At 67.9% G+C, this 41,064-nt stretch carries 33 protein-coding genes and 1 rRNA gene (1 of these 34 cut by a window edge); 25 read left to right on the forward strand and 9 right to left on the reverse strand.

All coding sequences use genetic code 11. The annotated features are described in order from the left end of the window. The 4 genes in view from EV643_RS37565 to EV643_RS37580 are tightly spaced (each overlapping or abutting the next) and all read left to right on the forward strand, a layout consistent with a single transcriptional unit that may run on beyond the window. Nucleotides 1–469, forward strand: partial view of a GNAT family N-acetyltransferase gene (locus EV643_RS37565; RefSeq protein ID WP_133804984.1) — the 3' portion only. It extends 293 nt beyond the left edge of the window; the window shows 469 of its 762 coding nt (coding positions 294–762); the start codon falls outside the window, past its left edge; its stop codon occupies nucleotides 467–469. Beyond that, a complete protein-coding gene (locus tag EV643_RS37570) occupies nucleotides 462–1,154 on the forward strand; it encodes a MurR/RpiR family transcriptional regulator (protein ID WP_133804985.1) in 693 nt (230 codons plus the stop codon). The genes EV643_RS37565 and EV643_RS37570 overlap by 8 nt, the downstream gene beginning before the upstream one ends. Further along, complete coding sequence (menC, locus tag EV643_RS37575; protein WP_238166078.1) at nucleotides 1,141–2,280, forward strand: o-succinylbenzoate synthase; 1,140 nt, start codon at nucleotides 1,141–1,143, stop codon at nucleotides 2,278–2,280. Before EV643_RS37570 ends, menC begins: the two co-directional genes overlap by 14 nt. Further along, nucleotides 2,277–3,863, forward strand: coding sequence for an N-acyl-D-amino-acid deacylase family protein (locus EV643_RS37580; protein ID WP_133804986.1), 1,587 nt, complete (start codon nucleotides 2,277–2,279; stop codon nucleotides 3,861–3,863). The genes menC and EV643_RS37580 overlap by 4 nt, the downstream gene beginning before the upstream one ends. Before the next feature lie 150 nt (nucleotides 3,864–4,013). On the opposite strand, the gene EV643_RS37585 is transcribed toward EV643_RS37580, so the two are convergent. Next, on the reverse strand, nucleotides 4,014–4,298 hold the full coding sequence (locus EV643_RS37585) for a hypothetical protein (RefSeq protein WP_133804987.1): 285 nt from the start codon (nucleotides 4,296–4,298) through the stop codon (nucleotides 4,014–4,016). A gap of 100 nt (nucleotides 4,299–4,398) precedes the next feature. Here EV643_RS37585 and dapF point away from each other — a divergent pair, with 100 nt between their 5' ends. Further along, the gene (dapF, locus tag EV643_RS37590; protein ID WP_133804988.1) at nucleotides 4,399–5,247 is read left to right on the forward strand and encodes a diaminopimelate epimerase; all 849 of its coding nucleotides are present in this window, start codon (nucleotides 4,399–4,401) and stop codon (nucleotides 5,245–5,247) included. An 83-nt stretch (nucleotides 5,248–5,330) separates the two neighbouring features. Beyond that, complete coding sequence (hflX, locus tag EV643_RS37595) at nucleotides 5,331–6,869, forward strand: GTPase HflX (RefSeq protein WP_133804989.1); 1,539 nt, start codon at nucleotides 5,331–5,333, stop codon at nucleotides 6,867–6,869. A 271-nt stretch (nucleotides 6,870–7,140) separates the two neighbouring features. Here the strand turns inward: hflX and EV643_RS37600 are convergent, their stop codons facing one another. Then, the gene (locus tag EV643_RS37600; protein ID WP_202869928.1) at nucleotides 7,141–9,513 is read right to left on the reverse strand and encodes an immune inhibitor A domain-containing protein; all 2,373 of its coding nucleotides are present in this window, start codon (nucleotides 9,511–9,513) and stop codon (nucleotides 7,141–7,143) included. Between the two features lie 249 nt (nucleotides 9,514–9,762). Here EV643_RS37600 and macS point away from each other — a divergent pair, with 249 nt between their 5' ends. Beyond that, nucleotides 9,763–10,902 (forward strand): MacS family sensor histidine kinase, encoded by a 1,140-nt coding sequence (gene macS, locus EV643_RS37605; RefSeq protein WP_133804991.1) that lies wholly within the window; start codon nucleotides 9,763–9,765, stop codon nucleotides 10,900–10,902. Continuing rightward, complete coding sequence (locus EV643_RS37610; RefSeq protein WP_133804992.1) at nucleotides 10,899–11,540, forward strand: response regulator; 642 nt, start codon at nucleotides 10,899–10,901, stop codon at nucleotides 11,538–11,540. The genes macS and EV643_RS37610 overlap by 4 nt, the downstream gene beginning before the upstream one ends. A 37-nt stretch (nucleotides 11,541–11,577) precedes the next feature. On the opposite strand, the gene EV643_RS37615 is transcribed toward EV643_RS37610, so the two are convergent. Beyond that, nucleotides 11,578–12,765, reverse strand: coding sequence for a S8 family peptidase (locus EV643_RS37615; protein WP_133804993.1), 1,188 nt, complete (start codon nucleotides 12,763–12,765; stop codon nucleotides 11,578–11,580). 289 nt (nucleotides 12,766–13,054) lie between these two features. Between EV643_RS37615 and secD the strand changes: the two genes are divergently transcribed. From secD to ligD, 3 genes are all read left to right on the forward strand, one after another. After that, nucleotides 13,055–15,355 (forward strand): protein translocase subunit SecD, encoded by a 2,301-nt coding sequence (gene secD, locus EV643_RS37620; RefSeq protein WP_133804994.1) that lies wholly within the window; start codon nucleotides 13,055–13,057, stop codon nucleotides 15,353–15,355. 77 nt (nucleotides 15,356–15,432) lie between these two features. Continuing rightward, nucleotides 15,433–17,412 carry an ATP-dependent DNA helicase gene (locus EV643_RS37625; RefSeq protein ID WP_133805021.1) on the forward strand — a complete coding sequence of 660 codons (1,980 nt, stop codon included), beginning with the start codon at nucleotides 15,433–15,435 and terminating at the stop codon, nucleotides 17,410–17,412. Continuing rightward, nucleotides 17,409–18,380 (forward strand): non-homologous end-joining DNA ligase, encoded by a 972-nt coding sequence (gene ligD / locus EV643_RS37630; protein WP_133804995.1) that lies wholly within the window; start codon nucleotides 17,409–17,411, stop codon nucleotides 18,378–18,380. Before EV643_RS37625 ends, ligD begins: the two co-directional genes overlap by 4 nt. Here ligD and EV643_RS37635 read toward each other — a convergent pair. Together EV643_RS37635 and lexA are read right to left on the reverse strand one after the other, a co-directional pair. Continuing rightward, nucleotides 18,366–18,878, reverse strand: a complete 513-nt coding sequence (locus EV643_RS37635; RefSeq protein ID WP_133804996.1) for a glutathione peroxidase — start codon at nucleotides 18,876–18,878, stop codon at nucleotides 18,366–18,368. The two genes, ligD and EV643_RS37635, sit on opposite strands and share 15 nt — an antisense overlap. Nucleotides 18,879–18,927: 49 nt before the next feature. Beyond that, the gene (gene lexA, locus EV643_RS37640) at nucleotides 18,928–19,716 is read right to left on the reverse strand and encodes a transcriptional repressor LexA (RefSeq protein WP_133804997.1); all 789 of its coding nucleotides are present in this window, start codon (nucleotides 19,714–19,716) and stop codon (nucleotides 18,928–18,930) included. A gap of 523 nt (nucleotides 19,717–20,239) precedes the next feature. Between lexA and EV643_RS37645 the strand changes: the two genes are divergently transcribed. Further along, complete coding sequence (locus tag EV643_RS37645; RefSeq protein ID WP_238166079.1) at nucleotides 20,240–20,671, forward strand: LysM peptidoglycan-binding domain-containing protein; 432 nt, start codon at nucleotides 20,240–20,242, stop codon at nucleotides 20,669–20,671. A 1,402-nt stretch (nucleotides 20,672–22,073) separates the two neighbouring features. Here EV643_RS37645 and EV643_RS37655 read toward each other — a convergent pair. Beyond that, nucleotides 22,074–23,024 carry a nucleoside hydrolase gene (locus EV643_RS37655; RefSeq protein ID WP_133805000.1) on the reverse strand — a complete coding sequence of 317 codons (951 nt, stop codon included), beginning with the start codon at nucleotides 23,022–23,024 and terminating at the stop codon, nucleotides 22,074–22,076. Between the two features lie 211 nt (nucleotides 23,025–23,235). Between EV643_RS37655 and EV643_RS37660 the strand changes: the two genes are divergently transcribed. From EV643_RS37660 to EV643_RS37690, 7 genes are all read left to right on the forward strand, one after another. Further along, a complete protein-coding gene (locus tag EV643_RS37660; protein WP_238166080.1) occupies nucleotides 23,236–25,158 on the forward strand; it encodes a glycerophosphodiester phosphodiesterase in 1,923 nt (640 codons plus the stop codon). A gap of 351 nt (nucleotides 25,159–25,509) precedes the next feature. After that, nucleotides 25,510–26,004, forward strand: a complete 495-nt coding sequence (gene nrdR, locus EV643_RS37665; protein ID WP_133805001.1) for a transcriptional regulator NrdR — start codon at nucleotides 25,510–25,512, stop codon at nucleotides 26,002–26,004. A 102-nt stretch (nucleotides 26,005–26,106) separates the two neighbouring features. Then, entirely contained in the window at nucleotides 26,107–28,998 is a 2,892-nt protein-coding gene (locus tag EV643_RS37670; RefSeq protein WP_133805002.1) for a vitamin B12-dependent ribonucleotide reductase, read from the forward strand. A gap of 87 nt (nucleotides 28,999–29,085) precedes the next feature. Further along, on the forward strand, nucleotides 29,086–30,762 hold the full coding sequence (locus EV643_RS37675) for a response regulator transcription factor (protein WP_133805003.1): 1,677 nt from the start codon (nucleotides 29,086–29,088) through the stop codon (nucleotides 30,760–30,762). Between the two features lie 11 nt (nucleotides 30,763–30,773). Continuing rightward, nucleotides 30,774–31,850 (forward strand): class I SAM-dependent methyltransferase, encoded by a 1,077-nt coding sequence (locus EV643_RS37680; RefSeq protein WP_133805004.1) that lies wholly within the window; start codon nucleotides 30,774–30,776, stop codon nucleotides 31,848–31,850. A 99-nt stretch (nucleotides 31,851–31,949) separates the two neighbouring features. Continuing rightward, nucleotides 31,950–32,720 (forward strand): FadR/GntR family transcriptional regulator, encoded by a 771-nt coding sequence (locus EV643_RS37685; protein ID WP_133805005.1) that lies wholly within the window; start codon nucleotides 31,950–31,952, stop codon nucleotides 32,718–32,720. Nucleotides 32,721–32,979: 259 nt separating this feature from the next. After that, nucleotides 32,980–35,010, forward strand: a complete 2,031-nt coding sequence (locus EV643_RS37690; RefSeq protein WP_133805006.1) for a glycoside hydrolase family 3 protein — start codon at nucleotides 32,980–32,982, stop codon at nucleotides 35,008–35,010. Nucleotides 35,011–35,064: 54 nt separating this feature from the next. On the opposite strand, the gene EV643_RS37695 is transcribed toward EV643_RS37690, so the two are convergent. Beyond that, nucleotides 35,065–35,889 carry an aldo/keto reductase gene (locus EV643_RS37695; RefSeq protein ID WP_133805007.1) on the reverse strand — a complete coding sequence of 275 codons (825 nt, stop codon included), beginning with the start codon at nucleotides 35,887–35,889 and terminating at the stop codon, nucleotides 35,065–35,067. A gap of 178 nt (nucleotides 35,890–36,067) precedes the next feature. Between EV643_RS37695 and EV643_RS37700 the strand changes: the two genes are divergently transcribed. Continuing rightward, complete coding sequence (locus EV643_RS37700; RefSeq protein WP_133805008.1) at nucleotides 36,068–36,697, forward strand: hypothetical protein; 630 nt, start codon at nucleotides 36,068–36,070, stop codon at nucleotides 36,695–36,697. 163 nt (nucleotides 36,698–36,860) lie between these two features. After that, entirely contained in the window at nucleotides 36,861–38,123 is a 1,263-nt protein-coding gene (locus EV643_RS45160) for a hypothetical protein (protein ID WP_202869929.1), read from the forward strand. A 111-nt stretch (nucleotides 38,124–38,234) separates the two neighbouring features. On the opposite strand, the gene EV643_RS37710 is transcribed toward EV643_RS45160, so the two are convergent. Further along, nucleotides 38,235–38,519: a hypothetical protein gene (locus EV643_RS37710; protein ID WP_202869930.1), complete on the reverse strand. Its 285-nt coding sequence runs from the start codon at nucleotides 38,517–38,519 to the stop codon at nucleotides 38,235–38,237. Nucleotides 38,520–38,650: 131 nt separating this feature from the next. Between EV643_RS37710 and EV643_RS37715 the strand changes: the two genes are divergently transcribed. Next, entirely contained in the window at nucleotides 38,651–39,010 is a 360-nt protein-coding gene (locus EV643_RS37715; RefSeq protein WP_133805009.1) for a helix-turn-helix domain-containing protein, read from the forward strand. Between the two features lie 26 nt (nucleotides 39,011–39,036). Then, entirely contained in the window at nucleotides 39,037–39,240 is a 204-nt protein-coding gene (locus EV643_RS37720) for a KTSC domain-containing protein (protein WP_133805010.1), read from the forward strand. Between the two features lie 6 nt (nucleotides 39,241–39,246). On the opposite strand, the gene EV643_RS37725 is transcribed toward EV643_RS37720, so the two are convergent. Continuing rightward, a complete protein-coding gene (locus tag EV643_RS37725; RefSeq protein WP_133805011.1) occupies nucleotides 39,247–39,570 on the reverse strand; it encodes a YciI family protein in 324 nt (107 codons plus the stop codon). A 183-nt stretch (nucleotides 39,571–39,753) separates the two neighbouring features. Between EV643_RS37725 and EV643_RS37730 the strand changes: the two genes are divergently transcribed. Then, on the forward strand, nucleotides 39,754–39,978 hold the full coding sequence (locus EV643_RS37730; RefSeq protein ID WP_133805012.1) for a hypothetical protein: 225 nt from the start codon (nucleotides 39,754–39,756) through the stop codon (nucleotides 39,976–39,978). 992 nt (nucleotides 39,979–40,970) lie between these two features. Beyond that, nucleotides 40,971–41,064, forward strand: a 16S ribosomal RNA gene (locus EV643_RS37735); the annotation flags it as partial.

Here is a 41,064-nt window from a genome sequence, read left to right on the forward strand (position 1 = left end):
CCTCAAACGTGCGCAAGGCGAGGTCGCCCTGCAGCACGGCATGACGCAAATGCGCTGGACCTACGACCCGTTCCAGACCCGCAACGCACACTTCAACTTCGACGTCCTCGGCGCGCGGGGGCGCTGGTTCAAGCAGGACCTGTACGGCCCGGGCACCGACCGCGTGATCGTCGAGTGGGACCTGCGCGGGGGAGATAGGCCGCCGCAGCCGAGACCAGTACCTGCGGTGACCGAGGCGGACTGGGGCATGCCAGGTGGGGACGCCAACGATCTGTGGCTTGCCCTGCCCGCCGACTTCTACGGTCTGTCCGCAACCCGCCCGGAGACCGCCGAGCAGGTACGCCGCGACGTACGGTCGGCCTTCACCGATTTGTTCGGCAAAGGCCTGGTCGCCGTCTCCTGCAGCCGAGTGGATCCGGAGACGGCGATCTACTACTTCGAGCCGGCCCTGGAGGCAAGCGATGTCTGAGCCACGGAGCCAACGAGCCCGCGTCACGACCGGGGCTGAGGATCAGCGGGCGCGGAACAGGGACTTGGCCAGTCCGCATCTGCGGTACGACGCTCGCCTGCAACGGCGCTCGTCGTCGATGCTCCAGCAACGTGTTGTCGAGCAGGAGCGGGCCTCGATCGCCGAGGCGCTCGACCTGATCCTCGCCGACGACTCGATCGCCCAGGCAGCCGCCCGGATCGTCGCGGCCAGGCGCCGGTTCATCGTCGGCTCGAGCAAATCGTTCTCCTACGCGTCGCTGCTCGCCTTCGATCTCAGCGCCGCCCTCTCGCACGTCACGCTGATCGACGGCACCGTCGTCCGCAGCATCGACGTGCTGTCCGATGTCCGTTCCAGCGACCTGATGGTGGCGTTCTCGCTGCGCCGCTATCGACGCGACACCGTCGAGATAGCGCGCCGCTTCTCCGAGGCCGGCGGTGAACTCGTCGCGATCACCGACTTCGACGACGCCCCACTCGCCGACATCGCGGACCAGTCCATCTACGTCGCCACTGGCAGCGCGTCGTACGTGGACTCGCCGACCGTCGTCGCGGCCGTCCTGTACGTGCTCGCGACCCTGACCACCGCGAGCGCGAAGGGCGCCCGCCGCCGCCTCGGCGAACGCGACCGTCTGAACACGGAGCTGGGTCTCTATGTCGTCGACTGAAACCCCGATCCGAATCACCGCGGCCCGCCTGCACAGGGTCCGGCTGCCACTGGTGCACGAGTTCCGGACCAGCTCGCACCGCAAGACCGAGTTGGACCACATCCTGGTCGAGCTGGAAGACGCGTCCGGCGCGGTCGGCTGGGGCGAGATCGCCTCCCCGTCCGACCCGTACTACGCACCGGAAACGGTGGAGTCGTGCTGGCACATCGCCGAGCGCTACCTGCTGCCTGCGTTGGTCGGGCAGGAGTGGGGTACGCCGGAGCAGGTGCCGCGGTTCTGGGCGAAGGTCCGCGGCAACCAGTTCGCGAAGGCCGGTGTCGACGTCGCCGCGTGGGTGCTCTGGTCCGCAGTGCAAGGTGTGCCGCTCGCGAAGGCCCTAGGTGGGACCCGGTCAGAAGTCACTGCGGGCGTCTCGCTCGGTATCGAACCGACCATCGACGACCTGCTGATCGAGGTACGCCGCCAGGTCGACGCGGGCTATCCCCGGGTGAAGCTGAAGATCGCCCCCGGCTGGGACGTCGAACCCGTTCGCGCGGTCCGGGCGGAGTTCCCGGACCTGGATCTGCATGTCGATGCCAACGGCATCTATTCGGAGTCGGCCGATCACCTGACCGCGCTGGTGTCGCTGGACGAGTTCGGGCTGACGATGATCGAGCAGCCTTTCGCACCCCGGGACCTGTTGGCGCATACCCGGCTGCAGCGCGCGGTGCAAACCCCGGTGTGCCTGGACGAGAGCGTGGAGACGCTGGGGGACTTGGAGACCGCGCTCTCGCTGGAATCACTACGCGTGCTCAACATCAAGGTGTCGCGGATGGGTGGGCTGACCGTCGCCCGCGCGGCGCACGACCTCGCTCAACAGTCTGGTATCGCTGTCTGGTGCGGCGGCATGCACGAGTTCGGCATCGGCCGCGCCGCCAACGTGGCGCTGTCCAGCCTGCCCGGGTTCACCTTGCCGTCGGACGTCTCCGCCTCGGACAAGTACTACGCCCGCGACGTCATCACGCCCACCGTGACCGCCCACCAGGGCGTAGTACGAGTCCCGGCGACGCCAGGTCTCGGCCACGCCGTGGACACCGAGTTGATCGCCGCCAACACGATCTCCAGCACGACCTGCGTGGCGACATGATCGGTGCGATCACAGGCGGCCTGGTCGTCGACGGGACCGGCGCCGAGCCGATCCCCGCAACCGTGCTGCTCGCCGACGGCCGGATCACAGCGGTGCTCCCTGCCGACCCCGAGCGGCGGTCCGGGACTGGGCTGCCGGCCGGGGGTGAGGTGATCGATGCCGGTGGCAACATCGTTGCGCCGGGGTTCATCGACCTGCACTCGCACGCGGACTTCTCCGCGGAGGCGAGCCCGGAGGCGATCACCCAGTTGCATCAGGGCGTCACGACTCTGGTTACCGGGAACTGCGGCTGGTCGCCCTTCCCGATCGCGGATCTGGAGCAGATGCGTGCCGGCACGGCGTTCCTGGCGCCGGAGATCAGTTGGTCGTGGCAAGACGCCCAGGGACTTGCGGACACCTTGGACGGCGTCGGCCTCGCGATCAATGTGGCCTTGCAGGTTGGCCATTCGGCGCTCCGGCTCGCCGTACTCGGTGGTGCCGAGCGGGCGCCGACTGAAGCTGAGCTGCACCAGATGCAGGCACTGCTCCGAGAGGCAGCTCAGCAAGGCGTATTCGGCTTCTCCACAGGTCTGATCTACGCTCCCGGCACCTTCGCGGAACCGTCCGAAGTAGCCGCACTGGTCGCGACGGCTGCAGAATGCGGCCTGCTCTACTCCACCCACCTCCGCAACGAGGGTGCACGGCTGCTGGAGGCGCTGGACGAGGCGATCGAGGCCGCCCGGGCCGGTGGCGCCAGGCTGCAGGTGTCCCACCTGAAGGCAATGGGACCGGCCAACCACGGGAGGGTTCACGCTGCCCTCGAGTTGATGGACCAGGCTCGGGTGGAGGGTCTGGACGTGGCCTGCGACGTCTACCCGTACACAGCTTCCAGCACCACCCTCACGGCCCGGCTCCCGACCTGGACGATGGAAGGCGGTGCCGCAGGCCTGCTGGCGCGCCTCGCCGACCCCGCCGAACGCGAGCGGGTCGCCGATGCCATCCGGGACCAAGACATCCTCGATCCCGGCAACGTGATGATCGCGTCGCTACCGCCCGGGCCATACGAGGACGGTCGCGGCCTCAGCCTCGCCGAGATCGCGCGACGTGAAGGCGTGGATGGGGCGGAGGCGGCCCTGCGGGTGCTGGAGAACCACCAGGCGGCGGTCAGCGTGGTCAACCACGGGATGAGTGAGCAGGACGTCGTCACCGTCCTCCGCCATCCGTGGACGAGCGTGGTGAGCGACGGCTGGATCCTCCGAGCGACCGGCAGCGGCCGTCCACACCCGCGGAACTTCGGGACCTTCCCACGAGTGCTGGGTCGCTATGCGCGCGATCGTGGAGTGCTGACCCTGGTCGAGGCGATCCGCCGGATGACTTCACTGCCGGCTTCACGGCTCCGTCTGGACGATCGCGGTGTGATCAGACCAGGCGCCGTGGCCGATCTCGTGGTGCTCGATCCGGGGAAGGCCGCCGACCGTTCGACGTACGACGATCCGTGGCAGTTATCGGTCGGCATCGAGCACGTGCTGGTCTCGGGGGAGCCCGTACTGCGCGACGGCGTACCAACCAACCTCCGCCCAGGCCGCGTCCTGCGGAAGAGCTGAGAAGGGCGAGCGCAGTGCCGGGAGGTGGGATCGGGCAGGCGGGGATCGGTCGGGCGGGCCGTGGGGTGAGGTCGGGGCGGCGGGTCAGGTGGTTGGCGGATTCTTGAGGCGGCGGGGTTGGTTGGGAGGGGGTGCGGGCGGGGCGGCGGGTCAGGTGGGTGGGGTGTGTTTGAGGCGGCGGGGTTGGGTGGGGAGGGGTGGGGGCGTGGGCGGCGGTGGCTCGGTGGTGGGGGATTCGAGCCAGCCGTCGTGGCTGTGGAGAAGGGTTTCGAGCTGGTCGGAATCGGTGGGCGTTGGCAGGAGGACGACCCACGGGTGGTCCTCGTCGTCGTCCTCGCCGTGGAATCGCTCCCGCCGGACCTCCCCACCGAGCGCCTCGGCGACCGCGTCGGCGTCCTCGCGGTCCCAGAAGTACGCGACGTGCTCGTCTGCCATGCGTCAAACCGTACGATCTCCCTATGGGCGAGCGAAGCGAGGCCATCAGGCACAGTGCATCTCGTGTCTCATCCGCGCCCGGAGCGAAGCGAGGACGTGGATGAGCACCAGCACCTTCCCCTGGCTGAAGGGGCACGGCACCGAGAACGACTTCGTGCTGCTGCCGGACCCCGACGGCACGATCCATGGAGACCTCGACGCGGGGCTGGTGCGGTTCCTGTGCGACCGGCACGCCGGGATCGGGGCGGATGGCGTTCTCCGGGTGATCGAGGGGTCCAAGCAGTCGTACGTCGAGGACGGCGGCGACTGGTTCATGGACTACCGCAACGCCGACGGATCGGTCGCGGAGATGTGCGGCAACGGGATCCGGGTGTTCGTCCGGTACCTGGCGGACGAAGGGCTGGTCGGCGACAAGCCGGTCCGGGTCGGGACCCGAGCGGGTGTGAAGGAGGTCGTGCTGAACGACGACGGCACGTTCACCGCGGACATGGGCGAACCGGCGCTGCCCCGGCCGAGCGGCATCGTGGTGGAGGCGAACGGACATCAGTGGCCGGCCCTGCACGTGGACATGGGCAACCCGCACGCGGTCGCCTTCGTGGACGATCTGCGCGAACCGGGTTGGTTGCTGGAGCAGCCGGGTTGGTCTCCAGTGGAGGCGTTCCCGGACGGGGTGAACGTGGAGTTCGTGGTCCGGAAGGGCCCGAACGAGGTCGAAATGCGAGTGCACGAGCGTGGGTCGGGGGAGACCCGGTCCTGCGGGACGGGGACCTGTGCCGTGACCGTGGCATCCGCCCGGGCCGCTCGGCAGGAGCTGCCGGTCACGTACCGGGTCGGCGTACTGGGTGGGGCTGTGACGGTGACTTGGCGGGCGGACAACCACCTGGAGTTGACCGGTCCTGCAGTCGTTCATGCACGGGGAGTGTTCGACCGGGCCTGGCTGCCTGCCTGAACGGGAATTCAGCACGATCGTTGGGCGTTGGTGACTGAAATCGGGTCGCCTGTGTCGGTGGCCCGTGCCACGATGGAAGGTATATGACGACCCATTCGAATTCTTACGACGAGACCACCGACGTCGAACTCGACCTGATTCAGGGCGGTGACGAGGACGATTCGTCGACGGGTCACGACCACGACAATCACAACCACGACAGCCACGACGACGAGTACGACTCGGGCTACGACCGGGGCGAGCTGAGCACCGAAGGCCTCGATCTCGAGGAGCGCCAGGCGCTGCGCCGCGTCGTCGGGATGTCGACCGAGCTGACCGACATCAGCGAGGTCGAGTACCGCAAGCTGCTGCTCGAGCGGGTAGTGCTGGTCGGTGTGTGGACCGAAGGCACCGCCGAGGACACGGAGAACTCGCTGGCCGAGCTGAAACTGCTCGCCGAGACAGCCGGCTCCGAGGTGCTCGAAGGCGTCATCCAGCGGCGCAAGAAGCCCGACCCGGCGACCTTCATCGGCTCCGGCAAGGTGCAGGACCTACGTCAGCTGGTCGCCTCGCTGGGCGCCGACACCGTGATCGCCGACGGCGAGCTCGCGCCGGCCCAGCTGCGCAACCTGGAGGATCGGCTCAAGGTGAAGGTGGTCGACCGGACCGCCCTGATCCTGGACATCTTCGCCCAGCACGCGAAGAGCAAGGAAGGCAAGGCCCAGGTCGAGCTGGCCCAGCTGCAGTACATGAAGCAGCGGCTGCGTGGTTGGGGTGGCAACCTGTCCCGCCAGGCCGGTGGTCGCGTCGGTGCGGCCGGTGGCGGTATCGGTGGCCGTGGTCCCGGTGAGACCAAGATCGAGACCGACCGGCGCCGGATCAACACCAAGATCGCCAAGCTGCGCCGCGAACTGAAGGACCTGAAGGGCTCCCGTGCGACGCTGCGCCAGGAGCGCCGCCGCAACTCGATCCCCTCGGTCGCGATCGCGGGCTACACCAACGCGGGCAAGTCCTCGCTGCTGAACAACCTCACTGGCGCAGGCGTCCTGGTCGAGAACGCGCTGTTCGCGACTCTGGACCCGACGACCCGCCGTACGACGACCTCGGACGGTCGGGTGTACACGTTCACCGACACCGTCGGATTCGTCCGGCACCTGCCGCACGACATCGTCGAGGCGTTCCGTTCGACGCTGGAGGAGGTCGCCGACGCGGACCTGCTGCTGCATGTCGTCGACGGGTCGCACCCGGACCCGCTGGCCCAGATCCAGGCGGTGCGCGGGGTGCTCGCCGAGATCGGCGCCTCGGACGTCCCGGAGATCATGGTGATCAACAAGGCCGACCTGGCCGACCCGATCGCACTGGCTCCGATCCTGCACCGCGAACCGCGCGCGGTCGTGGTCTCGGCCCACACCGGCGAAGGCATCGACAAGCTGAAGCTCCTGGTCGAGGCGTCGCTCCCGCAACCGGACATCGCCATCGACGCGCTGCTCCCGTACGACCGTGGCGACCTGGTCTCCCGGATCCACTCCGAGGGCTCAGTCGACCAACTCGAGCACACCCCGGAAGGCACCCGCCTCGCCGCCCGAGTCCACCCGGGCCTCGCCGGCGAACTCGCCCCCTACCAGGTGGCCCCGACCCACTGACCCGCAGTACCGAAGGCCGGCGTTCGCTAAGGACGCCGGCCGTCGCTTTGTGGATCCGTGTCGGGTCGTGCGGGTGGTTGCGCGGTACAGCGCTATGTGGCAATTCGTTACCGTGCTGTGGCGTTGGCGGGCTTGCTTGCGCCTGTCCCGGGGAATCACGTGACCAGCGCTTGAGGAATTGCTCGCACCCGGCGTACCGGCGTACCGGTTGCAAACGGGAGGCGGCCCGGAGATGGGTTCTCCGGGCCGCCTCTATTTGTTGCTTAGGGCATCAGTTTCTTGCCGAGACCTTGACCGTCATCGTGGTTCCGGTGCGGGAGACGACGCTGATGTTGACCTTGTTGTTCGGCACCTTGACGCCGGCGGTCGGCTGCTCCGGGTACCAGTAGGTCTTGCTGTCGTTGAACGTCTTCACACCGTTCTGGCCGCGGATGTAGCTCGGCTGACCGCTCACGTTCAGGTTGAACGAGTCGGCCTTCTCCAGTCCGAACGGTGCGTCGTAACCGCCGACCCGCGGGCGCCAGAGCTGACCGTCGAGACGGTTGATCGGGACCGGGTGCGAGTCGACCGGCAGGACCAGGCCCTCGCCCGGGTGCACGTTCGTGTTGTTGTCGGAGTGCGAGGTGTCCCAGTACCAGATCAGCAGGCCGTCCTGGTACGGGAAGTGCTCCACCTTGTCCGGCAGGGCGGGACCGAAGCCGAAGTTGTACGGGCCGGTCTTGAGGTGCGCGTCGTAGGCGACGTAGTTGATGTGCGACGCCAGGTAGTAGTTGTCGTGCAGGCTGGTGAAGCTGCCCTCCACCGAGCTGAACCCGTCCAGCGTCCAGCCTTCCGGCGTGGCCTCCGCCCCGGAGTCGACCACTGTGGTCGCGCCCGAGGTCACCTTGATGTCGTCGGCGAAGAAGCCCTTCTCGACGGCCGCCGGGTCGGTGGTGTAGCGGAACCGCAGGCCGATCGTCTTGCCCGCGTACGCGGACAGGTCGAACTTCGCCGGCTTCCAGCCTTCGCTGAAGCCGTCGATGCCGTTGCCCTCGGCGGGGTTGGTGATGGTGCCGGTGATCGGCGCGTAGCCGGTGCCCTCGTCCACCTCGACGTAGGCGTAGTCACACGCCGTCGTCCCGCAGTCCTCGATCGCCCAGTTGGCCTGGAAGTCGAGGCTGGCGGCGGCCCCGGCCGGCAGGGTGACCTGGCGGCTCATGGTGTGGGTGAACTGGTTGCCCTGGCCACTCCACCAGGTCTTCGTGCCGGCGAACGGCGGGACCAGTTCGTTGACCTTCTGCTTCTTCGGCAGCGTGACGACGAGGCCCTGGGCCTTCTTGGAGTTGTACTCGTGCGGGCCGAGCTCCAGGGTCCGGTTCTGACCGGCCGCGACGATCTCGTAGTCCAGCCAGCCGAGCTGCAGCTTGTCCCAGGCACCGAAGTCGGCGGCCTGCTCACCGATACCACCGTCGGACGGCTTGCCGACCCGGCTCTGCGCCATGATCGTCCACCAGTTGACGTTGTTCTCCACCGCGGCACCCGAGGTGTCGTAGTGGTCCGGCAGACCGAGGTCGTGACCGAACTCGTGCGCGAACACGCTCAGGCCACCGTTCTCGGGCTGGATCGTGTAGTCGCCGACCCACAGCCCGGTGTCGCCGAGCTGGGTGCCGCCGGCCGGGTTGTTCGCCGGGCCGCCGGCCAGGCCGACGTACCAGCGGTGCGACCAGATCGCGTCCTCGCCCTGCCACGGGTCGCCGTCGGCCTGGTCGCCGCCGGAGTGCACAACCTGGAAGTGGTCGATGTAGCCGTCGGCCTCGTTGAAGTTGCCGTCACCGTCGAAGTCGTAACGGTCCCACTGGTCGAACGTCTTCAGCTCGGCGGTGATCTCCGCGGTGGTCCGGCCGGCCGCCTTCTGGTCGGCGACCCACTGGTTCACCGAGTCCCGGACCAGGGCCCAGGTGTTGTTGCAGACGTTGCCGGCGCACGGGAAGCCGTTGGACCGGCCGTAGCGGGCCTCGTTGTACTGAACCTTGACCCAGTCTGTGACCGTGCCGTCGACCGAGTAGCGGCCCGAGGACTGCTTTTCGTAGTACTTCTTCACGGAGTTGCCGCTACCGAAGTAGATGTCCTCGAAGTACCCGCGGTTGTAGTCCGGGTTCCAGACGGTGGAGTTGTCCACCGACCGGTCCGGCTCCGGGATCTCGTTGTGCAGCGGTCCGTCGAACCGGGCCGGACCAGGGAAGTTCGTCGACGTGTCCTGGTCGGGGTAGCTGGGGTGCCGCTCGTTGCCGAACTCGGCCAGTACGACGAAGATCCGGTCGGTCTTCTCCCGTGCCAGCTCGACGTACTGGTCGACCCGGCCCGTGGTGGCGTTGCGCTGACCCTTGGCTCCGGCCGCCTTGGTGCCGAGCTTGACCACGGTGCTGGCACCGCGCTTCTCAGCCTTGGCCGAACCGTTCAGCACCTTGGTCAGGGCCTCCTGGCGCAGCGCGCGGCGCTTGTCCTCGAGCGGGCTGGGCAACTCGTCGGGTCCCGGCGCGACCTCATTCGCGCCGGTGGCCGGGGCGGTCCCGGCGGGTTGGGCGGCGGTGCCGGACGAGGCGAAGCTCAACCCGATCGTCACCGCCACTGCCAGGCTGAGCAGCCCAGCGGATACTTTGCGCACGATTCCCCTCCTGCGGAGTATTGCGGTCCGGTACGCCGCCGCGGTGGCGTGACGTAGCGTGACCATGGCTCCCCCGAGCGTGTTATTTCTGCGCGAGAGTACGGGGAAATGCCGCGTTACTGAAGTGGTTTCGGCCAAATTGCTCAGCAACAGCGGGGAATCATGCGCAAGCTCCCTGAGTAATACCACTCAGCAGGGTGGAGTACTGCGGCTCATGGCATCGGCCCCGCTGGTTGACACACTGACGGGATGACGGACGACCGGCAGCGCGGTGACTCGGCAGGGCTGCTGCTCCCGATGTGGCGGGCGCTGGTGGTGTTCCGGTGGATCACCTGGGCGTTCGCCTGCTTCGGGGTGTGGAGCCGTTGGGACGGCATCCACCGGCCGTCCGGCGCCGTACTGCAGATGGCCATCATGGGCGTCTGGACGGTGATCTCCTCGATCGGGTACAGCCGCCAGTGGGGCCGCCGCAACACCAGGCTCGCCTTCGCCGACCTCCTGGTCACCGTGGGCTGCATGTACGCGACCCTGTTCGCGCAGCCGCTGATCGACATTCGTGGCGGTGCGTCGGTGCTCACCTCGGTCTGGGCTGCCGGACCCGTGATCGCGCTGGCGATCTCCCGCGGCCGGGACGGCGGACTCCTCGGCGCGGCGACCATCAGCCTCGCGCTGTTGTCCCTGCGTGGATTCGACAACGCGGCGGCGGTTCTCAGCAACGTGCAGCTGCTGCTGGTGGCCGGGCTGGTCGTCGGATATGCCGCGACGTCGTTGCGGCAGGCCGACGTCCGGCTGCGCAAGGCGATCGCCGCCGAGAGCGCGACCGCCGAGCGACTCCGCCTAAGCCGGTCGATCCACGACGGCGTACTGCAAGTGCTCGCCCAGGTTCAGCGGCGCGGCAACGCGATCGGCGGCGAGGCGGTCGAGCTGGCCGCGCTCGCGGCCGAGCAGGAAGTTGCGCTACGCAACTTGATTGCCGCCGCCAGGCCGACCGCGCACGACGGCCAGACCGATCTGTGCGGGTGGCTGTTGCCGCTGGCCACCACCCGCGTCGACGTCGTGGTACCGGCCGACCCGGTGCTGCTCCCGGCCGCGGTCGCCGGCGAGTTGGTTGCCGCGGTCAAGGAAGCCCTCAGCAACGTGGAGAAGCACGCGGGACCGGATGCCCATGCCTGGGTCACGGTGGAGGACCTCGGTGCCGACGTACTGGTGTCCGTCCGCGACGATGGAGCCGGTACTACGCCGGAGCGGCTCGAGCAGGCCCGGTCGGACGGCCATCTGGGAGTCAGCCAGTCCATCCGGGGCCGGATCACCGACCTCGGCGGCAGCGTGACCGTCCGGACAGCGCCGGGCGAGGGGACCGAGTGGGAGCTGAAGGTGAGCAGGACATGACGATCCGGGTGATGATCGTGGACGACCACCCGATGTGGCGCGAAGGGGTCGCCCGCGATCTCGGCAGTCGCGGGTACGACGTGTGCGCGACCGCGTCCGACGAGGCGAGTGGTGTCCGGATCGCACTGGCGACCAGGCCCGACGTGGTGGTCATGGATCTGCAACTCGGCGACGGTTCGGGCGTCGACGCGACCCGGGAGATCACCACAGCGCTCCCGGACACCCGGGTGCTGGTGTTGTCGGCCAGCGCCGAGCAGAGCGACGTACTGGCCGCGGTGAAGAACGGTGCGTCCGGGTATTTGGTGAAGTCGGCGTCACTGGACGAGTTCGACGACGCGGTACGGCGTACTGCCGAAGGGGACGCGATCTTCAGCGCAGGGCTGGCCGGGTTGCTGCTGGGGGAGTACCGGCGGTTGGGGGCCGGTCCGGAGGTTCCCCAGCTGACCGAGCGGGAGACAGAGGTACTGCGGCTGGTCGCGCGCGGGTTGACGGCCAAGCAGATCGCCACCCGCCTGGTCCTGTCGCACCGGACGGTGGAGAACCACGTGCAGAACACCCTGCGCAAACTGCAGCTCCACAACCGCGCCGAACTGGTCCGCTACGCCATCGAGCACGGGATCGACACCGAGGACACGTGAACGGCCGCAGTACCGGAGTACTGCGGCCGCTTAGGACTTAGAGACCGTTCGAGAAGAGCAGGCGGTTCACCGTGCCGCCGGTGGTGCCTCCGTTGATCACGTTCGGCGTGGCGTTGCTCTCGAGGTACGACTTGACCGTCGCGGGCGTGGCCGACGGGCTGGTCTGCAGGTAGAGCGCGGCGACACCGGCGACGTGCGGCGTGGCCATCGAGGTGCCGTTGTACGACCCGGTCGTGTTGCCGGGCAGGGTGGAGACGATGGCCGAGCCGGGTGCGTAGATGTCCACGCAGGAACCCGTGCTCGAGTACGACGCGCGGGCGTCGGTGCTGGTGGAAGCCGCGGTAACCAGGGCGGTCGAGATCTTGCGCGGCAGCCGGTCACACGAGTTCGCGCCGGTGTTGCCGGCCGACGCGGCCAGGAAGACGCCGGAGTTGATCATCGCGCGGAGCGAGTTCTCCAGCGTCGTGTTCGGGCTGAAGTTCCAGGACGCGTTGGCCACCGCGGGCTTCACCGCGTTGCGGGTGACCCAGTCGACGGCCGCGATCGCCGAGGACGCCGTACCGCCGCCGCTGCAGTTCAGCCACTTCACACCGTGCAGCCGGACGTTCTTGGCGATGCCGTACGAGGTGGAGCCGATGGTCCCGGCGACGTGGGTGCCGTGGCCGTTGCAGTCGGTGTTGTTGGAGTCGATGCCGTTGAAGTCGAAGCTGGCCCGGCCGCCGAAGTTCGGGTGGCTCGGGTCGACGCCGGAGTCGATGATGTACGCGTGCACGCCGGAGCCGGTCCGGGTGTAGGTGAACGAGTTCGACAGCGGCAGGTTGCGCTGGTCGATCCGGTCGATACCCCAGGACGGCGGGTTGTTCTGGGTCGTGTCGAGCGCGTCTTCGACGTACACGTCCTGCGAGATCGCGACGACGTCCGGGTTCTTCTGCAGCTCGGCGAGCTGGCCGGCGGTCAGCTTGGCGCTGAACCCGTTGACGGCGGTGCTGAACTGCCGCTGCGGGGCGATCCCGCGCATGCTCTTCAGCTTGACGCCCTTCTTCAGCTCGACGATGTAGGTGTCCTTCACCGCGCTGACACCGGGCTCGGCGGGCGCGGCCTGGATTCCGATGATGCGGCCACCGGGCTCTGGCGCCGGTGCGGCGGCACTGGTCGTGGCCAAAGTGGCGGACAGGGCGACGGCCGGCACGATCGCGGCGGCCAATGACAGACGGATGCGACGCACGGTTCCTCCTCAGGGAACTGTGATCACCCACCGGGGCGGAGGGGTGATCACACTCGGTCCACGGGCGGTCACGGAGCGAGTGTGGTGAGAAGTTAGGGCCTACTCAGCTGAGGCGTCAATCAGTTCGGGCGCCCGCTGATGTCATGGCACTGTGCTGCCGCCCGTCCGGAGGCCATTTGCAATGATGGCTGGGCGTTGACGGTGTTCGTACACTGTCCGTTTCGATCTGTCTGTTCAGCTGTGCCACGACATCCGCACCGAGTGGATGCCCATCTCCCGGAGGCTTTTGGTGAAGCGGTCGTCCCTGGTCCGTGCGGTGTTCGCGTTGCTCGTGCTCGCGGCCTCGACATACGCCGTACTGACGGCTCGGCCCGAGCTCGGTCTGGACCTGCGCGGTGGGACCCAGATCGTCCTGGAGGCGAGTGATTCGCCGACGGTCAAGGCGAACCGGGAGACCACCGACAAGGCGCTCGAGGTGCTCCGCCGCCGGATCGACGCCCTCGGGGTGAGCGAACCGAGCGTGACCAGGCAGGGCGAGAAGCGGATCATCGTCGAGCTGCCCGGCGTGCAGGACCCGCGCGAGGCGGCGGCCGTGATCGGCAAGACCGCCCAGCTCACCTTCCACGAGGTGCTCGACCAGGTCGCGGAGAAGCCGGCCAAGCCCGCGGCCGGTGAGCTGTACCTGCCGAGCGACGACGGCGCCGGGCTGCTGCGGCTGGCCAAGCCCGCGATGACCGGTGATCTGGTCGGCGGTGCGGACGGCGTGATCGACCCGCAGCAGGCCGCCCAAGGGTGGTTCGTCCAGATGGACTTCAAGGGTGACGGCGGCAAGATCTGGGCCCAGCTCACCGGCAAAGCGGCCTGCGAACCGGTCGGCGCGCCGCAGCGGCGGGTCGCGATCGTGCTCGACAACGAGGTGATCACCGCGCCGCAGGTCGACCCGAACGGCGGCACCCAGCTCTGCAACATCGGCATCGCCGGCGGCCAGAGCACGATCACCGGACAGTTCACCGAGGAAGCGGCCAAGGACCTCGCCGCGCTGATCGAGGGCGGCTCGCTGCCCGTCCCGGTGAACGTGATCGATCAGCGCGTGGTCGGCCCGTCGCTGGGCAAGGACGCGATCGAGGCGAGCGCGTGGGCCGGCATCATCGGCGTCGCGCTGACCGCGCTGTTCATCATCTTCGTCTACCGGCTCGTGGGTCTCATCGCCGTGATCGGCCTGATCGCCTACGCAGGCATGTCGTACGCCGCGCTGACGGCGATCGGGGCCACCCTGACCTTGCCCGGACTGGCCGGTTTCGTGCTGGCCATCGGTATGGCCGTGGACGCCAACGTGCTGGTCTTCGAGAGAGCCCGGGAAGACTTCATCGGCGGCCGGACCGATGGGTTGCGTCGATCGCTGCGCAGCGGTTTCCAGAACGCGTTGTCGGCGATCGCGGACTCCAACATCACCACCTTGCTCGCGGCCGGTCTGCTGTTCTTCCTGGCCGCCGGTCCGGTTCGGGGCTTCGGCGTCACGCTGAGCATCGGTGTCCTGGCCTCGCTCCTGTCCGCGCTCGTGGTGGTCCGGGTGATCGCCGAGTTCGCCGTCTCGCGGAAGTTCGTACTGAACCGGCCGGCGCTCAGCGGGATCGCCGGCCACGGCCGGGTGCGGACCTGGCTGGAGGCCAAGCGACCGGCGCTGATGAAGCACAGCCGGCGGTGGCTGACGATCACCGCGGTCGTGATCGCGATCAGCGTGGCCGGCGTCATCGTCCGCGGGCTGAACCTGGGGATCGAGTTCACCGGCGGACGACTGCTCGAAGTCAGCACGGCCCAGCGGATCACCCCGGACCAGGCGCGCGCCGCGGTGGCCGAGGCCGGCTACCCGAACGCGGTGGTGCAGGCATCCGGCACCGACGACATCACGGTCCGGACCGGCACGATCAGCAACGACGAGGCGGAGAAGATCCGCGAGTCGATCAGCCGGATCGGCGGCGGTACCGAGCTGATCCGGAACGAGAGCATCGGCCCGTCGCTCGGCAATGAACTGCGGAACAAGGCCCTGATCGCCCTCGGCGTCGCGCTGCTCGCCCAGCTGGCGTATCTGGCGGTCCGGTTCCGCTGGACCTTCGGCGCGGGCGCGGTCCTGGCCCTACTGCAGAACGTCGCGGTCGTCATCGGCCTCTTCGCCTGGACCGGCAAGCCCGTCGACGGCATCTTCCTGGCCGCGCTGCTGACGATCATCGGTTACACGGTGAACGACTCGGTCGTCGTCTTCGACCGGATCCGGGAGACCCGCAACGCGCGCGCCACGGAGACGCTCGGCCCGGTCGTCGACACCGCGATCGTCAACGTGCTGCCGCGAACCATCAACACCGGTATCAGCACGCTGTTCATCCTGACCGCGTTGCTGTTCCTCGGTGGCGATTCGCTGGCCGACTTCGCGCTCGCACTGCTGCTCGGCATCGTCGTCGGCACCTACTCGTCGAACCTGACCGCCGCACCGCTGCTGGTCGAGCTGGAGAAGCGGTACCCCGCCCCGCCGCCGCGCCCGAAACGCGTCCAGCGGGACCGCGACGCCGAGCCGGATCGCGGCGCCGTCGTCTGACATTCGGGGGCTCTGTTGTCCACAGCCCCCGAAAATCTGTCCGCCGATCCCGCTAGGGTGATGCGGTGGGTGTTGATGTGCACGAACTGCTCGAAGCCGCGGTCTCCGGTTTGAACGGACAGACCCGTCCCGGCCAGGTCCAAATGGCCGAGGCGGTGAACGACTCGATGCACGACGGTTCCCATCTCCTGGTCCAGGCCGGCACCGGCACCGGCAAGTCCCTCGGCTACCTCGTCCCGGCCCTGCTGCACGCCATCGAGGACCGCCGGGTCGTCGTCTCCACCGCCACGCTCACCCTCCAGTCCCAGCTCGTCGATCGCGACGTCCCGGCTCTCCTCGACGCCACCGAGAAACTCCTGCCCCGGCGTCCGAAGTACGCGATCCAGAAGGGCCGCAACAACTACGCCTGCCTGCATCGCATCCGCGAGGGCGCGCCCGACGACGAGGGCATGCTGGTCGACGTCCCACCGGCCGGCCCGATCGGTCAGCAGGTGGTCGAACTGCGCGAATGGGCCGAGCAGCAGCTGCAGGACGGCGCGGCTGGTGACCGCGACCATGCCCCGTCGCACCAGTACCAGGCGTGGCAGCAGGTCGCGATCTCCGCCCGGGAGTGCCTCGGCGCGCAGAAGTGCCCGTACGGCGAGGAGTGCTTCGCGGAGAAGGCGAAGGAGCAGGCGCGCAGGGCTGACATCGTCATCACCAACCACGCCCTGCTGTCGATCGACGCGTTCGAGAACCGTTCGGTGCTGCCCGAGCACGACGTGGTGATCGTCGACGAAGCGCACGAGTTGCCGGCCCGGGTGACCGGCGCGGCAGGCGACGAGTTGTCGCCGCAGATGGTCGAGCGGGTGGCCAAGCGGTCCCGCCGGTTCGTCGACGACGACCACGCGGACGACCTGATCGACGCGTCGGACGCCTTGCGGGCTGCGCTGGACCAGTCCCGCGAGGGCCGGATCGAGGCGACGAACGCGGTCGTACTGGAAGCGGCCGCGCTGATCCGGGACGCGGCGCGCGCGGTCTACTCCGACCTGAACAAGAAGTCCGACGACAAGGACGACGACCCCGACGGTGCCAAACGTCAGTCGAAGGGCGCCGTGAAGGAGATCTTCGACGTCGCCGAACGGGTCGCGGCGCTGAGCGACCTCGACGTGGTCTGGCTGGTCGATCGCGATCGGTTCGGCCGGGAGCTGCGGATCGCGCCGCTCACCGTGGCCGGGCTGCTCCGCGAGCTCGTACTGAAGGACCGTACGGTCGTGCTCACGTCCGCCACCCTCACGCTCGGCGGCGACTTCGACGCGATCGCCCGTCAGGTCGGCCTCCGTCCTTCTGACAAGCTCGACGACGGCGATGAGATGCCTGCGGTGGACGACGACTCCGAGACCGCGCCGCTGCCGTGGCGAGGGCTCGACGTCGGCTCCCCGTTCGAGTACGAGAAACAGGCGATCCTGTACGTCGCGAAGCACCTGCCGCCGCCGCATCGGGACGGGCTCGGCCAGAAGCAGTTCGACGAGATCATCGACCTGGTCAAGGCCGCGGGCGGTCGTACCCTCGGCCTGTTCTCGTCCCGCCGGGCGGCCGAGGCGGCGACGGCCGCGGTCCGGGAGGCGACCGATCTCAAGATCCTCTGCCAGGGCGACGCACATCTCAACGAGCTGTCCCGGGAGTTCGTCGAGGATCCGGAGACGTCCTTGTTCGGCACGCTGTCGCTCTGGCAGGGCCTCGACGTGCCGGGCTCGACCTGCAACCTGGTGATCATCGACCGGATCCCGTTCCCGCGACCCGACGAACCGTTGATGGCCGCGCGGCAGCGAGCCGTCGACGAGGCCGGCGGGAACGGCTTCATGTCGGTCGCGGCGACGCATGCTGCCCTGTTGCTCGCGCAAGGGACCGGGCGGCTGATCCGGCGTACCACCGACCGCGGGATCGTCGCGATCCTCGACCCCCGGATCGTCACCGCGCGGTACGGCGGTTTCCTGCGCGCCTCCTTGCCGCCGATGTGGCCGACCGCCGATCGTGAGAAGGTGCTCGGCGCGTTGAAGAGACTGCAGACTTCATGAGTCCCGCGACCAGTCCGCCGGTGCTGCCGATGATGGCGGCGCTCGGCGAGATGCCGTCCGGCCCGGGCTGGTCGTACGAGCTGAAATGGGACGGCGTCCGCGTGATCGCCGAGGTCGACGACGGCGTCTGCCGGCTCTGGTCGCGGAACGCCCGGGACGTGTCCGGCGGCTATCCCGAACTGATCGGCCTCGCGCAGGCGCCCGGGCTCGAGCTCCCCGCCGTTCTGGACGGTGAGATCGTCACCCTCGACGAGAGCGGCGCGCCATCTTTCGGGCTGCTCCAGCGCCGGATGCACGTTCGCGATCCGCGCCATCTGGCCCAGTTGATCAACCAGGTTCCCGTTTCCGTGCGACTCTTCGACGTACTCCGGTTCGCCGGCAAGTCTTTGCTGGAGGCAACGTACGACGAACGCCGTGGCCTGCTTGACTCCTTGGACATCGACGACCCGTTCTGGGAGATCCCCGCGGCCTACGCCGACGGCGAAGAGGCACTCGACATCTCGGCTACCACTGGCCTCGAGGGTGTCGTGGCGAAACGCCGGAAGTCGCGGTACCTGCCGGGCAAACGCAGCTCCGACTGGATCAAGGTCAAGCCCGTTCTGACCCGTGACGTCATCCTGTGCGGCTGGCATCCCGGCGAGGGTAACCGCACCGGCATGATCGGCTCGCTCTACTGCGGCGCGTACGCCGAACCTGGCGGCGAACTGGTCCTGATCGGCAAGGTCGGCTCCGGCCTCGACTTCGCGATGCTCCAGATCCTTGGCGCCGAACTTGCTGACCTGGAGATCGACCAGCCGCCGTTCGATGCCTCGTCGATCCCCACGCCCGACCGCCGGGTGGCCCACTGGCTCGACCCGATCCTGGTCGCCGAAGTCACCTACTCCGGCTGGGCCGCCGACGCCCGCCTCCGCCACCCCGTCTGGCGAGGCCTCCGGCTGGACATCGACCCAGAGTCAGTCGTCCGCTAACCGCTGGCTGGGCGCGGGCATCGTCAGCGCCGCCTCGATCTTGTCCGCCAGCTTCTCCGGCGTATGTGTCGGCGCATAGCGCGCGATCACCTCGCCGTCGCGGCCCACGAGGAACTTCGTGAAGTTCCACTTGATCCGCCCGCCGAGCAGCCCGCCGGCCTCTCGCTTCAGCCAGTTGTACAACGGAAGGGTCTTCGACCCGTTCACGTCGATCTTGGCGAACATCGGGAACGTCACGTGATAGATCGTCGAACAGAAGTTCGCGATCTCGTTCTCGTCGCCAGGCTCCTGGTGGCCGAACTGGTCGCAGGGGAATCCGAGTACCGAGAATCCCTGCCTGCGGTATTGCTTGTACAGCTTCTGCAGTCCGGTGTACTGCGGGGTCTGGCCGCACTGCGAGGCTGTATTCACCACCAGGAGCACCTGGTCGCGGAAGTCGGCAAGAGACTGTTCATTGCCTTCGATCCGGCGCGCGCTGAAGTCATAGACAGTCGTCATACCTTCAATGCTGACACGACACGCCCGACTTCGCGCGTCGTCTGAGATGTCAGACCCGCCGCAGAACTGTTACGACCTTCCCGAGGATCACCGCGTCCTTGCCGTCGATCGGCTCGAACGCCGGGTTGTGTGGTAGGAGCAGAATCTGGTCCTTGGTCTTCTTGAACGTCTTCACGGTCGCCTCGTCGTCGATCATGGCAGCGACGATGTCACCGTTCTCCGCGGTCTGCTGCTGGCGGACCACAACCCAGTCGCCGTCGCAGATGGCGGCCTCGATCATCGACTCGCCCTTGACCTTCAGCATGAACAGCGTTCCTTCGCCGACCATTGCTCTGGGCAACGGGAAGATCTCCTCGACGTCCTGCTCGGCGAGGATCGGCCCACCAGCGGCGATCCGGCCGACCACCGGTACGTACGCCGCGGCCGGGTGCGCGTCGCCCGCACCGGTCTCGTCGAACGCCGTCTGCCGAACCGAGCCCAGCGTGGACCGGCGGGCAGCGTCGGCGACCTCGCCGGGGTAGCGGACCTCGATGGCACGTGGGCGATTCGGGTCGCGGCGGAGCAGGCCCTTCTGCTCCAGCACCCGCAGCTGGTGCGACACCGACGACGAGCTGGTCAGGCCGACCCGCTCGCCGATCTCCCGCATCGAAGGCGGGTAGCCGCGGCTGTCCACCGAGTCCCGGATGACGTCCAGCACGCGGCGCTGCCGCGGGGTCAGACCGGTCGCGTCGGCGGGTCCGTCGGGCAGCTCGGTGACGGTCTGGTCGGCCGCGCTCTGATCGCGCTGCCCCGCAGTCTTGCGCTCGTCCTTGCTGGAACCGCTCGGCGTCCTGGCCATCGGTGGCAACTCCTCGGGTCGGGCCGGAAACGAGCCCGGCCTTGCTTTGTCGACTGAGATGACCGTAGACCGAATCCTGAGATTCTTCAAACATCTGTTCGAAGGCGTGTCGGTTCGCACGTCTGTTCGTGTGTCAGGTTATAGGCGCGCGCGTAATCGGGAATTTCCCGGGCGTGTCCTGGTTGGAAGAGGTTGCAATCACCGGGCCTGTCGGTTAATCATTCGTACAGGCGTTCGATCGAACAGGTGTTCGGCTCGCTCGACGGCCGCCGGGAAACCGGTCCGGCAGCCCGCTCGCCGAAAACTGTCGGCGGCGGCCGGTAGACAGAGATCGACAGCGCAGGACGAGGTCTGGACGAAGGGTCTGGAGGATCCGATGAGCACAGCGGCCGTGGCACAGGCTCTGGAGACAGACACACCGGCAACAAGCCGGCCGACCACCCCCAGAGCGCCCGAGCTCACCCCACCTGTAGCGCCTTCGGCTGATCCGGTCCGGCCGACTCGGCGTCCGAGGATTGCTGGGATGACGACCGAGCGGCTGCCGGTGCGCGCGTGCTCCGGCGAGGACCTCGGGCGGCACGTCCAGCCGCGCTTGGCGCGCACTGCCGTCCGCCGTGGGGATTTCCGCTACCCGACCGTCGCCGAGGCGGAACCACCGACACTGCGGCTGACCCGCCGAGGCCGCGCTCTGCTCACGACCGTCTCGGTGCTCGTCTTCGGCGCCGCGATCGCCGTCCTCGGACTGCGCGTGGCCGGCGTTCTCGAGCCTGAGCCCCAGTTCACCCGCACGATCCAGGTCGAGGTGGGCGCCGGGCAGACCCTCTGGTCCATCGCCCAGGACACCAACCCCACCGACAACCCGGCCTCCGTCGTCGAGCAGATCGCCAACCTCAACAACCTCGACAACGCCGCCGACGTCACCCCCGGCCAAACCCTCCAAATCCCCGTCCGCTGACGCGCGCGGGACCACGCCCGCCGAGCTGAAGCGCGCGGGGAACACGCCCGCCGAGCTGAAGGGCTCTCCCGCCCGCCCGACCATCCGCGAACCGGAGGCGGAGCGAGCCCTCGCGCACCAGACCGTCTGGTCCCCGGAGGCGATGCGATTTCTCGCCGCGCTGAGCCGCCGGTACCGCTCGGCCGCGCTTGCTGTGCCGCCTGCATCTGGAGACGGAGCGATCTCCCGCGCATCAGACGCTCTGTACCCAGTGACGTCGTGATTGCCCGCGCCAGCCGTTCGCAGCGTAGAGGCGGCGCGATCCCCGCACCAGACCGTCTGCGATCCGGAGACGGACCGGTGCTCCGGTTCAGGTTTTCGCATCGTTGGCCAGCGTCCGGCCGGTGAGCGCCCGCATGTCAGGGCATCCGCACCCTTGGACCAGCACTCCGACCAACGCCGACAAGTCGGCGGTGCGCCGCGCACGCCCCGGGGACCTTGGTCGCTGCAACCAAGAGTTGGATGAGGCCTTCGCAAACCGGAGTGGCTCGGCACCCGCCGTCTCTTGTCAACGCCCCGTCCCGGTCCCCGTGCCCGTCCGCGTGCCCGTCCCGGTCCCCGTGCTCGTCCGTGTGCCCGTGCCCGTCCGCGTGCCCGTCCCGGTCCCCGTGCTCGTCCGTGTGCCCGTGCCCGTCCGCGTGCCCGTCCCGGTCCCCGTGCCCGTCCGCGTCCCCGCCGTCGCCGTCGCCGCGCCCCCGACCCGCTCTGCGCATGAACCCTTTGCCGTCGGCACCTTCGCCGCTCGCCCCCGCCGTGCTGATCCGCGCTGCAACTGGGTCGCGTCATAGATCGGTCCGTGCGTCGGTGGTTCGGGGAGGGAAATGTGTGCGGTCAGGCGGTAGAAATCCGCCCACGTTGAGCGAAAAGGTCTCCCCATTCTGGGTGGTGGAACGGGTATTGGCCCGGCATGCGCGTCGAGGGGGACCTTGGGCACGGGGCGGTCATGAACTGGGGCTGAACGTGGCCGGTGGGTGCTCAAGGTGCGGCGAGCTCCTGGCGGACCGGCGATCGTTGCCCATGGGTCTGCCATCGGGGTCGGCGAGTCGTGGATTTCGTGGCTTGGCAATCGAATTCCGAGCCTGCCAATCCACGACTCGACGGTGCACGGGCGGGATCGTGTCGGCGCACAGGCGGGATCGTGCCGGCGCGTGGGCTGGTCGTGTCGGCGGGGGCGGTGCGATCGAGGTGCGCGGGGTGGCGTGATCGGGGGCAAGGGTGGCGCGATCGCGGGGCGGGGCGGTGCGATCGAGGTGGGCGGGGGGCGGTGCGATTGGGGACGATCGGGGGCGGGGCGGAGCGATCGAGGTGGGCGGGGTGGTGCGATCGAGGCGGGCGACGGTGGTGCGATTGGGGGCGGGGCGGGTTATTGGACGGTGTTTAGCCAGAGGTTGGTGTAGCGGGGGCCGTCTACCGCGGTGGCTACCTGGACCACCGGGGGTGGGGGACCGTAGGGGTCTGAGGTTAGGTCGCCGGACCAGTCGCGGGTGTCGACGATGGTGCGGCCGCGGGACCAGCTGCCGGAGAGTTCGACGTGCAGGGGGTAGGGTTCGGTGGTCAGGCCGGACGGGTCGATCACGGCGCAGACCGCGCCGCCGTCACCGATGCTGGCCGCATCCGCCTTGTAGAGCTCGCTTCGCTTCTCGATCAGGCGGCGGGCCAGGTCGGCGGAGGGGGAGCCGCCGAGTGAGCGGGCCTGGTCGAGGGTGATGGGGACGTCGTAGAAGACGTCCAGGCCGTACATGGTGACTCCGACGCCGAGCCGGCCGGCGGTGCTGAGGACGATGGCGGCGGCTTCGGGGTCGGTCCAGATGTTGAACTCGGCCGAGGCTGTCGCGTTCCCGATCCCGGCGGCGCCACCCATGAAGACGATCTCGCGGAGTCCGGCTGCCGCTTCCGGGTAGGTCCGGAGCAGCAGGGCGATGTTCGTCATCGGAGCCAGCGGGATCAGGGTGATGAGTTCGCCGGTGCGGGCCGCCTCGCGGAGGTTGTCGCGCAGTACTTCGACCGCGTGCGCGCCGACCGGCGTACGGGTTGATTTGGGCCAGTCGATGTCGCCCAGGCCGTCGACACCGTGGACGTGTGGGGCGGAGCGGACTGGTTGCAGGAGGGGCAGGGCGGCGCCGCGGGCCACGGGTACGTCCTCGCGGCCGGCTGCTTCGAGCACGGTCAGGGTGTTGACGACCACCTCGTCGAGACCGACGTTGCCGCCGACGCAGGTGACCGCCTTCAGATCCAGATCCGGGTGCTGAGCGGCGAGCAGCAGCGCGCAGGCGTCGTCGAGCCCCGTGTCGACATCAAGGATGACCGGCTTCATACCGCCATCCTTTCCCATCCCCGGCTCCACCGACCCCTTCCACCGCGATCCACCGACCTCACCTCACCGGATCCACCGATGCACCCACCGGCTTCACCGCCCTCCGGCCTCCGGATCCGGCGGGCCTCGTTTGCCGGGTCTACCGGGCGTTGGCGGTCAATTCATCACCAGCTTCGCCGGTGTTAGCGGGGGTTTCCTACGTTCGGTGACCATGAAGCTGACAACACGCCGCCCTCGTGCTGTGCTGACTGCCCTCGTCGCAGGTGCCACTTTGACCGCACTGATCACCCCGAGCGCCGCTGAAGCCGACCCGTTCGCGCCCGCCGCGCCCCAGGCCGCCGACGCACTTACAGCCGACGCCTTCACGGCAGACGCCCTCGCCGCCGACGCGCCGACCCCGACCGTCGACGAGAAGTTCGACGGGTCGAGCCTGCCGACCGGCTGGACCGCGGTCGAGGGGACCTGGAAGGTCCAGGACGGCCGCCTCGTCGGCACCTCGACGAGCTCGGCCCAGCAGAGCCGGATCACCTTCGGCACACCGCTGACCGACTTCCGGATCGAGAGTCGCCTGCGCTTCGAGTCCGCGCTGGACGCCGCCCGCTGGGTCGCCTTCGGACTCGACCTGGCTCCCACCGGCGCGGTTCCGTGGTCGATCGCGACCTTGCGCAACGGGTCGACCGCGACCAACGGACTCGAGTTCGCCCAGCGCACCGCGGCAAACACCTGGAACGTCACCGACACCGCCGCCGCCCCGCTCCAGGTCGGCATCGGCAAGGAGGTCGCGGTCGCCGTCGAGGTCCGTGGTACTCGCGCCACTTGGTACGTCGACGGCCGCGAAGCCCTTCGTACGACGATGGTGAACCGCAGTACGACGGGTGTGCAGGCGTTGATCGTCAACGGCGCGACCGTCTCCTTCGACGACCTCCGGGTGACTCCGCTGGCCAAGGAGTCGTTCATCCGCAAGACCGGCGACCCCCTGAGGGTATGGGCGCACCGCGGTGGATCGAGTGCCGCGCCGGAGAACACCGCGGCCTCCGACGAGGTCGCCCGTCGCGCCCGTGCGGAGTGGATCGAGAACGACGTCCAGCCGACCAAGGACGGCGTACCGGTGATCCTGCACGACACCTCCGTCGACCGGACCACGGACGGTACCGGCGCGATCCGCAACCTCACGCTCGCCGAGGTCGCGACGATGGACGCGGGCTCCTGGTTCGCCCCGGCCTTCACGGGACAGCGGGTGCCGACCCTCGGGCAGCAGTTGGACGGCCTCAAGGCCCGCGGCGGCAACCTGCTGCTGGAGGTGAAGGGCGTGCACACCAGGGACTCGGTCGCGCGCATCGTCACCGACATCCGCAGCCGGAACATGAGCAGCCGGGTCTTCGTGCAGAGCTTCGAGCCGCAGCACCTGCGCTGGATGCGTGAACTCGCCCCCGAACTCCCGCTCGGCCTGCTCCGCAGCACTCTCGACCCCGACCCGGTCGCGATCGCCAAGGACCTCGAGCTGTCCGCGTACAACCCGTCCGACGCGGCGTTCCAGACCCGCCCGGGCATCGCGGCCGAGCTGCACGCCGCCGGAGTCGCCATCAACGTCTGGACGGTCGACGACGCGACCCGCTGGAACGCGCTGGAGAAGGCCGGTGTCGACGGCATCATCACCAACCGCCCCGCCGAGCTGTACGGCTGGAACGCCGCCTTCCTGCAGCGGACCAAGCCCAGCGCCACCGTGCTCAGCCCAGCCGCCGGTCAGCGGATCGACCGGGCCCAGCTGCTCCGAATCGCGGTTGGCAACAACTCGGCCGAGCCGGTGACGATCACCCTCGACGGCCGGCCGATCGCCAACGGCGCCGCGGTCGATACGACGGAACTCACGGCCGGCGAACACGTGATCAAGGCCGTCATCGGTGAGACCGCCACCGAGTCGAAGTTCGAGATCGTCGCCACCCCGACCGGACTGGCGAACCTGATCCTCACCTCCGGCGCATCACCCGCCACGGTCTCCACGCTGACCACACTGCTCGGCCAACGCCAGTACGCCGTACTCGCGGCGTACGCGAACACGCCGGGCGCGACCGGCCTGACCCCGGTACGCCGCCAGCAGATCGTCACCGAAGCGCGAGCCCTAGCCACCCTCTGATCCCGTCCACACCAACCCGGCCGGGCCCCACAACCAGGGGTCCGGCCGGTTCTGTTTGGGCGCTACCTGAGTAGTCAGCGGGACGTATTTTGCGCCTCGACAGGGCCAACGTGTGGACGCCACGCGGGAGTACACCGGGCCGCGCAAGTGTTGGAAACAGTGAGACGCGCGCGAGATCCGGGCGTTCTTGCAAAGTGTCGGAGCCGGGACGTAGCATCCCTAGATGTAGTGGTTACACGGGTGTAATTTTCCACAGGTAGTGGTCAGTTACTCACAGGTCATACACAAGTTGTCCCCAGGTTGATCCACAATCGCCGCCCCCGCGGCGATCTACGGGAGGAGTGATCCGTCGTGCACTGTCCGTATTGCAGGCACATCGACTCCCGGGTCGTGGACAGCCGGGTGGCCGAGGACGGCGGAGCGATCCGCCGCCGGCGGCAGTGCCCGGTCTGCGAGAAGCGGTTCACCACCGTCGAGCAGATGCAGCTCACGGTCGTGAAGCGCTCCGGCGCGACCGAGCCGTTCAGCCGGGAGAAGGTCATCAACGGCGTCGGCAAGGCCTGCAAGGGCCGGCCGGTCGACATGGACGCGCTGGCCCGGCTGGGCCAGAAGGTGGAGGACGCGCTCAAGGCGAGCGGTTCGCCGGAGGTGCCCGCGCACGAGGTCGGCCTGGCCATCCTCGGGCCGCTGCGGGAGCTGGACGAGGTGGCGTACCTGCGGTTCGCCAGCGTCTACCGGCAGTTCGAGTCCGCCGACGACTTCGAGACCGAGATCGCGCTGCTCCGGGCCGAGAAAGAGCCCCAGGGCACCGAACCGGACCCGTTGCGGCCAGCGCAGCAGACGTAAATCGGGGAAGCAGCAACACCAGGCAGTAGCGCAGCACCAGCACGATCACAACGGGGCGGCCCCGACAGGCCGCGCAGTGCAGACACAGGGCGAGGAGCAACCATGACAGAGACGGTGACCGGCCACTCGGGGCCGACCAAGCGGTCGGCGGCCGGGTTCCGGGGGCGCAAGAGCGCGCCCACGGGACTCACCATCGAGCGCATCTTCACGACCGAGGGTGTTCACCCGTACGACGACGTGACGTGGGAGCGTCGCGACGTCGTACAGCAGAACTGGAAGACGGGTGAGACCGTCTTCGAGCAGCGCGGGGTCGAGTTCCCCGACTACTGGAGCGTGAACGCCTCCACCATCGTCACCACCAAGTACTTCCGCGGCGCCGTCGGCCACGACAACCGCGAGTGGAGCCTGAAGCAGCTGCTCGACCGGGTGGTGAAGACCTACCGCAAGGCCGGCGAGGACTACGGCTACTTCGCCACGCCCGCCGACGCGGAGGTGTTCGAGCACGAGCTCACCTGGATGCTGCTGCACCAGTACTTCAGCTTCAACTCGCCGGTCTGGTTCAACGTCGGTACCTCGTCCCCGCAGCAGGTGTCGGCCTGCTTCATCCTCGCTGTCGACGACTCGATGGACTCGATCCTGAACTGGTACAAGGAGGAGGGCCTGATCTTCAAGGGCGGCTCCGGTGCCGGTCTGAACCTGTCCCGGATCCGGTCGTCCAAGGAGCTGCTGCAGTCCTCCGGCGGTACGGCGTCCGGCCCGGTCAGCTTCATGCGCGGCGCGGACGCGTCGGCAGGCACGATCAAGTCCGGCGGGGCCACCCGGCGTGCGGCCAAGATGGTCGTCCTCGACGTGGACCACCCGGACATCGAGGAGTTCGTCGAGACCAAGATGCGCGAGGAGGAGAAGATCCGGGTCCTCCGCGACGCGGGCTTCGACATGGACCTCGGCGGCCGCGACATCACCTCGGTGCAGTATCAGAACGCGAACAACTCGGTCCGGGTCACCGACGAGTTCATGCGCGCGGTCGAGGAGAAGGGCAGCTTCGGGCTGCGCGCCCGGCTGGACAACTCGGTGATCGAGACCGTCGACGCGCGCGGGCTGTTCGACAAGATCAGCCAGGCCGCGTGGGCCTGCGCCGACCCGGGCCTGCAGTACGACGACACCATCAACGACTGGCACACCACCCCGGAGACGGGCCGGATCACCGCGTCCAACCCGTGCTCGGAGTACATGCACCTGGACAACTCCTCCTGCAACCTGGCGTCGCTGAACCTGATGAAGTTCCTCCGCGACGACGACCTGTTCGACTCGGAGAAGTTCGTCAAGGCGGTCGAGCTGATCATCACCGCGATGGACATCTCGATCTGCTTCGCCGACTTCCCGACCGAGGCGATCGGCGACACCACCCGCGCGTACCGGCAGCTGGGCATCGGGTACGCGAACCTCGGCGCGCTGCTGATGGCGACCGGGCACGCGTACGACTCCGACGGTGGTCGCGCACTGGCGGGCGCTATCACGTCGCTGATGACCGGTACGTCGTACAAGCGGTCGGCCGAGCTGGCCGGCGTCGTCGGCCCGTACGACGGGTTCGAGCGGAACAAGGACGCGCACACCCGGGTGATGCGCAAGCACGCCGCGGCCAACGACGCGATCCGGACGATTCACGAGATCGACAAGGACGTCCAGAAGCACGCCACCGCGGCGTGGGACGGCGTCCTCAAGATCGGTGCGAAGAACGGCTGGCGGAACGCGCAGGCGTCGGTGCTCGCGCCGACCGGCACCATCGGCTTCATGATGGACTGCGACACCACCGGGATCGAGCCGGACTTCTCGCTGGTGAAGTTCAAGAAGCTGGTCGGCGGCGGCTCGATGCAGATCGTCAACCAGACGGTGCCGCGGGCGCTGCGGCTGTACGGCTACACCGAGGAGACGATCGAGGCGATCGTCGAGTACATCTCCGAGCACGGCCACGTGGTGGACGCGCCGGGCCTGAAGCCGGAGCACTACGAGATCTTCGACACCGCGATGGGCGAGCGGGCGATCAAGCCGATGGGCCACGTCCGGATGATGGCGGCCGCGCAGCCGTTCCTTTCGGGCGCAATCTCGAAGACCGTCAACCTTCCTGAGACAGCAACAGTCGAAGAGATCGCCGACGTCTACTTCCAGGGCTGGAAGCTCGGCCTGAAGGCGCTGGCCGTCTACCGCGACAACTGCAAGGTCGGCCAGCCGCTGGCGGACGCGAAGGCGAAGAAGGCCGCCGACACCGTCGCCGCCGAGGCCGCCGTCGCGGAGAAGATCGTCGAGAAGGTCATCGAGTACCGGCCGACCCGCAAGCGTCTGCCGAAGTCCCGCCCGTCGCGGACCACGTCCTTCAGTGTCGGCGGCGCCGAGGGCTACATGACCGCCGGCTCGTACCCGGACGACGGTCTGGGCGAGGTCTTCCTGAAGATGGGCAAGCAGGGCTCGACCCTGGCCGGGGTGATGGACGCGTTCTCGATCGCCATCTCGATCGCGCTGCAGCACGGTGTCCCGCTGGAGACCTACGTGCAGAAGTTCACCAACCTGAAGTTCGAGCCTGCCGGTCTGACCGACGACCCGGACGTCCGGATGGCGCAGTCGATCATGGACTACATCTTCCGCCGGCTGGCGCTGGACTACCTGCCGTTCGACGAGCGGGCCGCGCTCGGCATCTACTCCGCGGAGGAGCGGTCCCGCCAGCTCGACACAGGTTCCTACGAACCGGCCCCGGTCGAGATCTCCGAGGCCGAATCGCTGAAGTCGATCGAGCCGGCCGCCGAGAAGGCCCACTCGGTCGAGGAGGCCGCGGCCAAGCCGATCGACACCTCCGAGGTCCGCACCACCGCCGAGATGTTCGAGCTCATCACCGGCACCTCGGTCGACGCGCCGCTCTGCTTCACCTGCGGCACCAAGATGCGTCCGAGCGGCTCCTGCTACGTCTGCGAAGGCTGCGGCTCCACCTCTGGTTGCAGCTGACCTGTAGCTGACAGCACCACGGCCCCCGGGACTTCCCACTTCCCCCGGGGGCCGCAGTGCGTTCAAATCGCGAGTACCGTCGGGGTTGTGGAGGTGGGGGAGCTCCTTGCGGCGGGTGGGGTTGCGCTGGCGGCGGGGGAGTGGGTGAAGGCGCGGGAGGCGTTCGGCGAGTCGGTTGGGGTTGAGGAGACCGCCGAAGGTCTTGCCGGGTTGGGTACTGCGGTCTGGTGGCTGGGGGAGGTTCGAGAGGCCTTCTCCTGTTGGGAGCGTGCGTACACGGGCTTCAGCCGGTCGGATCCGGCGCAGGCGGTGTTCATGGCGGTCGGGCTCAGCGTGCTGTACGACGCGAACTTCGGGGATCGGGCGGCGGCCAAGGGGTGGGCGGCGCGGGCGGTTCGGTTGGCCGAGACGGTGGGCGATCCGGTCGTGACGGCCTGGGCGTCGTTGGCTCGGGGAGGGTCCGCGGATGACCCCGAACAAGTCGCGGCGTGGTCCGAGGAGGCACGCGCGGTCGGCGTACGGGCTGAGGATCGCGATCTCGAGTTGTGTGCGCTGAGTCTGTCGGGGTCGGCCCTGATCGATCTCGGCCGGATCACCGAGGGTGCGGCGTTGCTCGACGAAGCGCTCGCGGGGGCGCTTGGGGGAGAGGGCAACCTCGACACGGTGGTGTACACCAGTTGTCTGCTGATGAGGTCGTGTGTCCGCGGTGCCGACTTCTTGCGCGTGGTGCAGTGGACGCGATCGCTGGATGGCTTCATCGATCGCTACGGTTGCCCGTATCTCCATGCGACCTGCCGGGCGTCGTACGGCGCGGTGCTGGTGTCGACTGGTGATTGGGCGCGGGCGGAAGGTGAGTTGGCCGCTGCGGCCGAGTTGGCTCGAGAGTCGTTGCCTGCGATCCAGGCCGAGGCGGCCGCGTGCCTCGCCGAGTTGCGGCTCGCGCAGGGACAGGTTAGTGAGGCGCAGCGGTTGTTGGTCGGCTTTGAGGATCACGCCATCGTGCGGCCGGTGCTGGCGGCCGCGTACCTCGCTGCAGGTGAGCCGGCGATGGCGGTCTCGTTGGCGCGGAGGCACTTGGCTGCGGTCGAGACGCGGCGGCCGGAGGAGGCACGGCTGCGTGAAGTCCTCGGTCAAGCCCTCCTGGCGAGCGGTGACGCCGAGGCGGCGGCTGAGGAGGCTCGACGGCTTGCTGAGCTCAGTGCGGACAGCGCTTTGATTGCGGCACGGGCCGAGCGGCTTGCTGGTCAGGCTCTGTTTGCTCAGGGCAAACATGCAGAGGCCGTACTGCGACTGTCGGCCGCGCAGGAGTTGTTCGGTCGGTTGGAATTGCCGCTGGAGGTGGCGCGGACCCGGATGGCTCTCGCGACCGCGCTTGCCGTCGAGGAACCCGGGCCGGCGGTGAGCGAGGCACGGATCGCGTTGACGGTTTTTGAGGACTTGGGCGCGTCCAGCGATGCCGACAAGGCCGCTGCCTGGTTACGCGCGGCCGGTGCTGCCGCGGCACGGGTCGGACCACGGGGCGTCGGTCTGCTCACCAAACGCGAGCGCGACGTCCTCGGCGTACTGGCTGAGGGTTTGTCCAACCCGGAGATCGCGGCCCGCCTCTACATCAGTCGCCGGACTGTGGAGCATCACGTCGCGAGCCTGTTGTCGAAGTTGGGCCTTCGAAACCGGACCGAGGCCGCCGCCTACGCAGCTCAGCATTTGGGTGAGTTCACCGATGCTCGACGCGGCCCGCGCGCGGATGCTCGGAGCACCGACTGAAGGAGGTCGCAATGAGCGACACCCAGATTTTCGACCAGACGCGCGCCGAGGCCTTCGGTGCGGAGTTGGCCGGTGTGCTGAACCACGGGACCCTGGCGTTGCTGCTCAGCATCGGGCACCAGACCGGTCTCTTCGACACGCTCGCGACGTTGCCGCCGGCCACCAGTCACGAGATCGCCGGCGCCGCGGATCTGCAGGAGCGGTACGTCCGGGAGTGGCTGGGCGCGATGAGCGCAGCGCGGATCACGGAGTACGACGCGACCGAGCGCACGTATCGGTTGCCGCCGGAGCACGCCGCGTTCCTGACCAGGGCGGCCGGGCCGGACAACCTGGCGAAGGCAACGCAGTTCATCGGGTTGCTGGCTGGGGTTGAGTCGAAGGTGGTCGACTGCTTCCGGCGAGGTGGCGGCGTGCCGTACTCGGAGTACGGCGAGTTCCATCGGCTGATGGCAGAGGACAGCGGCGCGGTGTTCGATGCGGCACTGGTCGACGGGATCCTTCCGCTTGTCCCGGGGCTGTCCGATCGCCTTCGGGCTGGGATTGATGTGGCGGATGTCGGGTGCGGTAGTGGTCATGCGATCAACTTGATCGCTCGCGCGTACCCGAACAGCCGGTGCGTGGGCTATGACTTCTCCGAGGAGGGGATCGCTGCGGGTCGGGCGGAGGCTGAGCGGTATGGCCTGGCCAACGCGGAGTTCGTACTGCGGGACGCGGCTGAGCTGGCCGAGTTCGAGAGATTCGATCTGGTCACGGCGTTCGATGCCGTTCACGACCAGGCGCATCCGGCGAAGGTGCTGGCGGGGATCGCGGCGTCGTTGCGACCCCGTGGGGTGTTCCTGATGGTCGACATCGAGGCGTCCAGCAATCTGGAGGACAACATCGATCATCCGTTCGGGCAGTTCCTTTATGGGGTGTCGACGTTGCATTGCATGACGGTGTCGTTGGCACTTGGCGGGGACGGACTCGGCACGGTCTGGGGGCGGCAGAAGGCCGAGCAGATGTTGGGTGAGGCGGGGTTCTCGTCGGTCGAGGTCACCCACGTCGAGGCTGACGCCTTCAACGCGTACTACATCGCGACGAAGGGTTAATCCGGAGCGAAGGTGGTGGGATGCGCGGGGGTGAGGTTTGGTTGCGCGGGCTATCGCAATTGGCCAGACCACCTGTCAACCTGTTCTACACTTCTCTTTGTGACCAGCTCAGCAGGGCGTCCCCAGCCGAACGAGAGCCCCTTCGCCCCGGTCGTCGTGCCGCGGAGCGCACCTGCCCAGGTAGCAGACCAGGTGGTCGCGGCCATCCGCGAGGGCCGGATCAAGCAGCACGAGCGACTCCCGTCCGAGCGTGAATTCGCCCGCATCCTCGGCGTCAGCCGACCGACGCTACGCGAGGCGCTGGCCGGACTCGAGCTCGCGGGACTCGTCCAGGCGCGGCAGGGACACGGGACGGTGGTGATCGCCTCGCCGGCCCACGTCGCCAACTGGGGCGCCGAGGTCACGCCGACCCAGGTGTTCGAGGCTCGACTGGTGATCGAGCCCGAACTCGCCCGGCTCGCGGCCGAGAAGCGCTTCCCGGAGGACATCGCCGCGCTGCAACAGGCCGGCGCCGACCTCGAGGAGGAGTTCGCGCGCACGGGTGAGTACGAGAGTGACCTCCCGGTCCACCGCGCAGTCGCCCGGGCCGCCCGCAATCCGGTCCTGGAAACCGCGCTCGAGGAGGCGCTCAAGCACACCGAATCCGACCGCTGGATGGAGCTCAGGTCGTCCGCCCTCAAACCGAACATCACCCGCGAGGGCCACGTAGACGAAGTACGCCGCGTCATCCGCCACATCGTCCTGGGCGAAGCCGACCAGGCGGCCGAGATCTGGCGCCAGCACCTAACCGCCTTCCGCGACGAAATGCTCATCGGCCTACAAACCGACGCCTCAACCGACCCCACCACCTCAACCCAACCAACCGACTAACCGCCGACCGGCCACGTCGTCTGTACCGATCGACATGAGGTGGTCCTCCGCCAGGGGGCCCGCCACGCCTGAAGCCCACCCAATGAACACCCCGGCCGCCGACCACCTCATGTCGAGCGGTACGCCAGCCACAGCGCGTCGCGTTCCAGGCCGGATGCCGTTCGGCGCAAGGGGTGTTGTGACGTCTTGACCTCGGATTGGCGGCATCGGAGGGTGGCGATGAAAGCGCTCTACCTCCTAACTCGCCCGAGGAGAAGTCATGCGTTTGAGCCAATCACCTCTTCGTATCCGGGCCCGCCGGACGGTCCTCCCCGCCGTCCTGGTGCTCGCCCTCGCCGCCACCCCGGCCGCCACGGTCGCACCCGACGACGGGAGTACGGCGTACGCCGTCGGCGGCGCGGCGTACGGGACTGATGCATTCGGCCGTCCGCAAATCAGCAACACCGGACAGGCGTACCTCGACGCCAAGCTGCCGATCCGGCACCGCGTCGAGGACCTGCTGCTCCGGATGACGCTGGAGGAGAAGGTCGGCCAGATGACCCAGGCCGAGCGAGGCGCCGTCACCGGCGACGCGTCACTCATCAAGGTCTGGGGACTGGGTTCCGTACTCTCCGGCGGCGGATCCGTTCCGACCCCGAACTCCCCGCAGGGCTGGGCGGACATGGTCGACCGGTTCCAGGCGGAGGCGCTGAAGACCCGCTTGCAGATCCCGCTCCTGTACGGCGTCGACTCGGTGCACGGTCACGGAAACTTGCTCGGGGCAACGGTCTTCCCGCACAACATCGGTCTCGGTTCCACCTGGGATCCGGACCTGGTCAGGCGGATCGCACACGTGGTCGCCGAGGAAACCCGCGCGACCGGTCCGCAATGGACGTTCGCACCCTGCGTTTGCGTGGCGCGCGACGCAAGGTGGGGCCGGACGTACGAGAGCTTCTCCGAGCATCCCGGGCTGGTGACCCGGTATGCGTCCAGCATCGAGGGCTTCCAGGGCACGCGATCCGGCGAGCTGCGCGACAACGACCGGGTGCTGGCCAGTACGAAGCACTACGCGGGAGACGGCGACACGAGGTTCGGTTCGGCCGCCGGCGACTACACGATCGACCAGGGCGTGACGGTGACCAACCGCCGCGACTTCGTCCGCATCGACCTCGCGCCGTACGTCGACGCCGTCGGCCGTTACGACACGGGCACAGTGATGCCGTCGTTCTCCAGTGTGGACTGGACCGAGGACGGTGAAGGCAACCCGATCAAGATGCACGCGAACCGCGAACTCATCACCGACGTACTCAAAGGCAAGCTCGACTTCGACGGCTTCGTGATCTCCGACTGGGAGGGGATCCACCAGTTGCCGGGCGACTGGGCGACCCAGGTACGGACCGGGGTGAACGCCGGGATCGACATGTTCATGGAGCCGAACTCGTACCAGTCGTTCGAAATCACGTTGCTCGACGAGGTCCGGGCCGGCCGGGTAGCGCAGCCGCGCATCGACGACGCCGTCCGGCGGATCCTGACGAAGAAGTTCGAACTCGGTCTGTTCGAGAAGCCGTACACGGATCGCACGCATCTCGGTGACGTCGGATCGGCTGCGCATCGGGCGCTCGCACGCGAGGCGGTCGCGAAATCCCAGGTATTGCTGAAGAATTCCGGTGGTGTGCTGCCGCTGAAGAAGAACGCCAAGGTTTATGTTGCCGGACGCAACGCTGACGACATGGGCAACCAGGCCGGCGGCTGGACGCTCAGCTGGCAAGGGGCGACTGGGCAGGACCGGATCCCGGGCAACAGCATCCTCGAAGGCATCCAGCAGGCGGGCGCGCAGGTCACCTACAGCAAGGACGGTTCGGCACCGACGGCCGGCAGTGATGCCGCTGTGGTCGTGGTGGGGGAGACCCCGTACGCCGAGGGCTTCGGCGACGTCGGCGGTCCGGAGTGGCCCTGGGACCCGGAGGACGGCGGAGTGCCGCGCGAGGAGAAGAGCCTCGAGTTGCAGCCTGTCGACAAGGCCGTGGTGGACAAGGTGTGTGGCGCTGTCGCCAAGTGCGTTGTGCTGGTGGTGTCCGGGCGGCCGCAGGTGATCGCTCCGGCGCAGCTGGCCAAGATCGACGCGCTGGTGGCGTCGTGGCTTCCTGGTTCGCAGGGTGAGGGAGTCGCGGACGTCCTGTTCGGGAAGCGGCCGTTCACGGGCAAGCTGTCGCACAGTTGGCCGCGCAGTGCGGACCAGGAGCCGATCAACGTCGGCGACCGCAACTACAACCCGCTGTACCCGTTCGGTTGGGGGTTGCGTACCAAGTAAGGCCCTGTGTGGTTGTAGGTCCTGCGTGGTTGTCCAGGCCTTGTGTGGTTGGGGTCAGTGCCCGAACCGGTCCGAGTCGGCCGGGACTGACCCCGACCCGTCGAGTGCCGACAACTGCGCCATCTCGTCGTCGGTGAGCTCGAAGTCGAACAGGGCAAGGTTCTGCTCGAGCCGCTGCCGATTGGCCGACTTGGGGATCGGTACTACGCCCAGCTGGACCTCCCACCGCAGTACGACCTGCGCGGGTGTCTTCCCATGTGCGCGGGCGATCTCCAGGAGGACCGGGCGCTCCAACAAGTCGCTGCCCTTGCCGATCGGGCTCCACGCCTCGGTGACGATCCCGTGCTGCGCGTGGAAGTCGCGGTTCTCCTGCTTGGTCCACAGTGGGCTCAGCTGGATCTGGTTCACCTCGGGGGCGACCCCGGTCTCGTCGATCACCCGTTGCAGGTGCGACGGCTTGAAGTTGGACGTACCGATCGCGCGGACCAGTCCTGCCTCACGCAACTCGATCAGCCCGCGCCACGCGTCGACGTACCGGTCCTGGTCCGGGTTCGGCCAGTGGATGAGCAACAGGTCGAGGTACTCGAGCCCCAGTCTCTCCGCACTCGCCTCGAGCGTGGTCCGCACGCCGTCCACGCTGTGCCACTGCTTGTTGAACTTCGAGGTGACGAACAGCTCCTCGCGCGGCGTCCCCTTCAACCCGCGCCCGACGCCGACCTCATTCCGGTACGCCTCAGCCGTGTCAACCAGCCGAAAACCGGCCTCGAGCGCCTCAGCCACAGCGCGCTCAGCCTCCGCATCCCCCATCGGCGAAGTCCCCAAGCCCACCCGCGGCATCACGGCCCCATGACTCAACGTAACCATCGGAACCAGACTCATCGACCCTCCTCCGTCAACACCACCCCGACACCGTAGCCCCACCGCACCACGCCGTACGTCGTACGGTTCAGCGCGCCCGGAGCCGACCGTCTCAACACTGCCTATTGGGGCGGCGGACTGTCGGCGGCGTGGTTCATCATGGGTTGGCGGGATCGGAACGCGAGGAAGGGGTGGGGCGATGAAAAATCGGCTGATCACACTGGTGGACCTCGGTCTGGACAGCTCGTTCGACGCGTCGATGTCGTTCGTCCAGGGCATCGTGGGCAACGTCAACGCCGGCTGGAACGACCCCGTCATCGACGTGAACTTCATCCGCTCCCGCGACCACGAGACGGCGTTCTCCGCGCTCACCACCCCGTCCAGCGTGCTGCACGTGATGGCACACGGTGACCACAGCGAGGAACCCTCTTTCCTGTCCACCGACGGCCAGACCCAGGTGTCGCTCAGCGCCCTGGCCGACTGGTTCGTCGACCGCCAGTACGGCATCGCCAGCGGTGTCGTGATCGCCGACGGCTGCAAGACCGGCATCGGCAAGTGGCAACGCGCCATCCGCGACTGCCTGCAGGACGACATCACCTACATCGGCACCAGCGCCGTCATCGGCTGGTACGAGGCGACCGTCTTCTGCTCCGCCTTCTACGGCGCCCTGATCCGCAACCGTGGCCTCGGCAAAAGCCCCGCCGAACAAGGCTGGGACGCCGCCGACCGAGCCATCCGCGCCTACGAAACTCTCACCGACGCCCGCTGCCCCTACAGACCAGTCCTCCTAACCCCCTCCCGCCGAGCCCTCCGCTCCCTAGCCGGCTAGCCCCGCCGCCCACAGCCGCGCCGCCGATCCAGCGACACGCAGTGCGGTGGCTGGGAGTGGCGGGACATGTGAAACTTTTTGTGCGTTTTACCGCCCAGGTGACCAACAGCGGGGAGCACGATCAGCCGGTCCGCCGGGTGTTGCTGCCTTGAAGGAAACCCCGATGAAGCTGGACAAGAGCTCGCTCCTGGCCGCTGCGGCGGTCGTCGCCATCCTCTATCTGCTGGGTCTCGTGCTCGGGCTGCCCGGCTGGGTGGCGGTCCTCAGTGCCATCGTCCTCCTGCTGGCCGCGGCCGTTCTGCTGAGGGAACCGGCCAAGAAGCCCTTGCCGATCGCCATCACCGCCCCGTCCACCTCGGCTGGCTCATCCGGGTCGAGCGCCCAGCCTGGGCGGTCCACGCCGGCCCCCGTGGCGCGCTATCCGGACCAGGATCCGGTGTTCAGCTTGCCGCCGACGAGGACGATCGCGGATGTGCGGCTGCCTTCGGCATCACCTGACTTCCAGTTCAGTTTTTCGGCTGTTGTGCACTGGTCGGCCGTTCTGTCGGGATCGCGCCATGGGGATCTCGGCAGTGTGGCCGTGGATGCGCTGCTGGCTCGTGCGAAGGTGCTCACCGCAGGCCAGCGACCCACCGAGGAAGCTCTGAACCAGCACCGGCTCGCGGCCCTGCTCGGCGAACCGGATCTGGACGAACGCGGCCAAGTCCGCACTTGGGCGACCGAAGTCCGGCTTCGTCTCCCCGACGCCGACAGCAAGCACCTCCAGGTCCTGGCCGCACTTCACCGTCGCGAGCAGACCACCCTGCTCGAACGCCGAATGGAGCGCGATCAGCGCGCCTACCTGACGGACGACGTCCTGGCCACACCTGGTTCGGCCGCAGTCTGGTGGTTGGTGAACAACCCAGGCCAGGTAGAGGAAGCCGTCAACCTGCTCGGCACCCTCTCCCAACTCTCAGCCGTCGCCAACAACCTCGAAACTGCCGACAGCAACCTCGACACCACCGCTGACAAGGGCCCCGGCACCACCGCCGACAAGAGCCTCGACCGCGCGCACGAGACCGCCGGCCGCGACCCGCGTCTGGCTGTCACGTCCGCCACCGAACTAGCCGCTCTCCTCTCCAGCGCCTCTCAACCTCCTCCCGTCGAATTCACCTCCAAGACCTCACCACCCTCCGAACCCGCCAACCCCGAGGCTTCCAACACCGAGACCTCCAACCCGTCCGCTCGAGTTGCTGGAACGACCACCTCGGCCGACCCGAAGGCGCCGGCGTCTGGCGAGCCTGACTCCCCATTGGCCGACGATTCGCCGGACGTCACCCGGAAAACGTCCGGTGAACCAGACCGCCAACCTGGCAACGGGATGCCGCGGCCGGATGCCGCGGACAACCGCAACGGGCGGTACCGCGAGGAGTTCTTCTCCGATTGACCTCGGCACGCGTCTCCCAGCGACGGCGACGCATGTCTCCAGCGACCTCAGCCTTTTGACCGGTAGGGCCGGCGCGCCTGAGCGCAGGGGATGGCGCCGGCCCTACCGGGGTCAAGTGTCGAGCCAGCGGATCGTCGTCGCGCCCTGATGGCCGTGAACTGCCAAGAGAGCCTCGACGCCGTCCTGCCACACGGTGGTCGTCGGGTACCTCCCAGCCCAGTGCAAGGCGACGCTGCCGTCGGACCACTCCACTCCTTCGGCGACGACACCCGTGCCACTGACTCCGGAGACGTCGAGATACCGCACCAACTGGAAACACCGCGGGCCGGCCCTCTGAGCCAGCCTCAGATGACGCCGCCGCGGCAACGTCGCCGTACTGCCACTCGTCTCGTCCATGGCCCCAAGTCAACGTCCCAGAGGACCCGCTGCCCATGAACTGACCGAGTATCCACAGGGCACTGATCGTGCACCCGGAGGGTCACGGAATCGCCGTACTCTGATTGCACAGGGTGATCAAAGGAGGCTCGATGAAAGTGATCGAAGAGTGGACCGGCAGACATGCCCGTGCACTGCAGGCGGCCATGCGGCTGACCAACGAGGCGTTCGCCGGGCATCTCGGCGTCGCCCCGCGCACGGTGTCCAAGTGGCGCAAACGACCCGACATGGTGCCGAGCCCGCAGCTCCAGGAGGCGCTCGACACCTCGCTCGGCCGGGCGAACAGCGAGACCCGAGCCCGATTCGCCGCGGGCCTGGGCGAGGAGCTCCCGGACCCGGTCGAGGAGGAGAAGCTGGATCAGGCGGTGCTGACCGAGCTCAACGTCGCCGTCACCGATCTCGCCCGCGTGGTCGCCCGCCTCTTGCCAAGAGAGGAGACCCCGGCACACTGACTACGGCGTACCGAAGGGAGCCAGGGATGCGGCGTCGGCCGGTGAACTCGTCAAGCGTGCGATCGGTCGGGTGGCAGGACGGCACCCTCGAGTTGGAGTACGTGGGCGGCAGCGTCTATCAGTACTACGACGTGCCGCAGCCCACGTACGCCGGACTCCTCGCCGCGGAGAGCATCGGAAACTATGTCAACACGGAGATCAAGCCGTACTACGAGTTCCGCGAGATCTGAGCGGTCCTACATCGGCTGGATCTCGAAGATCTCGACCGCGAACCGGCCCTTGCCCTCGGACAGGAACGGGTGTCCGTCCAGCAGTGCCCTGGCGGCGTCGAGGTCGGCGGCCTCGACGATCGTGTAGCCGTTCTGGTCGCTCGGCTCGGTGGTCGAACCGTCGTCGCGGACCGACGCCCGCGGCGTGAGTGGGTTGCCCTGGTCGGTGATGGCGGAGCCGGCTTTGCCCATCCACTCCGTCCAGGCCTTCATCTGCTCCTCGCCCTGTTCCGGAGTGAAGTCCTCCATCGGTGTCGCCGGTCCCCGGTACAGGTACAGGTACTTGCTCATGGTGTTGCCCTCCCTTGTCTCGCAAAGCGCCACGCGCCCGCGGAATCGCCCCCTGATGAGCGTTCTCTTGGCTGACGAACGACGACCCGACGAATCGACAAGACCGCGCAAGGGTTTTCGCTGCGTCGCCGACGGGCACCGGAGAGTGGATCCACGGGGGTGCCCAGCACCAGGAGATAGACCATGGTCACTCGCAGAGCCACGACCAGCTCACGTGTCGTCACCGTCCTTGTCGTCATCTGGCTGCTGATCGGCTTGGCCGCGGCCGCCCAGCGGAACTACTTCGCCGGTTCGGACGCGACCTGCGCGAAGGTGGGAACCACCCTGGTCACCATCGTCGCCGGCCCGCTGAACTACGTCGGTGCCAACCCGAAGATCGACTGCGAGGCGCCGCAACCGTCGCGATAACGCCGTCGCAAAACCTGGGCTCGGGACCAGGCTCAGTTGGGCCGTGGTCGACGGCGGCGTGGAGAATAGGCGGGATAGGGGTGCGGTTACACCTGGTGCCGTCCGGTGTATGACCCCCGGGCCTCACCTTCAGCCGCTACGAGCGGCCACTCGCCGAGAGGCGTCTACTGGGCGGTGCGGTACGTGGCGGGTGGGAGACTAGCGATCGTCTTCCCACCCGCGCTCCGCGTCTTTGGACCTGAGTCAGTCGTCCCGGCCAAGGCCGTTCCCCGAGATCCTGTCGGGCAAGACCCCTGGATCCGAGGTTGGCGTCCCGCCCACCGCGACGACGGCGGCTGCACTCGCGCGACCCGTCTGGGACCCGGGCTTGAGTGGTGGGGGACCATGGAAGATGTGGCCCGCGGTGACGCGGGAGACGGGTGTGACCTGAGGGACGATGCCGGCATCGCGACGGTGCTGCCGGGAGGGGTCTGCAAGGGTTCGGTGAAGGTGTCCGACCCCGATTTGCATCTCCACCGCGAATGTCAGTAATGTTCTTCTTGTTGGAGCGAGCGCGGGACGCGAAAGCGGCCGGACGCTCCGACCACTCCCTGAAGGTCAAAGGAGCCGAAACACGCCCTCGGCGGGTTTCGGTCACTAAGACGCGCAGGGGGACTGGGACGAAAGAGGCCGATTTGACCGGCCCCGGACGAAACAGTAAAGTTGGGCGAGTTGCCCCGGAGCTTCAAACGAAAGTCTGAAGCGCGGTGTGCGTCCGATTCTTGAGAACTCAACAGCGTGCCGAAAGTCAATGCCGAAATATGCATTAACCCCGTTCACAGGCATTGGACGATCTCTTCCACCCCGGGTCTCTTCGAGATTTTGGGTGCTGGGTTGTCTGTTGTTCTGTGGCGGATTCCTTTGAAACTATTGATTCAAGTCAGTTTGATTGTTTCTGATTCAAAGGATCTACTCGATGTGTCGACTCACCACTTAGTGGTTTGTCATATTATTCAACGGAGAGTTTGATCCTGGCTCAGGACGAACGCTGGCGGCGTGCTTAACACATGCAAGTCGAGCGGTAAGGCCCTTCGGGGTACACGAGCG

Origin of the sequence: Kribbella caucasensis, assembly GCF_004361855.1 — a bacterium.
Classification (GTDB): Bacteria; Actinomycetota; Actinomycetes; order Propionibacteriales; family Kribbellaceae; genus Kribbella; species Kribbella caucasensis.

What these genes read in the sequence shown, in the direction of transcription:
- EV643_RS37570 (WP_133804985.1), top strand. Translation starts at nt 462, where the DNA reads ATGTCTGAGCCACGGAGCCAACGAGCCCGCGTCACGACCGGGGCTGAG.
- menC (WP_238166078.1), top strand. Translation starts at nt 1,141, where the DNA reads ATGTCGTCGACTGAAACCCCGATCCGAATCACCGCGGCCCGCCTGCAC.
- EV643_RS37580 (WP_133804986.1), top strand. Translation starts at nt 2,277, where the DNA reads ATGATCGGTGCGATCACAGGCGGCCTGGTCGTCGACGGGACCGGCGCC.
- EV643_RS37585 (WP_133804987.1), bottom strand. Translation starts at nt 4,298, where the DNA reads ATGGCAGACGAGCACGTCGCGTACTTCTGGGACCGCGAGGACGCCGAC.
- dapF (WP_133804988.1), top strand. Translation starts at nt 4,399, where the DNA reads ATGAGCACCAGCACCTTCCCCTGGCTGAAGGGGCACGGCACCGAGAAC.
- hflX (WP_133804989.1), top strand. Translation starts at nt 5,331, where the DNA reads ATGACGACCCATTCGAATTCTTACGACGAGACCACCGACGTCGAACTC.
- macS (WP_133804991.1), top strand. Translation starts at nt 9,763, where the DNA reads ATGACGGACGACCGGCAGCGCGGTGACTCGGCAGGGCTGCTGCTCCCG.
- EV643_RS37610 (WP_133804992.1), top strand. Translation starts at nt 10,899, where the DNA reads ATGACGATCCGGGTGATGATCGTGGACGACCACCCGATGTGGCGCGAA.
- ligD (WP_133804995.1), top strand. Translation starts at nt 17,409, where the DNA reads ATGAGTCCCGCGACCAGTCCGCCGGTGCTGCCGATGATGGCGGCGCTC.
- EV643_RS37635 (WP_133804996.1), bottom strand. Translation starts at nt 18,878, where the DNA reads ATGACGACTGTCTATGACTTCAGCGCGCGCCGGATCGAAGGCAATGAA.
- lexA (WP_133804997.1), bottom strand. Translation starts at nt 19,716, where the DNA reads ATGGCCAGGACGCCGAGCGGTTCCAGCAAGGACGAGCGCAAGACTGCG.
- EV643_RS37645 (WP_238166079.1), top strand. Translation starts at nt 20,240, where the DNA reads ATGACGACCGAGCGGCTGCCGGTGCGCGCGTGCTCCGGCGAGGACCTC.
- EV643_RS37655 (WP_133805000.1), bottom strand. Translation starts at nt 23,024, where the DNA reads ATGAAGCCGGTCATCCTTGATGTCGACACGGGGCTCGACGACGCCTGC.
- EV643_RS37660 (WP_238166080.1), top strand. Translation starts at nt 23,236, where the DNA reads ATGAAGCTGACAACACGCCGCCCTCGTGCTGTGCTGACTGCCCTCGTC.
- EV643_RS37670 (WP_133805002.1), top strand. Translation starts at nt 26,107, where the DNA reads ATGACAGAGACGGTGACCGGCCACTCGGGGCCGACCAAGCGGTCGGCG.
- EV643_RS37680 (WP_133805004.1), top strand. Translation starts at nt 30,774, where the DNA reads ATGAGCGACACCCAGATTTTCGACCAGACGCGCGCCGAGGCCTTCGGT.
- EV643_RS37690 (WP_133805006.1), top strand. Translation starts at nt 32,980, where the DNA reads ATGCGTTTGAGCCAATCACCTCTTCGTATCCGGGCCCGCCGGACGGTC.
- EV643_RS37695 (WP_133805007.1), bottom strand. Translation starts at nt 35,889, where the DNA reads ATGAGTCTGGTTCCGATGGTTACGTTGAGTCATGGGGCCGTGATGCCG.
- EV643_RS37700 (WP_133805008.1), top strand. Translation starts at nt 36,068, where the DNA reads ATGAAAAATCGGCTGATCACACTGGTGGACCTCGGTCTGGACAGCTCG.
- EV643_RS45160 (WP_202869929.1), top strand. Translation starts at nt 36,861, where the DNA reads ATGAAGCTGGACAAGAGCTCGCTCCTGGCCGCTGCGGCGGTCGTCGCC.
- EV643_RS37710 (WP_202869930.1), bottom strand. Translation starts at nt 38,519, where the DNA reads ATGGACGAGACGAGTGGCAGTACGGCGACGTTGCCGCGGCGGCGTCAT.
- EV643_RS37715 (WP_133805009.1), top strand. Translation starts at nt 38,651, where the DNA reads ATGAAAGTGATCGAAGAGTGGACCGGCAGACATGCCCGTGCACTGCAG.
- EV643_RS37720 (WP_133805010.1), top strand. Translation starts at nt 39,037, where the DNA reads ATGCGGCGTCGGCCGGTGAACTCGTCAAGCGTGCGATCGGTCGGGTGG.
- EV643_RS37725 (WP_133805011.1), bottom strand. Translation starts at nt 39,570, where the DNA reads ATGAGCAAGTACCTGTACCTGTACCGGGGACCGGCGACACCGATGGAG.
- EV643_RS37730 (WP_133805012.1), top strand. Translation starts at nt 39,754, where the DNA reads ATGGTCACTCGCAGAGCCACGACCAGCTCACGTGTCGTCACCGTCCTT.